This is a genomic window from Rhodococcus sp. FH8, from assembly GCF_019266085.1.
Classification (GTDB): domain Bacteria; phylum Actinomycetota; class Actinomycetes; order Mycobacteriales; family Mycobacteriaceae; genus Rhodococcus_F; species Rhodococcus_F qingshengii.
Genome location: NZ_LPNQ01000057.1, coordinates 1,479,681 through 1,537,351, shown reverse-complemented (window position 1 = coordinate 1,537,351; position 57,671 = coordinate 1,479,681). Strand labels below are relative to the sequence as shown.

Sequence of the window (57,671 nt, the reverse complement as noted above, 5' to 3'; positions counted from 1 at the left end):
AACGGAGGGCTGACGAGTACGTCGGCGAGTGTCATGCCGCGACGCTGTGCACTCGGCAAATACTGGTCGAGTAGCGCGTCGACGAACTGTCGACCGCATCCCGGTTTCGTGACTATCCGATCGATCACGTAGAGCGTTTCATCTGCCATTGGTGAAGATTACTTTCCCCTAACCCGTTGTGATGCTTTCGATCTCACACAGCGGGAGATAGCGGATTTGGTCATGTGCCCGGCATTTCGACACCTCCCGTCAGGCGGGAATCGTTGCTGTGCAACAGAATCGGATGATGCAACATGGCGGACAACGATTGCGTGAAATGCAGTCGAACTCAGGTCGAACACATACGTCATGTGTTCGATGTCGTGAAGTGGAAGAGCCTTGGAGGAGCAGTTGAATCACTCGCTGGTAGGGAAGACCGCGCTGGTGACCGGGAGCAGTCGAGGCATCGGCAGGGCGATCGCCAGGCGACTGGCGGCAGAGGGGGCAACCGTGGTCGTCACCGCACGGTCGACTCGGCCTACCGCGGCAGTCCGTGCCGACAGTAATGTCGTCATCGGCGGTACGTTGTCCGAGACCGTCGAGATGATCGAGTCGCAACACGGTCGTGCACTTGCCATTCCGGCCGATCTCGAGGATTCCGAGGCTCGCGACGGATTGATCGAGAAGGTCGTCTCGCGGACCGGAGGTATCGACATCCTCGTGAACAATGCCGGGTTTGCCGACTACGCGCCGATCGAGAAGATGTCGCTGGCGACGTTCGATCGGACCCTCGACCACTACATTCGCGCGCCGTTCGCCCTGTCGAAGGCAGCCATCCCCTACATGCGAGAGCGCGGCGCAGGCTGGATCGTGAACATCGGTTCCTCGACGGGACTGAATCCGATCAGGCCCTTCCGCGACTACAACAAGACGTCGGGTGACGTGATTTACGCGTCGATGAAGGCAGCACTGCACAGGTTCACACAGGGCCTCGCCGCGGAGGTGCTGGACGACAATATCGCGGTCAACTCGGTGGGGCCTTCCACTGCGATCTCGACTCCCGGCGCCGACGCACTCATTCCGGATGGATACGAAACCGAGCCCGTCGAGTATCTTGCCGAGACGGTACTGGCCATGTGTTCTCTTCCCGCGGCCGAGCGGACCGGCCTTGTAGCCTTCAGTCTTCATTTTCCCTGGTATCAGGATCTGGTCGTGAAGGCGCTCGACGGGCAAGGGCTGATGCCCAGACGTGAGCCACCGACGTGGTGCAATCCCAACATTCTGCCCGAAGGAATCTGAAGTCTTTGTCGAGCAATAGTTTCGGCGACACAACCCGAGGAGTGGAGATGTCCCACGCTGAACGCCGGTTCGGTACCGGCACGGCCGTCGTGACCGGTGCGGGGGCCGGTATCGGTGCAGGGTTCGCCCGTCACCTTGCGCGGCTGGGAATGACGGTGGTCGTTGCCGACATCGACGAGGAGCGTGCGTCGCTCGTCGCCGAGGACATTCGCGCGGCCGGTGGGAGAGCTGACGTCCATGGGGTGGACGTAGCGGATGCCGATGCCGTGAAGAGGATGGCGGACAATGTGTTCGATCGTCACGGCAGCGTCGAGTTGCTGGTCAACAATGCCGGAGTGGAGACGGCCGGGTTGCTGTGGGAAGTCAGTGGTGCGCGGTGGAGACGGTTGATGGAGATCAACGTCGACGGCGTCTTCTATTGCCTTCGTGCTTTCGTGCCATTGATGTTGAAGGTGGGTAAGCCGGCGTGTGTGGCCAATCTGTCTTCTGTCGGCGGGATCAACAGCGCCGCGGTGCAAGGACCGTACATCGTCAGTAAGTTCGCGGTGCTGGCGATGACCGAGAGCTTGCACCAAGATCTGTCGTTGGTCGACTCTCCGATTCAGGTCAGTGCTGTTGTTCCACACTCGATCCGGAGTGAGATCTTTCGTGCGGCCCAGCGTGACGCGCCGACTACGAACGTCACGGCAAACGCTGTCTTCGATGCAATGCAACAGGCGAACGTCGAATCCGGACTCGACCCGCTCGATGCCGCCGAGCACATGACCGAAGCAATAGCGCGTGGGGACTTCTGGGTGTTCTCCGACGACGACGCGTGTCGGCAGTTCACCGACCGCCGAGCCGCTCAGCTTCGAGACCTGCTACCTCCCGCCGATCCTCGCACAATGCTCACACGCATGGGCATCTCGTGAATGCGGAGCTGTTCGGAGCAGGCCTGTTCACGCGCTGCCGTTGACAGACGTCGACGCACTCTTGGGGAGGCCTGACCAACCCACCAGGCCGACCAGAGCGAAAGCTACGGCGGCAGTGACGAAGGTGACGGTGAAGGCGGATTCGCTGGGCAGAGCGGATACGCCCTCTGGCAGGTTCGCGATGGTCATCGAGGCGAGAATCGTAGTCACCACTGCACTGCCCATGGCGCTGCCGGTGGAACGGGAGATCGAGTTGATGCCGTTGGCTATTCCACTCTGGTGTCGCGGAACGCTCGACATGATGATCGCGGGCATGGCCGCGTAGCCCAGGCTCACGGCGGCGCCGATCACGATGCCGGCACCGATGACCGACGCGGTGTGCGTGTGGTCGTACGCGAGCCAGGCGAACGGCACCGCACCACAGATGGCGGTGAGTCCCAGGACGAAGCGTGGCCCACGCACTCTGATGAGCCGCCCACCGATCGGTGCTGCGATCAGCGAGGCAATCGCACCCGGCAGCAGGAATTCCACCGACGCACGCAGAATGCTGGCGTCGAATCCGTATCCCGTGAGGGCGTGGGGAAGCTGCACGAGATAGGAGATGCCCAGGAAGTTGGCGAACATTCCGAAGCCCAGCATGACCCCCGCCAGATTCGCCATCATCACGGGCCGGTGGACGAACATTCGCATGTCGACCAGTGGTTCGTCGACGATCTTCTCGATCCAGACCCAGACTGCGAACATCACGATCGAGCCCAGGAAAACACCGATGGTCACGGGTGAGAACCAACCCCATTGGTGGCCTTGCGAAATCGACAACAGGAGCAGAAGGAGTGCAGCGCCCAGGCTCAGCGCGCCGATGACGTCGACGCGCCCGCCGCTCTTGTGCTTGGTTGCCGGAACCAGCGTGATGACGGCGACGAGCGCAAGCAACGCGAACCCGGTGGCCATCCAGAAGGCGTTGCGGTAGTCGGCATCCGGAGCCGATGTGAGAAGTCCGGTGGCTACGAGGGCGAGCCCGCTGCCGAATGCGAGAGTTCCGCTGACCAATGCCATCGCGCCGGGAAGCTTGTGTGGGCGGACCTCTTCGCGCAGGACCGACAGAGCCAGCGGGAAGATGGCGGTGGCGGTCCCCTGGAGGACGCGTCCGAGGATGAGAAGTGGCAGATTGTGTGCCAGTGCGGCGACGATCGAACCGATGACCATGACGACCAGAACGCCGACCAGCGTGCGCTTCTTGCCGTGCTGATCGCCGTAGCGGCCCAACAGGGGAGTGAAAACGGCGGCCGACAGCAACGTCGCCGTCGTCACCCAACTGATGCCGGCCGCGGATGCGCCCAGATCGGACTGAATACGCCCCAAAATCGGGACGGGCAGTGTCTGCATCATCGAGACGATCATCGCGGCCAGGCTGAGCGCCCCGATGATGACGGCCTCGCGGCGCGGCGATGTTACGACGGATACATCCGGGGTGTCGTGGACCGTTGGCTGCGCAGCGCTGTCGGTCGTCACTGAATTCGTCAAGTGGGTCCTTCTCGGGAATTACAAGAGAAATTGCTTAATGTGCCGAAGTAATTTTCTCTGGATGGTAAGTCCGCGAGATCGATCCCGTCAATGCTGGTCAGTGAGCCCCTGGGGCCAGCTCGGTGTATTCAGGACCAACTCGGCGTGTTTCGGACTAGAAGGGGTAGACCGGGAGTGCGCTCTGCGCAGTCACCCACTGCGTTTCGGTGAAGGCGTCGAGGTTTGCGCCGATACCGCCGACGCGGCCACCGTTACCCGAAGACGCCATGCCGCCGAACGGGATGACTGCTTCGTCGCCGACGGTCTGATCGTTGATGTGTACGAGGCCGGTGGGGATCTGTTGAGCGAGTTCGAGTCCGCGCATGGCGTCGGAGGTCAGAATGCCCAGTGACAGTCCGTACTCGGAATCGTTGGCTATGGCGACGGCCTGTTCGACGGTGGCGAAGGAGGTGACCGGTGCGACTGGCCCGAAGACTTCGTCGGCGAAGGCCGGGGCGGTCAGTGGGGTGTCGGCCAGCACGGTGGGCCGGTAGAAGAGATCTTCGTAGGTGCCACCGGCTGCCAGTTTTGCTCCGGCCGCGATGCTTCCGGTGACCAGGGAGTGGATGTGGTCGCGTTGTCCGGAGTCGATGATGGGTCCGAGTGCGACCTGACCGGTGAACGGGTCGCCTACCGGAAGCTTGTCGGCGTGTTCGGCAAGGAGTGCGGTGTAGTCGGCGGCGATGCTTTCGTGGACGAGTTGGCGGCCGGTGGTCATGCAGATCTGCCCCTGGTGCATGAAGGATCCGAAAGCGCCTACAGATGCGGCCTTTTCGAGGTCGACGTCGTCCATGACGATCAGTGCGTTGTTTCCCCCGAGTTCGAGGTGTGCTCGTTTGAGATGGCGGCCCGCCAGTTCACCGACAGCGCGTCCTGCCCGGGTCGACCCGGTGAATGCGATGACGCGAACGCTCGGATGAACCACGATTGCCTCACCGGCGTCAGCGCCACCCGGCAGCATGCCGAACACTCCGGCAGGCAGACCGGCTTCTTCGAAGATGCGGGCAAGAACCACACCGCCACAGATCGCCGTGCGCGGATCAGGCTTGAGGATCACCGAATTGCCCAGTGCCAGTGCGGGAGCGACTGCACGGATCGACAGAATGATCGGGAAGTTGAACGGTGCGATGACGCCGACGGTGCCGACGGGGACGCGACGAGAGAAGCTCAGCCGCGGTTGCTCCGAGCGCAGCACCTCGCCGACGGGGTGTGCGGCCAAAGCTGCTGCGTTGTAGCACTCTTCGGCAGCGGTGTGGGTTTCCAGTCCGGCTTTGGCGGGAATGCTGCCGGCCTCGCGGATTACCCATTCGCCGATTTCGTCGGCGTACTGCTCGAACAGTTGACCGGCGCGGCGTAGAACGGCGGCTCGTTCGGTGTACGGCCTTGCTGCCCAATCCTTCTGAGCGGCAGTAGCTTTTGTTGCAGCGGCTGCCACGTCGTCTGGTGTTGCCATGCCGACCGTCGTCAACTGCTTGCCGGTGGCCGGCTCGACGACAATACGATCGTCGGCGCTACCGAGAACCCATTCGCCGTCGAAGATCTTCGATTCCCACACAGGTTCGCTCAGTAGACGCGTCATGGCCGCTCCTCGGTAAAGGGATGCAACCGCGCGCCGCATCACATGGTTGTGGACCACGTTGCTCCGTGAGGGGAGTCGATCGCCATCGCACTTTCACTCAGTGAAAGACGGATTCATGGCGTCCTTGAGCGCTTGGATCAGATCGGCGAACTCGGTCGAGTGGGTGGCGCCGCTGCGGGTCACTCCCGAGACGGGAATTCGCAAGCGGCCGTGCGATTCTCGCATGAAGCTGATGCCGGCGCGTGGAGATTCGCCTGCGGTGATCGAATACAGCAGGGTCCAGGCGCGCGGGTTGGTGATCACGTCCAGCGTGGCTGTGTGATCGCTCGGAATTGCAGGGCCCAGTTGGACGCGTCGATCTATCTCGCGGAACGCGTCCTCGACCACCTTGTGAATGAGCACCTGGCTTTGGCGCGGCGGCAGGAGCAGGGGGTATGCGGCCAGATCATTGAGGTCGACGCTTTGCTGGCCGGCCAGGGGGTGCCGGCTCGACATGACGACCAGCAGATCTTCGACGCCGAGGTCCAAGGGTTCGAGTCCGGGGCGGTCGACGCCGCCGCGAATCAGCGCGATGTCGGCGTCACCGGAGGCCACGGCGTCCATGCGGTGGGCAAAACTCTTGATGACGAACTCGACGTCCAGGTCCGGATGAAGTTCGCGCACGTGTGCGATGGCGTCCAGCGTCTGAGCGGCGAAGCTCATGTTTCCGGTGATCCGGATCCGGGCTCGTGGGTCGCGTGCGACGGAGTAGGCCATCGTTTCGAGGCTGAGGACTTGCTGCGCAATGGGCACGAGTCGCGATCCTGCCGGGGCAAGGCGAACGGCTCGGGTCGAGCGTTCGAAGAGTGTCGCGCCAAGCTCCTTCTCCAGTCGGGCGACCTGATGGCTGATCGCCGACTGCGAGATGAAGCAGCGCTCGGCAGCGCGACTGAAGCTCAGTTCCTCGCTCACGACGAGGAAGTACTTGAGTTGGCGGAAGTCCATGAGGACAGCTTACTTATGAGCAATCGAGATAACAGTCTTGCGAATACTCCAGCTAGCTGGACCCGACCCATGATCAGTCCATACCGTAATAGTCATACTTTCAATTTGGTTGAGGAGATTTGTTGTGGATAGAACAGCTGCGGGTCGCGCTGACATCGACGCGACTGGACACGAGCAGACTCAGGTAGTCATCGTCGGTTCGGGATTCGGAGCCCTCGCCGCGGCCAAGACCCTCGCGAAGTCCAAGACGCCGTTCGTCCTCATCTCCGCCACCACCGAGCACCTCTTCCAGCCGCTGCTCTACCAGGTGGCGACGGGCGTTCTGTCGGCAGGCGAAGTTGCTCCGCCCATCCGCACGATCCTGCAGAAGTACCCCAACGCCGACGTGCGTCTCGGTCGCGTCGTCGAGGTCAACGCCGAAGAGAACACCGTCGTCTACGAGGCTTCAGGCACCCGCCACACTCTCGGATACCGCTCGCTCATCGCAGCCACCGGTGCCACCCAGGCGTACTTCGGTCATGACGAGTTCGAAAAGGTCACCTACAAGCTCAAGACCGTCGAGGATGCCGAGGTCCTGCGTAAGCAGATCCTGCGTTGCTTCGAAGAGGCTCACACCACCAACGACGCGCTGGTTCGCCGCAACCTGCTCAGCTTCGTTGTCGTCGGTGCAGGCGCGACCGGCGTCGAGCTCGCCGGACAGATCAAGGAACTGGCGCGTCGCTACTTCGCCAAGTCCATCAACAACATCAGCGCCGACGAGGTCACGGTCACCATGGTCGAGGGCGCGGGCGTTGCGCTTCCGGCCTTCGGCGGCAAGCTCAGTGAGTACACACAGGCCTCGCTCGAGAAGTCGGGTGTCGAGGTTGTTCTCAACACCATGGTCACCGCCATCGACGAGCACGGTGTCACCGTCTCTTCGGCAAAGACCAAGGAAGAGAAGCGCATCGACGCCGAGACCGTCATCTGGTCGGCCGGTGTTCGCGCCAACGACTTCGCAGCAGTGCTCGGCGAGGCGACCGGTTGTGAGAGTGACCGTGCAGGTCGTCTGCTCATCAATCCGGACTTGACCGTCGGCGGGTTTGCCAACGTCTTTGCCATCGGCGACATGACTTCGCTGAACGGTCTGCCGGGTCAGTCGCCCGTTGCAATGCAGGGTGGACGTCACGCAGCGAAGACTGTGAACGGAAAGGTCAAGGCCGGAACGCCTTTCAAATACTTCGACAAGGGCAGCATGTCGATCATCAGCCGATTCAGCGCTGTGTGTCGCGTCCGCAAGGTCGAGTTCAAGGGCACGATCGCCTGGTTCATGTGGCTGGCCGTGCACGTGATGTATCTGGTGGGCTTCCGCAACCGGTATGTCGCTGTGATGTCGTGGTTCGGTTCGTTCATCGGTCACCGTCGTCCGCACTTCCACTACGCGCAGGAGCCGATGAAGATCGAGGCCACGCCGCCGGTGACCGAACGCGAACCGGAATTGGCGCACTCCGCGTAGCTCCGCACCGCCTGAACACGTTTCGCCTGATGTCAGTCACACTGTGTGAATGGCATCAGGCGAGCGTTCGTTGATCGGCCGGGCATTTATCGTGCTCGGTGCCTTCGACGCGAAATCGCCGCGGTTGACGCAGTCGGAGATCAGTCGTCGCAGCGGTTTGCCTCTGCCCACCGTCCACCGACTGTGTGGGCAGTTGGTGGCTGAGGGCGCACTCGAGCGTCGGAGTGACGGCAAGTACCAGGTCGGAGTCCGGTTGTGGGAGATCGGCGCTCTTGCTCCCGGCGCTCACGGCCTACGGCAGGTGGCGTTGCCGTTCCTCGAGGACCTGTACGAGGTCACCCGAGAGAACGTGCAGTTGGTCGTTCGTGAGGGCACCGAGGCTCTGTACCTCGAGCGCTTGTCCTCGCGTAGCGCCGTCACCGTGGTCGGCCGTGCCGGCGGAAGATTGCCGTTGCACGCGTCCAGCGGTGGATTGATTCTCCTCGCGCACGGCGGAACCGAGCTTCTCGACGACGTCCTTCGCGCCGGCCTCGAGTCGTTCACTCCCAAAACCATTACTTCCGAGCGGATTTTGCGAGCAACTCTCGACGAGATCAGGCGCGCCGGATTCGTGGTCTGTCGCGAGTATCTGAACGTCGGAACCCTTGCCGTCGCCGCTCCTGTCCGCGAAGCCGGGGGCAGTGTCGTGGCAGCGGTCTCGACAGTTGTTCCGGTGGAGCAGGATCCGGCTCCTTTACTGCCCGCGTTGGTCGCGGCCGCCCGTGGAATATCACGCGGGCTTGGTAGCGGTGGGTTTCGATAGCTCGTTTCGGTCTTTCACTGAGTGAAATTGCAGCTGTTCAGAGGAGTGATCGTGGTCGAGGGTGGTCTCAATCGTCACTCACCTCAGGAGCTCTTTGTATGTCTTCTTCACGCACCCAGGTCGGAATCGTCGGTGGTGGTCCCGCCGGGTTGATGCTCTCGCATCTGTTGCATCTGAAGGGAATCGATTCGGTTGTCCTGGAATGCCGCACCCGCGAAGAGGTAGAAGGCACCATTCGTGCCGGCGTGCTCGAACAGAACACGGTTGATCTCATGGTCGAGACCGGACTCGGTGATCGACTGAAGCGGGAGGGCCTCGAACATCACGGAATCGAGTTGCGATTCGGTGGACGAGGGCACCGAATCGCGTTCGACGAACTGACCGACGGGCGAGCAGTCACGGTGTATCCGCAACACGAGGTGCTCAAGGATCTGATCGCGCGGCGTCTCGCTGACGGCGGGGACATTCGATTCGGAGTGTCCGACGCGCAAGTACACGATCACGAATCGGATCGCCCGAGTATCACTTTTGTCGACTCGGACGGAAATGATCAGAAGCTCGAGTGCGCCCTGGTGGCCGGTTGCGACGGTTCACGCACCGGAACGCGAAAGCTGATTCCCGAACCGTCGATCCGAACGGATCATTTCCGCCAGTATCCCTTCGCGTGGTTCGGCATCCTGGCCGAGGCGCCGCCGTCGTCCGAAGAACTGATCTACGCCAACCATGAGCGCGGGTTTGCACTGATCAGCACACGGACGCCCGAGGTACAGCGTCATTACCTTCAGGTCGATCCGGACGACTCCGTGGACAACTGGTCCGACGATCGAATCTGGGACGAGCTGCACATGCGCGTCGACGGTGAGGGGGCGGAGATCAAGGACGGCAAGATCTTTCAGAAGTCGATCCTCCAGTTCCGCAGCTTCGTGTGTGAGCCGATGCAGCACGGCAACCTGTTTCTTGCCGGGGATGCGGCGCACACCGTGCCGCCGACCGGCGCGAAGGGAATGAATCTCGCGATCGCCGACGTCTACGCACTGGCGAAGGCAATGGACGGTTTCTTCACCTCGTCCGAACGAAAGATGCTGGACGGGTACACCGAAACGGTGTTGCCGCGTGTGTGGCGGACGCAGCACTTCTCGTGGTGGATGTCGTCGATGCTCCATCGCTTGCCAGACGACAGCGGTTTCGGGCATCGCCGACAGTTGGCCGAGTTGGACATGGTCACGCGTTCCGTGGCGGGACGAACGCTGATCGCCGAGAACTACGTCGGAACTCCCTTGCATCAGTAGGCCGATTCGCAGGTTGCACGGTGCGAAATCAGGGGGAGTGGGGTGCCAGGTGTCACCAGGACCCCGAAGTTCTTGGTATGTGTCCGCCTGGCGGGAAGCCGCCGAGCCGAAGTAGCGGGAGCTTTGTAACCTCGAACACGTCCTTGTCCAACCGAGGGTGGCTGATGCTTCGACCGCACTGCGGGGGAGTTGTCGTATGACTGAGCGTTGCAAGAAGTGACTGTTCAGGATCCACTGTCTCCCAAGCCGATCGGTGCGAACCGACTTCGAGCTCATCGAGGCACTTCAGTCGCTCCGGTCAACTGAACAGAGGGATCTTCCGATGAAGTTCAGCCTCGCCGTGGCGATGATTCCCCTCTCTCAACTCGTTGCACTTGCGAAAGTGGCCGAAGAATGCGGCTTTTCTTCGATCACGATGCCCGACTCACTGTTCTTTCCCGAGCGGGGCGCTACCGGGTATCCGTATACCGCTGACGGTGTGCGGATGTGGGACGCGAAGACACCATTTGTAGACCCCATGATTGCCGCGGCCTTCATGGGACCCGGAACGTCGAAGATTCGCTTTTATCCGCAGGTGCTCGAGCTCAGCTCACGCAATCCTCTGCTGCTGGCAAGCCAGGTGGGGTCGGTCGCGAATCTGACAGGAGGCCGCTTCGGTCTCGGGGTCGGTGTGGGCTGGGCGCCAGAGGAATTCGAGTGGTGCGGCGCTTCCCCCAAGGATCGAGGCCCGCGAGTCGACGAGATGCTCGAGGTACTGCGACTGGTTCTAGGCGGCGGTATGGTCGAACATCACGGCAAGTTCTTCGACTTCGACAGGCTGCAGATGAGCCCGGCGCCGGTCGATCCCGTCCCCATCTACATCGGAGGACATTCCGCGGCCGCATTGCGCCGTGCAGCGCGAGTGGGTGACGGTTGGACCTCGGCTACAGTCTCTTTCGCTGATCTGCAAGCTCTCATCGCGAGGATCGGCGTCCTGCGGGTCGAGTACGGGCGCGCCGAGTCCCCGTTCGAAATTCAGGCCGTCTGCGCCGATCGCTTCGGTCTCGACGGCTCCTTGGAACTGGCCGATAGCGGAGTGACGGAATCGATCGTCATTCCTTGGGTCATGTACGGCCTCGGGTTCGACTGCGACCTGGAAGCGAAGAAAGATGCGGTACGCAGGTTCTCCGAGGAAGTCATCTGCAAATTCTGAAATTCACATAGCGCGCCCGTGCAGCAATGACCCGTGTGCGGGGATCAATCCGTATGCGGGCGTTGCGGCTCCAACATCCGTTCGCGCAGACTGTCGTAGATAGGTGCCGACCCTGCCGACGTGGTGACGAATACCGCTGCCGCAGTGGCAGCGAGCATCGGGACCAGCGTCGACGTCACCGCGGTCATTTCGACCACGATCACGATGCCGGTGAACGGTGCGCGTACTACGGCGCCGAAGAAGGCAGCCATACCGACGGTGGCCATGGTGACCGTGAGCCCGGCGTCCACTCCGGGCACGAAGCTCGACAGTCCGGTGAAGATCGACCCCCAGAGCGCGCCGAGAGCGAGTAAGGGAGCGAACAGTCCGCCGGGAGTTCCAGCGGCATACGAGAGCGGGCCGGTGAAGAACCGAACCACCAAGTACAGCAGCAGGATCGGCAGTACGAAGGTCCTTCCGCCGACGATCATCTGTGCAAGAACGTCGCCGCCCCCACTGGCCAACGGGTCGAGGAACAGCGTCAGGCCGATAACGGCGCCGATCGTTGCGCCGATGACAGTCGGTGGGATCTTGTCGAGCCGTGCCACGATGTCGAGTAGTCCTAGAATCAGGCGGTTGTACGCAATACCCAGTAGCCCCGTGAGGATTCCGAAGACGACGAACAGTGGCAAGAGTGCAAGTTGAGGTGTCGGGACGGTGCCGACCTCGAAATCGGGTTGATCACCGATGACGATCCGTGCACAGCCCACCGCCACTGAAACACCGAAAAGCGTTGGCAGCACGGTGCGCAGCCGGAACGAGTGCGTCACCTCCTCGCAGACGAACAGTGCCCCCGCGATCGGCGCGTTGAATGCGACAGCGAGACCTGCTCCGGCCGCGGATGTTTGCAGCATGGCGACGTCGGGTTCGGTGAGGCGGGCTCGCCGTCCCGCTTCTGCTCCGATCGCCGCACCCATGTGTACGGTGGGGCCTTCACGGCCGAGAACCAGACCGGAGCCGATCGCCAAGAGGCCGCCGATGAATCTGGCGGGCACGAGATTGATTCCCGGCGGTTTCGCTTCACCGCGGGACACCGCCTCGACGTGCTGGATGCCGCTTCCCTTTGCGAGGGGCACTCGTCTGACGATCAGTACGGCAATTACGGTGCACAGGGCCACCAGGAGGACCGGCACGAGCCACCCGACGTACGGAACGTGATGCGCCCAGTTCACGATCGCCTGACGAAGTTCGTCGGCCCTGATCAGACACCAACGGAACGCGCCGCCGACAAATCCGACCCCGACGCCGGCGACCGCAGCGAGTAGACACAGCAAACCCAGTCCGCGGTTGGAGTCACGCGGTTCGGTGCCGCCATCGTCCTCGGTCATCGTGATCAGCCCTACCTGATGGTCACAACTCGCGACAGGTGAATTGAGCTTCCTCACCTTGGACGGTAACCCATCGCGCTACCCGCAGGGTCGGATCGAGGTTGTGCAGCCTGGTCACAATTCGACAAGCAGGCTGATTCCGAGAACCGCCATCATCACGGCGATCAGAGCATCGAGAACCCGCCAGGCGTTGGGTTTCGCAAAAAGCGGCGTCAGCAGACGTGCGCCGTAACCGAGGGCGCCGAACCAGACCACACTTGCCGTGATGGCACCGGCGGCAAACCACCAACGTCCGATCTCGCCGCGACCGTTGGCGATGGAACCCATGAGCACGACGGTGTCGAGGTACACGTGTGGATTGAGCCAGGTGAGAGCCAATGCCATCGTGACGGCGGCAAGCCTCGACCCGTTGCCATGTCGATCCGGTGCCAACGTCTGGGGGTGAAGTGCCCGCTTGGCGGCGAAGAGCGAATAGCTGAGGAGGAAAACGGCGCCGGCGATACGAACGAACGTGATCATCGACGGTGCGTGTTCGAGGAGGGTCCCGATTCCGCTGACGCCCGCGAGGATGAGAATTGCGTCTGACAACGCGCACACTGCGACGATCGGGAGTACGTGCGATCGCGTCAGGCCTTGACGAAGAACAAACGCATTCTGGGCGCCGATTGCGACGATCAAAGACAGTCCGACCCCGAAACCGACGAGGGCCGACGCAGGGTCGTTGGTGCTGAGCATGTCGTCGAGCCTGCCGCTCGGATTTCAGTCAGTCCAGCTAATGATTCTTAGGATGCATCAGAGTAGCTTCAGATTATGTTGGATTTCGAGCAACTGAGGGCATTGCACGCCGCGGTCGACGAGGGAACCTTCGAGGCGGCGGCGCGGAAGTTACACATCACGCCTTCGGCGGTCAGCCAACGAATCAAAGGTCTCGAGACCTCGGTTGGCCGGATCCTGGTGCAGCGCACCAAGCCCATCCGGGTCACCGATTCGGGGAGAGAAGTCCTGCGTCTTGCACGTCAGATAGACGCTTTGTCGCGTGACACCGTGCGAGAGCTCGGCCTTGAAAATGGTTCAGGGATGTTTGCACGTGTCTCGATCGCGGTCAATGCCGATTCGCTGTCCACCTGGGTTCTCGGGGCCCTCGCGGAGTTCACGCAAGAAGTCGGTTTCGATTTTCATCTCGACGATCAAGACCACACCACTGAACTACTGCGCGACGGTTCGGTCATGGCTGCCGTCACCTCTGTTGCGTCACCGATTCAAGGGTGTACCTCCAGCCGTTTGGGCATCATGCGGTATCGGCCGATGGCGAGTGCGGAGTTCTGCCGTCGTTGGTTCGCAGACGGTGTCACGGCCGAATCCCTTTCGGAGGCGCCGCTGGTTGTGTTCAATCGCAAGGATCTACTGCAGGATCGCTACCTCGATCAAAAGGTCGGCCACCCCGCCGATCCGCCCCGTCATCTTGTTCCTTCATCGGCAGACTTCGCGGACGCCGTCAGGCGGGGATACGGCTGGGGATTGATACCGGACCTGCAGCGCGGCGACGACGATCGCTCCGGCGTGCTGATCGGATTCGATCCGGACTTCGTGGACGATGTTCCGCTGTACTGGCAGCAGTGGAAACTGTCGTCACCTGTCTTGCGCCGGATCTCCGAGGTGGTGACCAGACGCGCCCACGAGGTGTTGCATCAGCCGTCGAGCTGATGTGCACCGCACGTGCGGTGTTGTGCTCGGGCGGTGTTGTGCTCAGGGAACAAAGAACCTGGACAAGTTGATCCCCTGGGACCGTTTCTTCGGCCGCAGGACGCCGATAGTGTTTTGAGTCACACACGAATGAAAGGTGCTGACTCTCGTGGCGAACATCGGATATCTGGCTTGGGATCTTGCAGAGAAGTACGGGCAGAAGCCGTGCTTGCGGGACGACCACGTCGAACTCACGTATGAAGAGTTCGCAGATCGCACGGAAGCTGTTGCCGCGCAATTGGCTGGACTCGGAATCGGCCTCGGTGACGTGGTGGCGATCATGCTGCCCAATCGCGTCGAGTTGCTGATCGCGATCATGGCTGCCTGGCGCATCGGTGCTGCCGCTACACCCATCAATCCGATGTTCACCGCGAACGAAGCGGACTACCAGATCGCGGACTCCGGGGCCGAGTTGGTCATCACCGCCACTGCCGACGCACCCTCGGGCGGCCGCGCAGTGTTGGCTGTCGAGGATCTGGCGACAGTGCCGCCGACCGATCCCCGACCCGGAATCGATGTTGCAGCAGACGATCTGGCGTTGCTCATCTACACCAGCGGCTCCACCGGACGGCCCAAGGGAGTGATGCTGACTCATGCCAACCTGCAGTTCATGGCTTCGTCGATGGGCAAGAACATCGGTGTTACCGGCGCGGATCACTGCCTGCTGATTCTGCCGCTGTTCCATGTCAACGCGATCTGCGTCAGCGTCTTGACGCCCTTACTTGTCGGCGGACAGGTGAGTGTCACCGGGAAGTTCTCGGTTTCGAGATTCTTCGACGACGTCGCGCGGCTTCGCCCCACGTATTTCTCGGCGGTGCCGGCAATCTACGCGATGCTGACCTCACAGCCGGAAGACCCTTCGATCGACACGTCGTCCTTGAGGTTTGCCGTGTGCGGTGCGGCGCCGATCAGCAAGGAACTCCTCGAACGCGCTGAGCAGCGTTTCGGTTTCGTGATCGTGGAAGGTTACGGACTCACCGAGGGGACCTGTGCATCGGCCTGCAATCCTGTGGACGGCGTGCGCAAACTCGGTACGGTCGGCCCGGCGTTGCCCGGCCAGCAGATTTCCATTCTTGCCGAGGACGGAACCTTTGCGCCCGCCGGGACTGCCGGAGAGGTGGTCATCAAGGGTGGCAACGTGATGCGTGGCTATCTGGGTAAGCCGGAGGAAACTGCGAAGACCGTCAAGGATGGTTGGTTGCATACCGGTGACGTCGGAGTCCTCGACGAGGACGGCTACCTGACCCTGGTCGATCGCATCAAGGACATGATCATCCGTGGGGGAGAGAACATCTACCCCAAGGAGATCGAAAACTCGCTCGCTACACACCCTTCCGTGCTCGAGGCAGCCGTCATCGGCGCTCCGCACCAGGTCTACGGAGAGGTGCCAGTTGCCTATGTTGTCGCCTACCCCGATGCGCCCGTCACCGAAGACGAACTGCTCGAACATGTCACGGCCTTGCTCACCCGAGTAAAGGTGCCAGTGGCGATCTACGTCGTCGATGCGCTTCCCCGAAACCCGGTGGGCAAGATCGACAAACCTGGAATGAGACGAGCTCTGAGCGCAACTCCCGCTCACTAGTCACTTCCCCGTAGTACCAGCACAACTCGACGACGTCCGTCGAGTCGATCCGTCATGCCCACATTCCGTATTTCAGGAGCAAATCATGGGATTCAAAGAAGGAAACTTCCCTCCCGTCGATCCGGCAACGTTCATGGACAAGCCGTTTCTCGAGCGTCTGCGTGACATGTCCACGCACTGGGTGGATTACGGCTTCGGTACGCCGAAGATGGTCCACACCGTCTACATCATGAAACTGTTGTTCCTCTACCTGGCAGCTGGAACAGCCGTTGCCACTTTGACTTCCGGCCTCTCGTGGTTCGACATCGGATCGTGGTGGAACCAGCCGATCGTCTACCAGAAACTCATCATCTGGACGATGATGCTCGAGATGCTGGGCTTGGCAGGATCCTGGGGACCGCTCGCCGGCCACTTCAAGCCGATGACCGGTGGAGTTCTCTACTGGCTCCGCCCCGGCACGATTCGTCTGCCACCGTGGCCGGGCAAAGTGCCGCTCACCTCGGGTGACACCCGCACGGTGTTCGACGTCTTCATCTATGTCGCCGCAGTCGCCAATCTCCTTGTTGCCGCTGTTCTCCCCGGTGTTCACACCACAGGAATCGACTCGGCAATCGCTGACAATGCCGGACTGGTGCGCCCGACGGTCTTGTACTCCTTCCTGGTACTCATGGTGATTCTCGGGTTGCGGGACAAGGTGCCCTTCATCGCTGCCCGTAGTGAGCAGTACCTGCCGGCGATCTTCTTCTTCACATTCCTGCCGTTCGTCGACATGATCCTGGCGCTCAAACTGCTGATCGTCATGGTGTGGATCGGTGCCGGTGTCTCGAAGTTCGGTCGCCATTTCTCGCTGGTGGTTCCTCCGATGCTCAGCAATACCCCGTGGATCCCGTCGAAGAAGATCAAGCGCGCCCACTACCGGAATTTCCCGGAGGATCTGCGGCCTTCACACCTGGGCGGCGGCGTCGCACACGTGGCCGGAACGATGGTCGAAATCGTCACCCCGTTGATACTGCTGTTCTCGACGAACAAAACCCTCACGATCCTCGCCGTGATCCTCATGGTCGGATTCCATCTGTTCATCGCGTCGACCTTCCCGCTTGCCGTCCCACTCGAATGGAATCTTCTGTTCGCCTACGCCTCGGTCTTCCTGTTCCTGGGATTCCCGGCATGGGACGGCTACGGACTCGGCGCCATGTCCTCACCGTGGATTACCGCGGGAATTGTTGCAGCCCTTGCCTTCTTCCCCATTCTCGGAAACCTTCGACCCGATCTGGTGTCCTTCCTGCCGTCGATGCGCCAGTACGCCGGCAACTGGGCATCCGCGACGTGGGCATTCGCGCCGGGCGCTGAAGCCAAGATCGACCAGTTCATCAAGCGTCCGTCGCCGGATACGCGCAATCAGTTGATGACGATGTACCCCGAAGATGTGTCCGATGTCGTTCTGCATCAGCTGTTGGGCTGGCGTTCCATGCACAGCCAGGGGCGTGCGCTGTTCTCTCTGATGATCAGGCACCTCGGCGACGACATCAACACGTACTCACTGCGGGAAGCAGAGTTCATGTGCAACTCCATCGTCGCCTTCAACTTCGGTGACGGGCACCTGCACGACGCGAAGTTGATCGCAGCCATTCAGCGTCGCTGCAATTTCGCACCCGGTGAGTTCCTGGTGACCTGGATCGAATCGCAGTCCATCCACAAGGGAACGCAGGAGTACCAGGTGATCGATGCCGCTCTCGGTGTCATCGAACGAGGTACTTTCAAGGTCGCCGACGCAGTCGCCGAACAGCCGTGGTTGCCGAACGGGCCCATTCCGTTCGACGTTCAGTGGACACTGGACGTACGGGCCGACCGCGCGGCAACGGATCCGCAGGTTGTCTCCGAACCGAAGATGCGTACGAGGGTCAGCGGTAGCGAGCAAGAGGTGAGTAAGTGACAAAGGCCGTAGTCGTCGGCAGCGGGCCCAATGGGCTCGCTGCCGCGGTACACCTCGCACGTAGCGGTGTGGACGTGCAGGTGCTCGAGGCTGCCGACCAGATCGGCGGAGGCACCCGCTCCGGTCCGATCGACGTGCCGGGGTTGATCCATGATCACTGCTCGGCGTTTCACCCGATGGGTATCGGCTCGCCGTACCTGTCCAAGCTGGACCTCGAGCGATACGGGCTGATCTGGAGATGGGCAGAGGTGGACTGCGCGCATCCGCTCGACAACGGGGACGCCGGGGTTCTGTACCGCTCGCTGGAGCAGACGGCTGCGGGACTCGGCGCTGACGGGCCTCGATGGCAACGCATGTTCGGTGACTTGTCGACTGGGTTCGATGCGCTGGCGTCCGATCTGATGCGCCCGATCGTCAATGTTCCGCACCATCCGCTGCGGCTCGCAGCTTTCGGTCCGCGAGCGCTGCTTCCGGCAACGGTGACCGCCAAACTGTGGAAGACGGACAAGGGGAAGGCGCTGTTCGGCGGGGTTGCCGCACACGCCTTCTATCCACTCAACCGTCCGGCCACCTCGGCGGTGGGATTGATGATCACTGCTGCTGGTCACCGCTACGGTTGGCCGGTTGCCGAGGGAGGTTCGCGGTCGATCACCGACGCGATGGCTGCGATGCTCCTCGATCACGGCGGCAAGATCGACACCGGCGTTCGGGTTCGTACGGCCTCCGAGATTCCGGACGCCGATGTTGTTCTGCTGGATGTCAATCCGGGGGGTGCGCTCGAAATTCTGGGCGATCGACTCCCTGGCCGAGTGGCGAGGGCCTATCGAAAGTTCAAGCAGGCTCCCGGAGCATTCAAGGTCGATTTTGCGATCGAAGGTCATGTGCCGTGGACCAATCCGGACTGTGCTCGGGCCGGAACTGTCCATCTGGCAGGTGGTTTCGACGAAATCGTGGCCGCTGAGCGTGAGACGAATTCAGGCCGCATGCCGGACCGGCCGTTCGTGCTGCTAGGTCAGCAATACCTGGCTGATCCCACCCGATCTGCCGGGAACGTTCATCCGCTGTATGCCTATGCGCACGTGCCTCACGGTTACGCCGGCGACGCTACGGAGGCGATCATCCGTCAGATCGAGAGGTTTGCGCCAGGATTCCGGGAGCAGATCGTCGCGACGTCGAGCAGTGGTACAGCTGACCTGGCAGAGGACAATCCGAATCAGGTAGGCGGCGACATCATCGGAGGTGCCAACACCGAACTGCAGGTTGTCTTGCGTCCGCGCGTCGCAGTCGATCCGTACAGCACGGGGATCGCGGGCACTTACCTGTGCTCGGCCTCGACCCCGCCGGGTGCCGGAGCACATGGAATGTGCGGGTACAACGCAGCCGAATCGGCTCTGAAGTACCTGCGACGAAAGGGTGCGGAAGTTCTGTGAGTAGTCCATCGCACAAGGAGCGAGGCGCCGGTGCGATGCGGCGCCTCGCCCGAGTGCCTGCAGCCGCGGAGCCGGAAGTGCTTGCGGTGGTTGCCGAGTTGGCACGACGACTCGACGAGCGCAGCGCCGACATCGCGCGTGAGATGGCCTTCATGATGGCTCACGAAATCGACCAATTGGATGCAGACGCCAAATTGCTCGAAATGCTCGAGGCCAGCGTGCAGGGAAACATCACGACGATCATCCACGTATTGGCCAACGACATTCCGATCGATCATCTCCAACCCACCACTGCTGCAGTGGAATACGCGCTGCGTCTGGCGCAGCGGGATGTCCCGTCCAACTCCCTTGTCCGGGCCTATCACATGGGCCAAGGCGATCTGATGCGGATCTGTCACGACGAGATCAGCACACTGGATATTCCGGCGCGACTCACTTTGGCTGTCCTGAAACACACTTCGGACGTGGTCTACAGCTACATCGACTGGATCACGCTCTACGTCTTCGACGCGTACGAGCGGGAACGCAGTCGATGGATGGCAGCGCAGGGAAACCTCCATTCGGCCGCAATCCACGCCCTCCTGTCCGGCACCAACGCAGATACCGCTGCTTTCGAAGCGGAGACCGGGTACCGCCTCGGTCAGAACCACGTCGCCCTGGTGGTCTGGTCGACGTGGGATGCCGACGTCATGGGCATCAATACGCTGGACCGACTCGTACGTGATCTCGGCGCAGCGGCGGGAGCGGACAAGCCGCCGATCATCACCGCCATCGATCGACGCACGGTGTGGGCGTGGCTGCCGTTCGGTCGCCGGGTGCCTGCGCCGGATCCGGAGTTTCTCGCGGCGGCAGTGCCGTTGGACGGCGGGGCGCGGGTGGCAATCGGACTGCCGGGGTCAGGGGTCGACGGTTTCAAACGGTCCCACGAACAGGCAACCGCCGCCTATTCGGTTGCTGCCGTCCCGGATACACCGCAGCGACCTGTGGTGAGCTTCGGAGACCGCGGCGTCGCTGTGGTCTCACTTCTGTCCGAGAACATCGATTCGACGAAGTCATGGGTCTGGGAGGTGCTTGGCCCGTTGGCGGAAGATACGCCCTCTGCTGCATCCTTGCGGACGACGTTGAGTGTGTACTTTGCACATGGTGAAAGTCATCTGCACACTGCCAATCACATGAATCTGCACCGGAATACGGTGAAGTATCGCATCAACAAGGCGCTCGGCGATCCAGTTGCTGCCGGCCGAGACAAGTTGGATCTTGCTCTGGCCCTGCAGGTTTGTGAGTTGTTGGGTAGATCGGTCTTGCGCCCCGCGCGAACGTCGTGAGTTGTGGAAAGTTGTGGACGCGACACGGCCTGTGGGCTCCGTATCGGGGTTTGATGTCCGATGCGGAGCCTGGCCGTGTTCTGTTGTCGCCAAAGAGGTTTGACCCCTCAGGTTTTGAAGGTGGTGTTCGCGGGCCGTGGGTGCTGGCCGGGGTCGATCGAGGGCGGCGGGACGAACCAGGGTTTGTTGTCGGCGCCGATTCGGATTTCCCATTTGCCGACGAACCCTGATTTCCGGTGCATCAGTCGGTGATGTGAACGGCACAGCAGGACAAGGTTGTTCATCACCGTCGGGCCACCGTTGGCCCAGTGCCGGATATGGTGCGCATCCGTCCAGGCAGGCACACATGAACACCCCGGGAACGCGCAGCCCCTGTCTCGGGCGATCAACGCCACTCGCTGTTCGGGGGTGACCAATCGTTTTCCGGGTTTCGCATCGAGCGGTGCGCCGTGATCGTCGAGCAGAACCGTGGACAGGAAACAATCACACCCGAGAAGCCTGGTCTGCGACACCGACAGCGGTCCGAGCCAGGGCATGTGCCCGACATCGAGATCCGATACAGCCATTCCGTCATCAGCAGTGGAGGGTGTCGCGGCGCAGTCCCGATGCTCAGCGAGATCCCGAGCGTTGATGTGCACGTTCACGTGCGGACGCTGCCCACCATCGGTACCGGTCTTGGCGCAGTCGAGGTACCGGCGGATCAGTTCGGTGAACCCGTCCGCCGTGCGTTTCGCCGCCGACCGAGAATCCGGAGTCCCGTCCGGTGCCGGGGTCGGCATCGTCAGATTCGACAACGCCGACAGCAGCATTTCACCGGTGAGAGCGTCGAAATCCCCACGCACCACCACCCGACCGTTCAGTGTCGAGGCGATCCGCAACTCATTGAGATCGACATCCTCGGCGGGCGGGATCTCATCGGACTCGAACAACCGCTCCAAGGTCGCGATCACGTTCCGCACCTTCGTCGTCGTCGCCTCCACACCCGACGCAGCAGCCAACAACAAATCGATACAGCGAGGGAGCGCCTCCTCCGGCATGCCTTTCGGTGGTGACTCGCAGAACGCCACGATCAACACGGCATGATCGAACGAGCAGTCCCCGCCATCGAACCGAGCCGCCACCGCCGGAAACGGCCGCAAAGCAGCACCCAACGCGGCGATCTTCTTCCCGTCCCGAACCTGCAGCATCGTGTTGGCCGCCAACCAGGACCCCACTCCGCGGCTGGCAATCACCTGATCATCCGGCCGCAACGACAACTCGTCCACCACGGCCACACGAACGGCTTCCAGGCGCAGAATCTCCGCACTCGCCTCGACAGCAGCCTCACGCAACTCGGCAGCAGTCAACCGCCACAACCGTCCGCGTAACCCCACCGCAGAACCCGACACCACGTCCGACAACAAGACACTCATTGAATCCCCCGATCCCCTCCCGAAATCATATTCGAATATGTGTTCGAGTCAAGGGGTTTTTCACCAACGAATCGGCCTGACTCTGTGATGTCAGCGGGTTGTCATACTGTGGTCGAGTGACTTCGCCGTGGACAGCTGGGCAGGTGGCGTCGGTAGCTCCGGACGCCGCATCGCTGGCCGCTGCGCGCAAGTTGGCTGGTTCGTGGAGCCATGCCGGCAACAGGGGTCTCGCGCTCTGGGGGCTGTGTCAGGGCAGCGGCTCGAAGCCGTATCAAGCAGTGGTCGACCTGAGGGGCCCTGCATACAAGTGCTCGTGCCCCAGTCGAAAGTTTCCGTGCAAACATGCTCTGGGGCTGTTGGTGGAATGGTCGGAAGGGCGTGTGCCGTCGGCGGACGAGCCCGCCGACTTCGTGGCAGAGTGGTTGTTGCGCCGCGAGGAGAAGGCCGAGACCCGCGGCGAAAGGGCTGAGACCGGCGACGAGGCTCCCAAGAGGGCTCCCGACCCGGCGACAGCGCAGAAGCGCGCCGACCGCGTTGCGAGCGGTCTCGTCGAATTGGACCTGTGGATCACCGATCAGATCCGCAGTGGTCTGGCAGCGATGGACACATCCTGGGCGGGCTTCGACGCAGTAGCTGCTCGAATGGTGGATGCTCAGGCGCCTGGTGTCGCAGGCACACTTCGAGCCTTGGCGGGCACCGTTGCGTCTACCGAGAACTGGCCTGAGAAAGTCCTCGACGAGTTGGCTCGGTTGCACCTGCTGGTTGCTGCGCATCAGAAGCTGTCCGAGTTGCCGGAAGATCTTGCCGATTCGGTGAAAGCACACGTCGGCTATCCGGTCTCAACCGAGAGTGTGATGGAATCGATTCCGGTGAAAGAGAACTGGATGATTCTCGGTTCCGGGATCACCGAGGAGAAGCGACTGTTCACCCGAACGGTGTGGATGCTCGGCAGGAATTCAAAGCGGTGGGCCATGCTGCTCGACTTCTCCCACGGGTCACCCAATTTTGCCACCGAAACGCCGCCAGTCGGGTTTCTGCTCAACGCCGATGTTCATTTCTATCCCGGTGCCGCGGCATTGCGGGCGCGGATAGGGGTCACGCACGGAGAACCGGAGCCCTTCACAACCATGCCGTTCGGAAGCATCGACACTGCGTTGCAGCAGTTTACCGATGCCCTCGCCGCGGATCCATGGTTGCGCTCGTGGCCGGCAGTGATCAGTTCGGTGGTCCCGTCGTTCGTCGACGGATCATGGTTTGTCGTCGACGAATCGGGCACAGCGCTTCGGGCAGAGGGTGATTCGGATCTTCTGTGGAAGTTGCTCGGCATTTCCGGCGGTTACCCGGTCACAGTCTGCGGAACGTGGAACGCGCTGGCTCTTACTCCGATCTCGGTTTTCACGGGAGGGCAGGTGATCGTGCTGTGAGTACATTGATCTCAGCGGCGCTCCTTGGGACAGCCAGAACAGCAACAACATTCGAGGAGCTGCCGGCTGAAGTGCGTGGCTACGCTCGCGAACTCGACGGCGATCCTGCCGAGATGCTTCTCGCAGGAGCAGCGTTGGAGAGGGCGTACCGCCGTGGCGGTGCGGGCTCCACCACGGCGGCGGTGCCGACATCTGCGCCAGACGATGTTCGATTCACGCTGCCGGAATCCTCATCGGCGCATCTGCTGTCGATGCTCGCGGCCAAGGCGACCTTGCTCGACGAATGGTTCGCAGTCGCGTTGGAGCACAATTACCGTGCGCCTGATCATCTGGTCGCCGAGTTGCTTTCCTTTGCACGTGCAAGTGAAGCTCACCGGGAGAGCATCCTGCAGATGGTCGGCGAGCGTGGTCGATGGCTTGCCGCGCAAAACCCCGAGTGGAGCAAACTCGTCCGAACCAGGGATGCCAACCCGGACGTGTGGCGTCACGGAAGTTCGTCGCAGCGCACGCAGTGGCTGATGGACACTCGTCGAACAGATCCCGCGCTGGCGTTGGCCGAACTCCGAAAGTCCTGGGCCACCGAGCGGGGCGAACAGAAGGCTGCCTTCGTCGCGGCGCTGGCAAACGGACTGAGCGCGGATGATCAACCATTGTTGGAGGAAGCCCTCGACGACCGTCGCAAGGACGTGCGACGCGCGGCAGTGGAAGTACTCGGACAACTCCCCGAATCGGAGTTCGGGGAGAGAATGGCTGCTCGGGTTCGGAAATGGGTGCGGGTGGAAAGGAAACTCGTTCGGTCCACGCTCGTCATCGTCCCGCCTGAGGAAGTCGATTCAGCGGCGAGGCGAGACGGCATCGAAGACCGGCCGAATCCACACACCGACTATCGTGCCGAGTATGTGCGTCAGGCGATCAGTTCTGCGCCGTTGTCTCTGTGGAACAACATGATCGGTGGACCAGGCAAGGTCTTGGGGATGAGCGTTGACGAAAGCTGGGAGCCGATCCTTCACGACGCGTGGTCCACCGCCGCAGTCGCGCAGAACAATACGGAATGGGCGCTGGAACTCTTTCGTATGCGCGGCACCGCCACCGATCGACGCGTGCTCCCGTTGGTGCCGGCCAAGGCGCTGGCTGATCTGTTGAGGTCCGGAAACGGCGACGCCAATGTTCTGCACCCGGGCCGGGCAGCGATCTACGACGCTCTGCGAGGTCCATGGCCCGAGGACATCACCCGGGCAGTGGTGGCCCAGTGGGAACGAGTTGCGGCCAGACGTGCCGACGGAGGCGCCAAGGCTGGCGAATTCTCACGCTACAAGTACGTCGCATCGCTGCGCCTGGCCGAGACTCGATTTCCTTACAGCGCAGTAACTTTGCTGGAGCGTGCTGCGGAACGTGCACGTGACACGGACTGGCGGCAGACCTTCGCCAGAACTGCCAGCGCCATCACCCACCGCAAGACCCTGCTCGAGGAGCTCACATGACTGACAGCGTAACCGTGCACACCACGGAACCGGAAAAGCTCGCGCAACCGGCAAGGCTGATGCGGCCCCACGCAGAGCAGGAGTACGCGCTCGAACTCGAAGCACTGGCCGCGCAGGACACTCGTCCGCGTCCACCGTCGTGGAACTTGTCGCCCTGGGCCGTCGTGACGTATCTGTTGGGTGGCACTCTCGACGACGGAACCGTCATTTCGCCGAAGTACGTCGGTCCACGGCGGTTGATGGAAGTGGCCGTCGCAACTCTTGCCACCGACCGGGCGCTACTGCTGTTGGGGGTTCCCGGTACGGCCAAGACCTGGGTCTCCGAACATCTTTCGGCCGCAATCTCGGGTGCGTCGACGCTCCTGGTCCAGGGCACGTCGGGCACGCCCGAGGAAGCTATCCGCTACGGCTGGAACTACGCACGTCTTCTCTCCGAGGGGCCGACCGCCGGTGCGCTGGTGCCTTCTCCCGTGATGACGGCGATGGAAACCGGGAAGATCGCCCGCGTCGAAGAGTTGACGCGCATTCCGGCCGACGTGCAGGACGCCCTCATCACCATTCTCTCCGAGAAGACGTTGCCGGTGCCGGAGCTGGGCATCGAGGTGCAGGCAGCCAAGGGCTTCAACCTGATCGCTACCGCCAACGATCGCGATCGCGGTGTCAACGACCTGTCGTCCGCACTGCGTCGACGGTTCAATACCGTAGTCCTCCCTTTGCCGGCCAGCGAGGAAGACGAGGTGGCCATCGTGGCACGTCGAGTCGAACAGCTGGGCGCAGCACTGGAATTGCCGACAACCCCCGCAGCAGCCGAGGAAATTCGCCGGGTCGTCACCGTGTTCCGGGAACTGCGATCAGGCACGACCACCGACGGCCGCACCAAGTTGAAGTCCCCGTCCGGAACTCTGTCGACGGCGGAGGCGATCTCGGTGGTCACCAACGGTTTGGCGTTGTCTGCGCATTTCGGGGACGGCGTACTGCGGGCATCCGACGTCGCTGCCGGAATCCTGGGCTCGGTGATCAAGGATCCGGTCGCAGACAAGGTGGTGTGGAACGAGTACCTCGAGGCAGTAGTGCGTGAACGCGGCGAGTGGTCCGACTTCTACCGGGCGTGCCGCGAGGTCACCGGGTGACCATCGTGATTCCGGACCTGCGTGTCCGGGTCTTCGGTATCCGTCACCACGGCCCGGGATCTGCTCGTTCGGTTCGGCAGGGTCTGGAAGAGTTCTCGCCTGACGTCGTCCTGATCGAAGGGCCTTCGGACGCAGACCCGTTGGTGATGCTGGCGGCGTCGGAATCGATGGAACCACCGATTGCGTTGCTCGCGTACGCCACTGGCGAGCCGTCGAAGGCGGCCTTCTGGCCGTTTGCGGTGTTCTCACCCGAATGGCAAGCGCTGCAGTGGGCTGCGAAGAACGGTGTGCAGGCACGGTTCTGCGATCTGCCCGCCTTCAACGTGTTGGCGGATCAGGGGATTCGTACTGTCCGCGAGGGCGATCCTCTGTCGGAACTGGCCGCGGCCGCGGGTTTCGACGACACCGAGCGCTGGTGGGATTCGGTGATCGAATCGAGCTCGGGCGCAGATTCTTTCGATGCGATCACCGAGGCGATGGAGGCGCTGCGTGAGACAGTGCCGATCGACGAGGAGACAGCGCATCGCGAAGCGTACATGCGTCAGGTGCTGCGAAAGACGTTGAAAGATGGCGCTGAGCGGGTAGCGGTCGTCTGCGGAGCCTGGCACGCGCCGGCGTTGGTCGGAGCCTTGGGGCCGGCGGCACCCGATGCTCGCATCCTCAAAGGAATGTCCAAGGTCAAGACCTCGCTGACCTGGGTTCCCTGGACACATTCACGCCTGGCGTCGGCATCGGGTTACGGCGCCGGAATCACCTCGCCGGGCTGGTATCACCACCTGTTCACCGCGAACGACAAGACGATCACGCGGTGGCTCACCAAAGTTGCGCGGGTGCTCAGGGACGAGGACCTTCCGATCTCGAGTGCTCACGTCATCGAAGCTGTCCGGTTGGCAGATACGTTGGCGGCACTGCGTTCTCGACCCTTGGCGGGATTGTCGGAGGTCACCGAGGCAACGAGGTCGGTGATGTGCGACGGGAACGACGTTCTTCTGGATCTGATCACGCGAAGATTGGTTGTGGGCGAAGCGCTGGGCGCGGTGCCCGAGGAAACGCCGACAGTCCCACTCGAAGCAGACCTGCGCGCACGCTCGAAGACCTTGCGGCTCAGACAACAAGCGGGAGCAAAGACTCTCGATCTGGACCTGCGAAGCGACATCGACGTCGAGCGTTCCCAGTTCCTGCACCGACTGGGGATCCTCGAGATCGATTGGGGAACCCCGGCCGACAGTGAGGTCCGTTCCACCGGAACGTTCCGGGAGACTTGGGCGCTGCAATGGAAGCCCGAATTCTCGGTCTCGGTGATCGAGGCGTCGATGTGGGGCACGACGGTGGTTGCAGCGGCAACATCATGTGTCGTCTCGAAGATCAACGAGCCGGACATCTCTCTCGCGTCACTGATCGGACTACTGGAGAACTCGCTCCTGGCGAACCTGCCGGCAGCGTTGTCCGCTGTGCTGGAAAGTGTGAAAACGGTTGCGGCACTGGATCATGACGTGTCGCACCTGATGGCGGCGCTGCCCACGCTGACGCGAACGCTGCGGTACGGCGATGTGCGCGGAACCGACGTGTCGGCATTGGTCGACGTCGCCGACAGCCTGTTGATCCGCATTTGCACTGGCCTCGCAGTCGCCGTCACGGGCCTGGACGATCCCAGTGCCGAGGAGTTTCGCGAACACCTCGACAAGGTTCACTCGGCAGTCATGGTTCGTGACGATCGCGATGCGAGCGCACGGTGGCTGCAGGCCATGGCCGGCGTGATCGACCGTGACGACGTCAACGGATTACTCGTCGGCCGGATGGTGCGGCTACTGCGCGACAGCGGTTCGATCACGGAAACCGCTGCAGCCCAGCGCTTGTCTCGGGCCCTGTCCGTGGGAAGCACGCCGACCGCCAAAGCCGGGTGGGTCGACGGGTTTCTCGGTGGAGGAGGGCTTGTGCTCGTTCACGATCGAGCGTTGCTCACGCTGATCGACACGTGGGTTCGCCAACTTCGTGAGCAGGACTTCATCGACACGCTTCCACTGCTTCGACGTACGTTCGGAGCGTTCGAGGCGGGGGAGCGTCGAGCGATCGGTCAGGCGGTCAGAGGTGGACGACGCGTCGAAACGACAGTGGAGACCGATGCTCGACGCGGCAGAGCGGCAATGGCGGTCGTTGCGGACATCTTGGGGGTGGGCGCATGAGCGACGACGATCAGCGCCTTCGACGCTGGAGACTGATGCTCGGGGAATCCGCCGAAGAATCGACGGGTGGGCTGGGCCAACCGGGCGAGCGTCGAATGGATGCAGCTCTTGCCGCACTCTACGATTCGTCCGGCCCGACCAAGGGGCGACGCCGCTCAGCCGGATTGGGGGCGTCGGCTCCGTCCGTCGCCAGATGGCTCGGCGATATCCGGACGTACTTTCCCAGCACGGTGGTGCAGGTGATGCAGAAGGACGCGATCGACCGACTGGGTTTGGCGCAGTTGCTGCTCGAACCGGAACTGCTCGATGCCGTCGAGCCCGATGTGCATCTGGTCGGGACGCTGCTGAGCCTCAACCAGGTCATGCCGGAGGCCAGCAAGGCCACTGCTCGAATGGTCGTCGGCAAGGTGGTTCGGGAAGTCGAAGAGCGAATCGCGCAGAAAACGAAGGCCGCGGTGACCGGGGCACTCAATCGTTCGGCCAGAACGTCGAATCCGAAGTTGCGTGACATCGACTGGGACCGAACCATCCGAGCAAATCTGTCGCACTACCTTCCGGAGTATCGAACCGTCGTCCCCGAGCGGCTCGTCGGATACGGCCGCAAGTCGAAATCCGTGCAGCGCGACGTAGTCCTGGCGATCGACCAATCGGGTTCGATGGCGTCCAGCGTCGTCTACGCATCCGTGTTCGGCGCGGTGTTGGCGTCGATGCAGGCGCTGAAGACTTCGCTCGTGGTTTTCGACACTGCCGTCGTCGACCTGACGGACAAACTGTCCGATCCAGTCGACGTCCTTTTCGGGACCCAACTTGGTGGGGGCACGGACATCAACCGCGCAATCGCGTACAGCCAGTCGCTGATCTCGCGTCCTGCCGAGTCGATGTTCGTTCTGATCTCGGACCTCTACGAGGGCGGTATTCGCAACGAGATGTTGCGCCGCATGGCCGCCATGAAGAACTCCGGCGTTCAAGTCGTGGTTCTACTGGCACTCTCGGACGACGGGGCACCGTCGTTCGATCACGACAATGCAGCGTCGCTGAGTGCCCTCGGGATTCCCGCGTTTGCGTGCACGCCGGACAAGTTTCCGGAACTGCTGGCGGTGGCTCTGGAACGCGGGGACGTGTCGGCTTGGGCGGATCAGCTCACCCTCGAACAGCACTGACCGGTCTGCTTCGAGGACCTGAACACCGGGTACACCCGCACGATGGGTGACGGACAGGTTGCTGGTTCGACGACGCAGGCGGGTTCAGGACTGGTTCTCACGGTGTTGGCATCCAGCCAATTCCTGATGACCTTGGACAGTTCGGTCATGAACGTTTCGATGGCAACCGTCGCCGAGGACGTCGGCACGAGCATCACCGGCATTCAAACCGCGATCACGCTGTACACCCTGGTCATGGCGACGCTGATGATCACGGGCAGCAAGCTGGGGTCGATGATGGGTCGTCGCCGAGCCTTCGCGGTCGGCTTGATCATCTACGGCGCAGGTTCTCTGACAACGGCGCTCGCTCCCAATCTTGCGGTTCTGCTGATCGGATGGTCGTTCCTCGAAGGCGTCGGTGCGGCACTCATCATGCCCGCGATCGTCGCGCTCGTCGCCACCAACTTTCCGGCGCAGAAGCGCCCGGCTGCCTACGGTCTGGTCGCTGCCGCCGGCGCGATGGCCGTGGCGGTCGGGCCGCTGATCGGCGGCGCCGCGACGACATTTGCGTCATGGCGTTACGTGTTCGTCGGCGAAGTCGTGATCGTTGTCCTGATCTTGCTGGTGCTGAGCAAGGTGGTCGACGTCCCACCGTCGAAGTCGCGCCTCGATTACGTCGGATCGATCTTGTCTGTGGTCGGGCTGGGCATGATCGTCTTCGGCGTACTGCGCTCGAGCGAGTGGGGTTGGGTGCAGGCCAAACCCGACGGACCGCAGCTGGTCGGGCTTTCCCCGGTGGTGTGGCTGCTGATCGCCGGGCTCCTGGTCGTGTACGGATTCCTGCGCTGGGAGGGACGCCTGGCCGCTGCGGGGAAGGAGCCGTTGCTTGATCCGGCGATGCTGCGAAACCGCGAGCTCAGTGGCGGACTTTCCATGTTCTTCGCGCAGTTTCTGGTCCAGGCGGGCGTGTTCTTCGCGGTCCCGTTGTTCTTGTCCGTAGTTCTGGAGCTCAGTGCCCTGGAGACGGGAGTTCGCATCCTGCCGTTGTCGGCGGCGCTCGTCGTGGCGGCGATCGGTATTCCGAAGCTACGGCCTACCGCGAACCCGCGACGCGTGGTCCGAGTCGGATTGTTGGTCATGGTCGTCGGCATTCTGATGCTCGTTGCAGGCATGGACCCCGGCGCCAATGCGGCGATCGTGATGATTCCCATGCTGTTCATGGGTTTCGGCTTGGGGTGCCTGTCTTCGCAGCTCGGAGCCGTCACGGTGTCCTCGGTCCCGGACGAGCGCAGCACCGAGGTCGGCGGGTTGCAGAACACCGCCACCAACCTCGGCGCTTCCTTGGGAACTGCCCTGATCGGATCGGTTCTCATTGCCACTCTCACGACGTCGGCGATCGCCGGAATCGAAGACAATCCGGCGGTTCCGACATCGGTGCAGCAGCAAGCGAGCACCGACATGGCCTCGGGCGTGCCGTTCCTGTCGACGACGCAACTCCGATCCGCTCTCGATGACGCCGGCGTCGCCGAGTCCACGGCGGATGCGATCGTGGACGTGAACGAAGAAGCCAGGCTGGACGCGTTGCGTGTCGCTTTTGCCGTGGCAGCGCTGCTCGCGATCGCCGCGTTGTTCCCGACCGCTCGAATCCCCCGCGTCGCGGTCGGCGACAAACGTGGTTCGAGCTAAGAATCAGCAATCGCGGATCGACCTGGACGATCGACGGAACGACCTCTGGATATAGTGATCTGCGCACAATCGATTCGTCAGATGGCTACCGTTGTGAAGGAAACAAGCAGCGAGTCTGAAACACTGACGTTTCACCGGATAAGGGTTCGGTGGGGAGCCAGGGGAGGTTCGGATGGCCAGGCGAGCGGATTCGACGCCCGCTGATGGCGCCTGCGCAGATGTCGGGATGCCTCGCTGATGAGCCGTCCGAGTCGATTGGGCAGGCAAGATCCTGCTTCGGAGGCCGACTGCAACAGCCTGTTTCGCCGTCAGATAGACGAAGCCGCAGCCGTCGCGCCGTTCGCCAATCTTGCGTACATGGCGAGTTTGGTCGTGATTCTGACCTACACCGTCCCGCCCGGACGTCAGACGCTCAGGTGGTTGGGTGGCGCCCTCATCTTTCTCGTCCTCGCGAATTCGATCCGAGTATGGATTCCCCTTCGCTGGCGGCCGTCGAAGCACACCCCGCGCTACGACTACGTGGGTCTGCTCGTCGAAGTGATCGTGGTCGCGACCCTCGACGTCACACTTTTCGCTCTGCTCTTTCACGACATGGACGTCTTCCGCGACTTGGTTCTGATCGCGACGATGGCCGGGATCATGGGCGCCGGGACCGTGACGTTCTCGAGTCTGAGATCGGTGAGCCTGACCTGGATCTACATTCACGGCCTCGGCGTCTTCACTGTTCTCGTCGTCCACGCCGAACCCCACTTTCGAATACTTGCGATTCAGTTGTGCATCTACATGTTTGCGCTCACCGTAGGAGCGGTCTATCTGTCGGCCTCTTTCCAGAGACGTTGTCTCGCAGAGTTTCAGGCGGAATCCGAGCGTCAGACTGTGGCGTTGTTGCTCGACGGATTCGAGGGCGGTTCCCGCGACTGGCTGTGGGAATGCGACACCAACGGCCGGTTCTCCCATACCTCGGCACGTCTCGCCGAGGTCGCAGGTATGACGGTGGACGAGTTGCAGCAACTCACCTTCGGACAACTCCTCACCAGACTCCAGATCGCAGCGAGTCCGGAGGGGCGTGCGGCCGCGGCCCAGATGATCGACAAACTCGAATCGAGTGCTCCCTTCCGGGACACCGTCGTGCCGGTGCATGTCGACGGTAGGCGACGCTGGTGGTCTCTTTCCGGCAATCCACGGGTCCTCGAATCCGGCGTGATTCTGGGTTGGCGCGGTGTCGGTTCCGACATCACGGAGAGGTATGTCCACGAGCAGGAGATCCTTCGCCTTGCGGCCACCGACTCGTTGACCGGGTTGCCGAACCGTCGTGCGTTCGGAGTGGCACTCGAGGAAGCGATCGATTCCCGCGCGCCGGAGAAGCAGGTTCTCGTCGGGATTCTCGACCTCGACAACTTCAAATCGGTGAACGACACCCTTGGCCATCCGATCGGGGACCAATTACTTCTCGAAGTCACGAAACGCCTTCGCGACGTGATCGGTTCGGACATGTGCTCGCGGATGGGCGGTGACGAATTCGGGCTGATCGTCTGCACCTCTTCGCGCGACGATCCCGGTGTGATCTTCGATCGGTACCTGGAAGTGCTGCACGAACCATTCTTCGTCGAAGGCAATCGGATCGAAGTGCGGGCCACGATCGGTTACTCGAGCGCGCCCGAGGATTCGACGGACGCCGACGGATTGGTGATGCTGGCGGATCTGGCTCTGTACGAGGCGAAGTCGACGGGACGCAATCGAGTGGGTAAGTTCTCACCGCTGCTGCGGGCGAGGGCATCGGCGCGGGCGACGGCGTTGCACGAGCTGGACAGAGGGATCGAGGAAGGGCAGTTCGATCTCCATTACCAGCCTCAGGTCGACACTCAGACCGGTGAAGTGGTGGCCTTCGAGGCTCTTCTTCGGTGGAACCATCCCAGCCGCGGCCTCATCGGGCCCAGCCAGTTCATCTCGGTGGCGGAGGAAACCGGAATGATCATTCCCCTCGGCGCGCAGGCAATGGCGATGGCGACCGCCGCTGCTGCGGGGTGGCCGACCGGAATTGGCGTCTCGGTCAACGTTTCACCAGTGCAGTTGGTGTCGCGAGAGTTCGGTGCGATGGTGAAGAAAGCGCTGACGGATTCGGGCTTGCCTCCGCAACTGCTGCAGCTCGAAATCACCGAGACAGGTGTTGTGGACGATCGCGCGATCCGGGATCTCTACAAGCTGCGTGAGCTCGGGGTCACCGTCGCACTCGACGATTTCGGCACCGGCTATTCGTCCTTTGCCACGCTCCAGAGACTTCCAATCGACGTTCTTAAGATCGATCGCATGCTGGTCACCGACTCGGACGATCCGAAGATGTCCGTGGTGAAGTCCATTGTCGAATTGGCCGCGGCCCTCGGTATGAAATCGTTGGCCGAGGGCGTGGAGACCATCGAGCAGTTCCGCCGCGTCCAGTGGGTCGGGTGTGACCTGGTCCAGGGTTACCACATCAGCAAGGCTCTGACCGCTGAGCGCGTCGATGTGTATCTTGCCGCGACGGACACGGAAACTGGGCGCAGCGTCCACCCACTTACGTGGCTGTGAATCAGATCTGAGCCGAGCGGATCGTATTACCGCCTGCCGCCTTCGCTTGATACATCATCGAATCCGCGACATTTGTCGCCGCCAGGATTGCGGAAGCACCGCCGCTCCACGCCTTCGATTCGGCGGTCATCATCACCGCTCCGACGCTCACCGTTGTGGGGATCGCGTCGGAACAATCCGACAGCGCCGCGTTTATCCCTTCGATCAACAGGGTTGTCGATTCGGGATTGCCGGCGATGACGGCCAGGTATTCTTCCCCGCCGGTTCGAGCGATGACTCCGCGTTCGCCGAGATGTGTGCTCAATCGGTTCGCGGTTCTCCTGATGACATGATCGCCTTCGGCATGACCGTGAAGATCATTCACCGTTTTGAATTTGTCGATATCGACGACGATGAAGGCGAGAGATGAAGAATCGTCTCGGGCGCTCTCGAAGAGATCGCCGACTGCCCCTTCCAGTCCCCGACGGTTGAACAGTCCAGTGAGGGGATCCCGGTCCGAATACTGGGCATCGCGGTAGAGAGTGCGCCAAGTCAGGTGCGCAAAAATGGGAACGAGTGTGACAGCTCCGAAAAGAACGGTGCCGCGGGCCAGAAGCGTCGTGATATCGACGTCGCCTTCCAGATATGCAAGAACGAAAACGGTAGTCGTGACGGTCGTCGACCAAACGACATGAGCGACAAGCCACTTTGCGCTGACAAAAAGCGTCGCAAAGGTTCCGGTGACCGCGAAGACGATGCAACCGAACGTCCCGGACGAGCGATCCGGCACCAGGAGGACGGCAGCCGCGATCCCGAGATCTGCGAATATTCCGAATGCAAGCAACCCCCGGCGTCCGGGAAACGGTTGTGTGAACCAGCATGCGGCGATTCCCACACACGTACAGATCATGAAAATCGAAAGAGCTTTGCCGGGTGTGGTCGGCGGCGTATCCGGACCGATCAATTTGTAGAAAGCGGACAGTCCGAAGATGATCGTCATCATTCCGAGCAAGGTTCGGAAGATCGGAATGATTGCCCGGCCGGATCTCTGGTGCTTTATCCACTCGTAGTCGTGTGGTTCGTTGAACCATTCGTGAAGTGTTCGCCAAGAACTGTGCCCCTCGGAGGCGATGACAGGGCTCGGCATGCTGTCCATTTTGCCTTGAATTTAGGTAAAGAGAAAATCTATGTTCGACCGCTTCCATCGGATCGGCTCTTTTCGAGGAAGAGGTTCAATTATCGAGTCGAGCGCTTACTCGATGCTTGTTTCAAGCCTTCTTCGAACTGCTGTGTGCGTTGTTCGAGGCGGTCGCGAACGATCCGACTTTTCGCGTACGAGACTTTCTCACGCCGTAAGCGGCGAGGATGACCCCCAGCGCGACCAGGCTTTGGACGAATTCCGCGCGCGTGGGTTCGTTGAGACCCATTCCCACCAGGATCACGAGAATCAGACCAGTGACCACTATCGGCAGGCCGGGATACAACCAGACACGGAATTTCAGAATCTCGGGGCTTTCGCGTTCCCATCGGCGTCGGAGGCGTAGTTCGGATACACAGATCAGGATGTAAACGAACAAGCAGATTGCGCCCGACGAATTCACGAGGAACAAGAAAATCGTATCCGGCCAGATGTAGCCGGCCGCGATACAGAAGTACCCGGCCACGGTGCAGGCGAGTACGCCCTTCACCGGCACGCCGCGGCTGTTGGTCCGTGTCATCCAGGCCGGCGCGTCGTTGTAGACGGAGAGTGCGAAGAGCATCCGTGACGCCGTGTACAGGCCGGAATTGAGGCAGGACAGCACCGCGACCAGAACCACGAGATTGAGAATGTCGGCGGCGCCGGGAATTCCGAGCAGGTCGAGTGCGGAGATGAACGGAGAATCGCCGACGACGAACGAATCCCACGGCAGCATCGTCACGAGGAGGAAGGTGGCGACAACGAAGAAGGCGAGAATGCGGAAGACGACCGTGTTCGTGGCCCGCCTGATCGCTCCGGCGGGTTCGGCGGATTCCGCTGCGGCGATCGTGACCAGCTCGGCTCCGGTCATGGAGAAGATCACGGCGACAACGCCCACCAGTACGGGGGTGAAGCCGTTCGGCAGAAATCCTCCGTGGCCGGTCAGATTGCTGAAATCGACTTCACTGCCGGGCCAGATGCCGAAGACGAACAGACTGCCGAGCACGATGAAGCCGATGATGACGGCGACCTTGATACCCGCAAACCAGTATTCAGCCTCGCCGAAGTTGCTGACGGAGAGAAGATTGACCCCGGTCATCACCAACAGGAGTACCGCTGACATGAGCCAGAGCGGGACACCATGGATCCACCGGGAGAGCAAGGTTGCTCCGACGACGGATTCGATGCCGACGACGATCACCCAGAAATACCAGTAGAGCCAGCCAGTGGTGAAACCCGCCCAGTCGCCCAACGCCATGCGCGCGTATTCGGTGAACGATCCCGTACACGGCTTGGCCACGGCCATTTCGCCGAGCATGCGCATCACCAGGAACACGATGATGCCGCAGATCGCGCACGTGATGACTGCGCCGGGGCCCGCCTGGTTGATGATTCCGCTCAGCCCGACGAAGAAACCGGCGCCGATGACGCCGCCCATGGAAAGCATGGTCAGGTGACGCTTCTTCAAGCCTGTTTTGAGTGTCGAATGAACGCTGGCGGCTTCGGCTGTTTCGGTGCTGCTGTCGGGCATCTGGGCTCAGCTCCTATTGCATGACGCGATCAGTTCTTTCGGAGAGACGCTAAGCTCATCGTGTGATCCAGAACATGGACTTGATGTACAAATCTGAACTGGAAACTGTCAGTTCTGTCCACTGCCTTTCTATTCACTGCCTTCGGAGGTTCCGGTAATGCCGATGACTGTCCTGCGGCTGGCAGCCACCACCTCGCTCGGCCTCACGATCGTTGCCGGTCACGACGACGTGGATCTGTCGATCAGCTGGGCGCACGCAATCGAATTGCAGGATCCGACCCGTTGGCTCGCCGGTGGAGAGCTTGTCATGACGACGGGGCTGCATCTACCGCGTTCGGCGACAAAGCAATACGAGTACGTCGAGCGCATCGCGCAGACCGGTGCGGTGGCACTGGCGTTCGACACCGGCACCGTGCACGAGAGGGTGCCGGACGCGATCATCAGGGCCGGCGACGAACTGGGTTTTGCCGTGCTTTCCGTCGCCAAGGAGACGCCGTTCATCGCCATTTCGCGGGCCGTGATCGACGAACTGACCGCCGACCAGATACGAACGGTGCAGGCGGTGGTCGACGCGCAGGAGAAGTTGGCGCGTGCCCTGCTCGATGGGGTGCCGGCTCTGATCACTGCCCTGGGGCGAGCCGTTCACGCAGCCGTCTGTGTTCTCGATCGGGACGGCGCGGTGCTGGCTCTGACGGAAGGTGCGAGTTCGTCTCTGCCCGAACGCATCAGGGAGCGATCAGGTAAGGAGCGCAGCCGGATCGTGGTGGACGACGACGGCCACCTGGCCATTCACCGCCTTGCTGTGAGCGGCACGCTGGCCGTGGCGTCCGACGCCGCCTTGGATCAGTCCGAGCGATTGTTGGTGGGCCACACGGTGTCGCTGTTGACCATCGAGCTTGCCAAGCCGTTGCGGGTTGTCGATGCCGAACAGCGGCTGAGGTTGGCCGTTACGACGATGGTGCGCCAGGCCGGCGGTGACGTCGACGAAAGTCTGTTGCGGTACTTCGGATTCGAATCCGAAACCACGGTGGTGGCAACTGCCTTGACCGATGTCGGACCTTTGCTTGCGGCCACCGACATCACTTCAGCGGCCCTGGAAGAAGAGTCGGTGCCGTACCTGTTGGCCCCGCTGACTGACGGAACCGGTGTGTGGTTCGTCGTGAAAAGTGAAGTTGCGGAGAAGGTCACACGCAGTGTGTACGCGAGAGTGCGGGAGAATTCACGCCGGAGTATCAACGGTGGAATCGGTGGCGTCCGCCCGATGACCGGTGTAGCGGCCAGTCTGCGCGAGGCCGTCTCTGCTGCCAAAGTGGGGCAGGTCGAAGGACACACGCTCGTTCCGTTCTCGGAGCTCGGGACTTTCAGTCTCTTGTTGAGTGTGCAGTCGAGCGATGTTCTGCAGTCGATCGCGGCCGGTGGTCTCGGTGTGCTGGAAGGCTACGACGCCGAGAACGGTTCCCGTCTGGTGGACTCGATCGAAGCGTTCCTGCACCACAATGGTCAATGGGAATCCGCTGCAGCGCAATTGGGTGTTCACCGGCACACGCTGCGTAACCGCATGGACAAGGCTGCCGAGTTGATCGGCCGAGATCTCGATTCCGCCCACACCCGGTCGGAGTTGTGGATCGCACTCAAAGCTCGTGAACTGCTGCAGGCGGAATCGAATTCAGATCACGCTCGGCCGCCCCTGAGATAGACGGTGGTGGTGTGAGTGAAGAACTCTCGCGCCGCGTCGCCTTGTTCCTTGGGCCCGTATCCACTCCTCTTCGCACCGCCGAAAGGTACGTGGGGATCAGCGCCCGCCGATTCCGAATTGACGTGCAGGATCCCCACGTCCAGATCGTCGACACCGGCAAGTGCACTGGTCAGGTCTTGCGTGAACAATGCTGCGGACAAACCGAATTCGCCCTCGTTCGCCAAGCGGAATGCGTCTGCGGTTGTTGCTGCCCGCTGCACCGCCAGTACCGGGCCGAAGAGTTCCTCGAACCACAGTTCGGTGCTCGACGGTAGTTCCAGCACTGTCGGTTGGACGTAGTAGCCCGACTGCGGCGCTTCGGCGGTGGCCACAACCCTGGCGCCGCCGCCGACGGCTCGATTGATCCCCCCGATGATCGACTGCTGCGCGTATGCGCTGACCACGGGACCTGTCGTGACGTCGGGATCGAGTGGATCTCCGACTCTCAGTTGCTTGACTTCAACGGTCAGCCTGGCCAGGAATTCCTCGGCGATGGATTCATGGAGTACCAGACGTGAAGTGGCCGTGCATTTCTGGCCGGTTGACCGGAATGCACCCAGCATGACCTGCTCGACCGCAAGCTCGAGATCTGCGTCGGCAAGTACGACGGCTGCGTTCTTTCCACCCATTTCCGCCTGTACCGGAACTCCGCGCGCCGCAGCAGATCCCGCGATCTTTCGGCCGACGCCGGTGGAACCGGTGAAGGTGACGGCGTCGAGGTCCGGGTGATCGACCAGCGCTTCACCGGCCGCGCTGTCGGCGAGGATCATGTTCAGGACTCCGTCGGGTAGGCCCGCTTCGGTCAGTGCCTGCGCGAGACGGAAGGCCAGAAGGGGCACCGCGGCAGCCGGTTTCCAGACGACGGTGTTTCCGTACACCAAGGCAGGCGCAATCTTCCATGCCGGGATCGCGATCGGGAAGTTGAACGGCGTGACGACGCCTACCACTCCGAGAGGTTTGCGAGTGACGAGAATCTGCTCGCTGCTACGTGGGGAGGAATACACCGTTCCGGTCTCGCGGTCGGCGGCGTTGCCGTAGTAACGCAGAATCTGCGCTGCGCGGCGCACCTCTCCGATACCCTCGGCCAGCGTTTTCCCTTCTTCGCGGGTGAGTTCTTCGCCCCAGGCCTCAGCGTTGGATTCGATGATTTCCGCTGCGCGAGTGAGGTATGCGCCGCGTGCGGACATCGGCAGGCGGGCCCAGTCATTCGCGGCGATGCGGGCGACGCGAACACCGGTCGCCATTTCGGAGGCACCGGCGCGGCCTCCGGTGGCGACAACCTCGTCGGGACGGGCCGGGTTGGTGTCCGTCAGTGTGCCGTCGCTGCCCGTGACCCAAGCTCCGCCGATCAAGCTGCGCACTGCGACGCTCATCGGACTGCGGCCACAGCGTCGCGAAGAATACCGAGTCCTTCGGTCAGCAACTCGTCGGAGATGCTCAGCGGCGGGAGGAAACGGACGACGTTTCCATAGGTGCCGGCGGTGAGCAGAAGGAGACCGTGCGTGTGGGCGTAGCTGACGATCTGGGCGACGGCCTCGCGATTCGGAGCCTTGTCCTCGTCGTGGACGAGTTCGATTGCAATCATGGCGCCGCGTCCACGAATGTCGCCGATTATGTCTGTGTCCGAAGCGATTTCGGACAAACCTGTGGTCAGAATGTCGCCGATGTCCTTGGCGCGGTCGAGGAGCCCTTCCATCTCGATCGTCTCGAAAACTGCCAGGGCGGCCTCGCAGGCAACGGGATTGCCGCTGTACGTACCGCCGATACCACCGGGATGCGCGGCGTCCATGACGTCGGCACGGCCGGTCACGGCGGCGAGTGGCATTCCGCCGGCGAGACCTTTTGCGGTTGTGATGATGTCGGGGACGAAGTCCTCACTCTCGCTGGCGAACCAGGCTCCGGTTCGTGCGATACCGGTCTGGACCTCGTCCGCGACGACGAGAATGCCGCGCTCACGGCAGAATTCCGAGATTCGCTTCAGGAATCCCGGAGCGGGAACGATGAAACCGCCCTCACCCTGAATCGGTTCCACGACCACAGCGGCTACCGATTCGGCGCCGATCTGAGTGTCGATCGCAAGACGGAACTGGGCGAATGCTTCGTCGGCCGCGTTTTCGGGGCCGCTCGGCCAACGGTAGGGGTATGCCATCGGAACCCGGTAGACCTCTGGTGCGAACGGGCCGAATGTGGCCTTGTACGGCTGGTTCTTGGCTGTCATCGTCATGGTCATCAACGTGCGACCGTGGAATGCGTGGTCGAAGACGACAACTGCCGGGCGACCGGTGGCGGCACGTGCGTATTTCACGGCGTTCTCGAGCGCTTCGCTGCCGGTGTTGAACAGCGCTGTTCGCTTCTCGTGATCTCCCGGGGTCAGGCGGTTGAGCGCTTCGCAGACCTCGAGGTACCCCTCGTAGGGGTTTGCGAGGAAACACGTATGGGTGAACTGACCGAGCTGGCGCGTGGTGCGTTCGACCACGCGCGGCGCACTGTTTCCGACGGTGGTCACGGCGATGCCGCTGCCGAAGTCGATGAACGAGTTGTCGTCGACGTCGACGACAACTCCTCCGCCCGCTGCGGCAACGTAAATGCTGGATCCGCTGGTCAGCCCGGCCGGTAGTGCGGCGCTCCGGCGCTTTGCCAAAGCGCGCGAGTTGGGGCCGGGCACTTCGGTGACGAGGCGTCGTATCTGGGGAAGGGTCGGTCCACCGATGCACGTTTCCGTGCCGTGCTCGAGAATGGTCATCGCAGTGCCTCCAGTCGTTTTCCGAACTGTAGGACGGCGATGAATGATCCGGACATGGCCGGATTGTCGAGTGGCTTCTATCTCATAGGACGCCGCGTCCAGCAGGTTGTCCAGCAGGTTACTGTGCGAAACTGCCGAGGAATCGTTGCAACAGTGGGTTGTACACCTCAGGGGCTTCCCAGAACGCTGCATGCCCCACACCGGGAATCACGTGATACGTGCCCTCCCAGAGATTCGCGAAGGTCAACGACGCGACATACGACGTGTTCACGAACGGGTCCTCGGCGCCGTCGATCACCGCGAGAGGCACAGACGCCGTTGCAACCAGAGCCTTCTGATCCGATTCGCGGCCGGCGCCGAATGCGTCGAACATGATCTTGCGAGCGCGTCCGTCCGTGCGTATCGCGGCGTCGAGGGCAGCCTGCTCGAAGGGAACGGCGGTCATTCGTGCGTAGAGTTCGGCTTCTTGCGCGGTGATGACCTCGGTGCCGCCGATGGACAATCCGTCGCCGGCATTGAAGGCGTCGCCGAGCGTCTCGGGATTTGCCGGCGGCGTACCGGTGATGACGATTCCGGTGAGCCCGGGGAATTTCGCGATCAACTCGAGAGCGATGTGTCCGCCGAGCGACCAGCCGACGACAACGGCTCTTTCGACGCCGAGTTCGGTCAGAACATCGACGATGGCGTCGGCGTAACCGTTCTGCGTGTATGCGGCTTCGGGATCGCTCGCGTCCTCGGAGTCGCCGTGGCCGAGTAGGTCCAGAGTGATCATGCGGTAGTCGCCGGCCCAGTCGGCGTCGACCTGATGACGGAAGATGGAGCGGCTGGCCGAGTTCCCGTGGATGAAGACAACCGGAAAACCGTCGGTGGCACTGTCGTCGACTGCCATGACGCCATGCCGGGTTTCGATCTTGGTGGTTGTCATCGGAATCCTCATCGTTCGAAGTGCACGGTCAGCGGGTATCCACGCTACCGGGCATATGCGGCATAGAGTTCACCCGTGGACTTCGCATTGCGCTCGTGCAGTTGGCACGGTCACGAGACCTACGCTCCGGACGAACCGGAACTGCGGGATCGACTACATGTGGATACTGCGGTGGGTCAGGCGTGGCGGTGCCTACGTTGCGGCAACTTCGTCCCGGGAGCGCCCCGAGCATCGGGACCGGCGGACGCCGCCCCCGAGGTTCCGCGGGGGAGGCTGCTTCGCGACCGGTTGATCATGCGACTTCTCGCCACCGAGAGAATGTTCCGCGCTCTGGGTTTGGTTCTTCTGGCGATCGGTGTGTTCGAACTGAGATCGTCGAAGGGTCGCGCTGAGGACGCCTTCGAGAACGAATTGCCGTTGATCAGGCCACTTGCCCGTCAATTGGGCTGGAACATCGACGATTCCAAACTGGTCCATCACATCGAGCAGGCGTTTTCGTTGTCCGCTACGACGCTCACCTGGATCGCAGTCGGGCTGTTGGTCTACGCCGGCCTTCAAGTGATCGAGGCAGTCGGCCTGTGGATGGTCGAACGCTGGGGCGAGTACTTCGCGGTGGTGGCGACCAGCTTGTTCCTGCCCCTCGAAATCTACGAATTGACCGAGAAGATCACGTGGTTGAGGGCCGGGTTGCTGCTGGTGAACATCGCTGCCGTCGTATGGCTGATCTGGAGCAAGCGACTCTTCGGTGCCCGCGGCGGCGGCGCGGCGTATCACGCCGAACATTCGGAGGAGAGCTTGCTGACGGTGGAGAGGGCCGCGGTCAAGCAGGCTTCGTGAGACCAGCTTTCGACGCGGCAGCACCCGCCAGCGTTGCTGCACCGATCGTGATCATGGCGGCGAGGAGGATGGCTGCGGGTTCACCGTCGCCCATCACCCCCAATTGAGTGCCCACCGTAACTGCGGCAACCGGTACTCCCAGTTGTGCGGCGGACAGCACGCCGAGAGGGAGCGGGAGACCGAGGGCGCGTATCGCGGCGTGAACCACGAGAGTTGCTCCGCCCAAGACCAATCCGAGCCAGATGGCGGACGGATGGGTGACGAGGTCGCGCAGATTGATCGCCGCTCCCAACCAGACGAAGAAGAGGGGAGCGAAGAAGCCGTCGGTGATGGCGAAGAGCTGTTTGGCGAGGCGGCGGGGTTCACCGATCGCGGCAAGAACGAGCCCGAAGGCGAAGCCCGCGAGCATGATCGACACGTGAGTGCTCGACGCCAGCGCTGCCAGAGAAAAGAGGATCACCAGATTGATCCGGAGTTCGAGTGCAAACTTTCGTTTCTCCGAGAATTTGTGGAGCCTTCGCCAATGGCCGGACCGGTGGAAGGCTCGCAGTACGAAGAACAAGGCAACCGCACACGCCGCCACAGCCAGTGCGCCGACACCGGCACGAGGGGCATTGTCCGGATCGATCACCAAAGGCAGCGCAACAATGCAGACGGTGTCCGCGATCGCGACCTGGGCAGTCATCTGCAGAACCGAGGTTCCACCGAGCCCCAGCGAATCGACGATGGGGAGAATCAACGCCGCGGACGACGACGCGATCAGGACCGCGTACAGCGCGGCGTGACCGGTGCCGAATGCCGTCGCCGCACCGTAGCCGGCAACAACCGACAGAAGTCCGACGACAACCGAGCGAACGGCACCCTTGCCGATTGCCGCACGGACTGCCGGATCGCGAACCGGGACGTGTGAGCCGGCCACCATCATCGTGAGCGCGAATCCGATATCGGCCAGGAACGTGAAAGTCTGGTCCGAAGAGTCGAGCAGCCCGAAACCGGTGACACCGAAGACGACGCCCGCGGCAAGTTCGCCGACCACCACGGGGACATGCCAGCTGACGCGAGCGCCGAGCAGCGGGCCGAGAATGCCGGCCAGCGCGACGAGGGCAAGGATGCCGAAGGTCATCGACGACCTACGAGTTAACTGTCGAGGGTGCGATCTTCGCGGGGATGGCGGTGTTCTCGTCCACGTGGTAGCTCGCACAGACACGGTGGTAGCCGTCGGCGATCTGCGCCGGTACTCCGGCGCGGAAGTCTCCCTGCACCAGCAGGATCGGCGACAGCGCGATCCCCTTGCGGATCTTCAACAGGTCGGCAGCAACGTGTGGGTTGTCGACCGGAAGCAGAGGGAGCCCAGCAGCCCGCAGGATGTCTTTGGCCTTCTTCGAGACCAGCGTCGCCGTCTTGAGGGCGTACACGAGAGCTTGGACCTGAACCGGCGTCGCGCCCAACTGGAGGTAATCGCGGGCTGCCGGGTAGTCGTGCTCGTCCGGCAGGTCCTTCCAGAGAACGGCGGGAGCCTTCTCGGCTACCTTCGGCTCTGCTGTCTTGGGAGCCTTGGGCTGCGCTGCCTTCGACGCCTTCGGCTGGGCTGCCTTCGACGTTTTGCTCTTGGCCATCTGTGCTGTTTCCTTCAGTGTCGGTCCGCGAGTGGAGCTGGTGCAGAAATCGTGCACTATCAGCGCCGCAGGCACCACATCGGAGCTGTTTGGCCCCCTAGGCGGCGGGTAATCAGCAGACTGCGGGGGAACGAGCAGGAGGCGAAGCAATGAAGCGGATTCTCGCAGTGCTCGCAGCGCTGATCCTGGCGGTGTTCGCACTGACCGCGTGCAGTGACAACAACGATTCGTCGGACAACGATTCGGCCGATCACGACGGCATGGGGATGACCAGTATGCCGATGACCAGCATGCCGACCAGTATGTCGATGCCGAGCATGCCTCTGGGTATGTCGACGCCGGGAGCGTCGTCGATGGGAATCGTGATCAGCGGTTTCGAATATTCGACGCCGGAGTCGGTGATGCCCGGACAGGTACTGACCATTCAGAACAACGACACCGTCGAGCACTCGGTCACGTCCGATACCGCGGGGTTGTTCAACGAGGACATCGAAGCGGGTGAGACGGAAACCATCACGGTGCCGAACGAGCCTGGAACGTACACGTTCCACTGCACCTACCACCCGAGCATGCACGGCACCTTGACGGTCAAGTAGAGGTCGGCTCGGTCTGGCGTGACTTTCGCGAGAAAACGTTGGCGGCACGCGCCGGATTGAGCTGGTGGAGAACAGATCCGGGTGTACGGTTTTCAGGTGCGCCGGAGAACAGCGATCAGTGTCGTCACGCTCGTGGTTTGCGCCCTCGGCTTTTCGCCGCCGGCGCTCGCGGATTCACCGAACGGCTCGTATTCGTCACAGCTGCTGTACTTCTCGGTCGATGTCGGGCCTGAACTCTCGACGCCGTGCACCGTCGTCGGTGAACTCTTTGTTCCCGATGGTGTCGACTCTGACAACCCAGCTCCCGCGATCCTGACCACCAACGGGTTCGGCGGTTCGTACAAGGACCAGATTCCTGCCCTGCAGAACTTCGCCGAGAACGGGTATGTCGGACTGACGTATTCGGGATTGGGTTTCGGCGGCACGAGTTGCAAGATCACACTCGACTCTCCCGCATACGACGGTGTCGCCGCTTCCCAGTTGGTCAGCTTCCTCGGCGGCCAAGAAGGGATTGCCTTCACGGATCAGGCTCTGACGCAGCCCTATCCGGCGCTCACCACGGTGGTTCAGGACTCCGTCGATCACACCGGTGCACCGTCGACGAACGACCCGCGAGTCGGAATGACGGGTGGCTCTTACGGCGGCGGCATTCAATTCGCCGCCGCGAGTGTCGATCCCCGCATCGACACCATCATCCCCATGATCACCTGGAACGATCTCTCGTATTCCTTGGCGCCCAACAGCACGGGAATCATCTCCGGTGTGTCGACAGCGGAGCCGGGAGCAGCGAAGGTGCTCTTTGCATCGCTGCTCTTCGGCGCGGGCATCGCGAATCCCGGTGTGGACGGTTACATCGCAGATCCCGCACGGCTACCCGGCTGCCCGAACTACGTCCCTTACATGTGCAACGCGATCGCCGAGGCAGTGGTGACCGGCGACATCGGACCGCAAGTAGTGAGTGAGCTACGAGCGTCATCGGTCTCGTCGTTCGTCGACCGGATCAATATCCCGGTACTGCTTGCTCAGGGGCAACAGGACACCCTGTTCGATCTGAACGAGGCAACCGCGACTTACGACGCGCTGAAGGATCGTGGCGTCGATGCCAAGATGATCTGGCATTCGTGGGGGCACAGCCACTTGGCCGCTGCGCCGGGCGAGTTCAGCTTCTCCGCACCCGACGAGGATACCCAGTACGAGACCGGTCGCTTCATGGACTGGTTCGATCACTACCTCAAGGACGAGAACACCGAGACCGGCCCGGAATTCGCGTATTTCCGCAACTGGATCGACTACGAGGGAAACGCGGCACCGGCCTACGCGACGTCCGACACCGTCGATGTCGGGACCGCTCGCGCCTTCCATCTGTCCGCTGACGGGGGACTGCTACCGGACGGCACGCCGGTGATACCGGGTTCGAAGACGATCGTCACCGCACCGGCTGGGCTGCCGACGGGCGTAGAGCCACTCAATATCAATCCGGCCGGAAACATTCCGAATGCACAGATTCCGGGAACCGAGGCGCTCTGGACCACTGCGCCGATGACCGAGGCTATGGACGTGGTGGGAGCCCCCACTGTGACGCTGCGTGTTGCGGCGCCCGGACAGCCGGTGGTGTTCGCGAAACTCTACGACGTGGCTCCGGACGGAACTTCCTCGCTGATCAACGGACTCATCGCGCCCATACGCATCAGTGATCCGTCGCAGCCGGTGCCGGTGACGATGCCGGCGATAGTGCACCGATTCGAGCCAGGGCATTCCGTGCGTCTCGCGATCACCGGTGGCGACATCAGTTTCCGTGGGGGACTGCAAGGTATGCCGGTGACGATCTTTGCCGACGGTTCCGGCCCCCTCGAACTTCCCGTCGTGGGCTGATACACCGTGGGCTGATACACCGTGGGCTGAATTTCAGCGGGTGATGGTTCGACTGTCGCCGCGGAACTCGGCCACGACGGTGTCGCCATTGCGAACGGTCACGTCGTAGATCCCACTTCGGCCGCCTCGAGCCTTCTCGGTGGCGATCGCGGTCAAGGTGTCGCCCAGACGGGTCGGACGCAGAAATCTGATGTCCGCGCGCGCTGCAACGGCTGAATCCTCGTAGCCGTTGCAGGCGAGCGCAAACGCGGTGTCCGCGAGCAGGAAAACATAACCGCCGTGTGTGATTCCGTGACCGTTCACCATGGTTTCGCCCACGGTGACGGTCACGGTTGCGCTACCGGGCGCCAGCTCGGAAATCTCGATACCGAGTGCCTGCGATGCCTGGTCCGCGTCGAACATCTCTCTGGCGGTGATGCTTCCTGTACTCACGAGACAACTCCTGTGTGATCGGGAAATTGCAGGGGTCTAGAGGACCGAGACAACTTCCTGGACATACATGTCGACCGTGCCGGTGGCAAAGTTTGCGACATCTTTTCCAGCGGCGCCCATCTCCGGGGACTTCAGGCCGCTCTGCATAGTCTCGAGATCGGGAAACTCGAGGTTGGCGACGGCATAGAAGACTGGATCGGAGCCGTCCAGCGTCGAGCACTTGCTGAACGTGAAGTCCGAGAGCCCTGGCACTGCGCTGGCGAGCGGGACGTGGATCTCGTTGTAGTACTTGTCGAAAGCCTCCGGATCGGTGGGGCGTCCGTAACACACTGCTACTCGATAGGTCATGTGCTTTCAATTCCCTTCGGGGCGAGTCTTGGCTACCAGAGTCAGGACGTCGTATGTCGCGACCGGATCGTTGTCCTGGTTCGTCACCACGGCGTCCCAACGAACCTCACCGTAGTCGGCGCTGCTGCGAGGTGTGATGGTCTTGGCTGTGAGGGTGACCGTCAGGCTGTCTTCGGCTTTGACCGGAGTCAGGAACCTGAGGCTGTCCACGCCGAAGTTCGCGAGAACCGGGCCGGGAGCCGGGTCGACGAACAGGCCCGCAGCGAGTGAGACAACAAGATAGCCGTGCGCGACGATGCCGCCGAAGAGTGGATTCGCCGCAGCGGCCACCGGATCGGTGTGAGCGTAGAAGGTGTCACCGGTGAACTCTGCAAAATGATCGATGTCTGCGAGTGTGACCTGGCGCGGACCGCCGACAACAGTGTCACCGATCTTCAACTCGGCGAGACTCTTTCGGAATGGATGTTCGGATCCGGTCGTGCGCTGCGATCCGGTGAACCAGCGCTCGCCGACTGCGGTGAGGACGTCGGGTGTGCCCTGTACGGCGGTCCGCTGCATGTGGTGCAGAACTCCGCGGATGCCACCCAGCTCCTCACCGCCGCCGGCACGGCCGGGACCGCCGTGTACGAGGACTGGAAGGGGAGAGCCGTGGCCGGTGGATTCCTTGGCGTCGTCGCGGTTCAGCACGAGCACTCTGCCGTGAAAAGCTGCGAGACCCAGCACCAGTCGACGTGCGATGTCGGTGTCGGCAGTGACCACCGAGGCGACGAGGCTTCCCTCGCCACGGGCCGCGAGTTCGATCGCATGATCGATGCCGTCGTATCCGATGACGGTGCTGACGGGTCCGAAGGCCTCCAGTTCGTGTACCTCGTGCGCATTCTCTTCCGCCCGGAGAAGGACTGGGGAAAGGAAGGCTCCTGACTGGCCGTCGGCACCGACCACGTCGACGTTGTCCGGGTCTCCGAATACGATAGTTGCCGACTTCGTCAGACCGCGAATGGATTTCAAGACCTCGTCACGCTGTTCGATGCTGGCGAGAGCTCCCATAGTGACGCCATCAGCATCGGGGTGTCCCACGACCACTTTGTTCAGTCGCTCGGATGCGGCATCGACAACGGCGTCGACCAGCGAGAGCGGGACCAGGGCGCGCCGGATCGCCGTGCACTTCTGGCCCGCCTTGACCGTCATCTCGGTGACGAGTTGTTTGACGTACAAATCGAATTCGGGCGTTCCTGGTACGGCGTCCTCGCCGAGGATCGACGCGTTGAGTGAATCGGCTTCGGCATTGAAATGGACGCCCTTGCCGACGACGTTCGGGTGAGCACGCAGCGTTGCCGCGGTGTCGGCGGATCCGGTGAATGCCACTGAGTCCTGCCCGCCGAGGTGATCGAGGAGGCCGCGTGCACTACCGGAGAGCAGTTGGACGGAACCCTCTGGGAGCAAGCCTGACTCGATGATGCGCCGGAAGACGAGTTCGGTGAGATATGCCGTGGAACTGGCAGGTTTGACGATGGACGGCACCCCCGCGATGAATGCCGGTGCCAGCTTCTCCAGGAACCCCCACACCGGGAAATTGAAGGCGTTGACCTGCACGGCGACGCCGCGACGTGATGTATAGATGTGTTGCCCGAGGAAGGTTCCGCCCTTGCCGAGAGGCTCGACGTTTCCGTCCAGAAAGACTGTGCTGTCGGGCAATTCGCGCCGAGCCTTGCTCGCGTAGCTCAGCAGGGTCCCGAATCCGCCGTCGATGTCCACCCCGGAATCTCGCGTCGTCGCACCGGTGGCAGTGGAGAGTGTGTAGAACTCGGCTTTTCCTGCCATCAACGTGAGGGCGAGAGCCTTGAGCGCGCCGGCACGTTCGTGGAAGGTCATCGCGGACAGTGCAGGCCCGCCGACCTCGCGGGCGTACGTAACCATCTCGGCGAGGTCGATGCCGGTTGCGGAGATCCGGGCCACCTCCGATCCGTCCACTGCGCTCGGCAACGGGGTACCTGCGTCCGGTGCGGCGTACCACTGACCGGCCACATAGCTTTCCAACAGTCTGCTCACGACAACTCCATCTCACCGTACGTTCGGTCGGTAATTACGATCGCCCGGTAACGCCGCGTTGTCAAGGATTCGGCAGAACTGCCTGGAGTCAGGCCTTGCGAAGTCCGTCGAAAGTGACGGCGACGACCGCGTCGGCGATGTCGGAGACGGACTCACCCGCTCGGGGTTTGTACCACTCGATCAGTGAGTTGACGGTGCCGAACATCAGCTTGCTGGCGAGGGCTGGTTCGATGTCCGGGCGCAAGTCTCCCTCCGCTGCGGCGGACGCGACGAGACCTCCGACGAAGTTGTCGAATTCGCGTCGACGAGCTAGCGCGGCGCGCTCGACCGTCGTGTTGCCGCGGACGCGCAGGAGCAGGGTGACGTACGGAAGCTCTGCGACCAGCACCTCTACGCTGCGCCGGACCAGGTATTCGAGCCGGTCGATGTACGGACCGGTGGTGGCGCCTTCTTCGGTCGTGACCGCAAACAGGGCGTTGAGGGCACGCGAAAGTGCGAGTTCGAGAAGTTCCGACTTGCCGGACACGTGGTGGTAGATCGAGGACTTCGTGATGCCGAGTTTCTTGGCGAGCACCTCCATGCTGGCGCCGTCGTAGCCCTTGTCGTTGAACACCTTTACAGCCACGGCTAAGAGCGAATCGAGGTCGTAGCCGGGACGTCCGGGGAGGCCGGTGCGTCGAGTGGGGCGTGCCGTAGTCATGCCCCCATCTTCTCAGTTCGGGCAAAGCTGTGCACCAACCGCGTTTTCACTCTTGCCAAACGACCGAATGTTCGGTTATTACTGTAAGAGAGCGAGAAGGAGCGAATGTGAACACCCTGCACGTGGACGAGCGCGAGGATCGCGTCGTGGTCACCCTCGACAGGCCCGCGCAACGCAATGCGATCAACGCGGAAATGATCGACGAACTGCATCAGGTTTGTGGACGCCTCGAACGGGATCCGAAGCTGCTCCTGCTTGCGGGGCGCGGCGACCACTTCGCAGGCGGCGCTGACATCGCGGAGCTCCGAGAGCGCGGACGAGAGGAAGCGTTCGCGGGTATCAACCGCACGCTGTTCGACCGAATCGGAAAGCTCCCGCTTCCCACCGTGGCCGCCGTGAGCGGCTACGCGCTCGGCGGTGGGGCAGAGTTGACCTACGCCTGCGACATTCGCATCGCGACAACGACGGCGGTCTTCGGGAATCCGGAGCCCAATCTCGGCATAATGGCAGCCGCCGGCGCCAGCTATCGATTGCCGAAGCTCGTCGGCGTCTCGATCGCGAAGCAGGTGCTCCTCGGTGCCAGAAACCTCGACGCCGAGCAGGCGCTACGAGCGGGCCTGGTTGTCGAGGTAACCGAACCGAACTGCCACGTCGACGCAGCGCATCGGCTGCTCGACCGCATTTCCCGACTGTCCCCGCTGGCACTGCGATTGACCAAGATCATCGTCGATGCGCCGGGATCGCATCCGTTTGCCGACGACATCGCCCAAGCCGTCCTGTTCGAGAGTTCGGACAAGCGCGATCGCATGACGGCCTTCCTGGAGAAGAAATCATGACTGAAGCAGTTGCACCGAAGACCGTCGGAGTCATCGGCTGTGGACGCATGGGTGCGGGTATCGCCCAGGTGTTCGCCAGTCTCGGCGGGGCGGTCACCATCGCGGAGAGTGGCGACACCGCGGCCGCGTTGCAGCGTGTTTCCGCCGGCCTCGACAGAGCCCACGAGCGAGGGAAACTCGACGACCAGGACCCCGCGACGGTGCTGGCGCGCGTGAGCACCGTGGACGCAGTGACCTCGTTGCCACCGTCGCTCGACCTGATCGTCGAGGCGGTCCCGGAAATTGCGGCCCTCAAGGTCGAGGTGCTCGCCGCTGCGGAAACCGTTGCCGGAGAAAGCACCGTGATCGCCAGCAACACCAGTTCCATGTCGATCGCCGAGCTCGGCGCAGCGCTGACGGATCCGGGCCGGTTCATCGGTATGCACTTCTTCAATCCAGTCCCGGCGTCGCTGTTGGTCGAGATCGTCCGGGCGCCTCAGACCCGCCCCGAGGTTGTCGACTCGGTACGCGCATGGGTGTCGATGCTCGGCAAAGCCGAGGTGCTCGTCAACGACTCACCTGGTTTTGCAACCAGCCGGCTTGGTGTCGGTCTCGGGCTCGAAGCCATCCGCATGCTCGAAGAGGGTGTGGCGGACGCGGAATCGATCGACCGAGCAATGGAATTGGGGTATCGGCATCCGATGGGCCCGCTGCGTTCGACAGATCTGGTCGGGTTGGATGTGCGCCTGGCGATCGCCGAACACCTCGCGAGCACGCTCGGTGATCGATTTGCACCTCCAGCACTGCTGCGAGAGAAGGTGGCTCGCGGCGAGTTGGGGCGCAAGACGGGACAGGGTTTTCACACATGGAGCTGAACCGAACTGCCTGCGAAAGGAACATCGATGACTGACGTGACTCGCTTGGAGATCGAGCGAGGTTTGGCGACAATCACTCTCGACCGACCCAAGGCCGCCAATGCCGTCAACGGCGAAATGAAGTCTCAGCTGCTCGAAGCGTTGCTGCAGGTCCACGCGGACGCAGAGGTTCGAGCGGTGTTGATTCTCGCCGAAGGCAAGAACTTCTGCGTCGGTCAGGATCTGGGCGAGCACGCCGCAGCGTTGGATGCTGATCCTGCGCACGCGATGGATACCGTCGAGGCGCACTACAACCCCATCGTCACGGCGCTGTCGACGCTCTCTGTCCCGGTGGTGGTGGGTATCGGCGGAGCCTGCGTCGGGGCCGGGTTGGGAATCGCGTTGGCCGGAGACATCCGTGTCGTGGGGGCTCGCGCGAGCTTTGCGACGGCATTCACCGGCATCGGTCTGGCCAGTGACTCCGGGCTCAGTCATGCGCTCGTGCACGCGCTCGGACCTAGCCGCGCCAGTGGCCTGATGTTGCTCGGCGACAAGTTCGACGCGCAGAGCGCGCTGGAGTGGGGCTTGGTTCATCGCGTGGTGGCCGACGAGGACGTCGCAGCTGAGGCTCGGGTACTCGCGCGTCGGCTTGCCGACGGACCCACCGCGGCCTTCGCCCACGTGAAATCGCTGATCCGTGCCGTTGCTCCTGGGCTTTCCCAGACGCTGGCGGCCGAGGCGAACGCACAGGTGGAGCTGGGTTCCACGGCAGATCATCGAGGCGCAGTCACGGCTTTCCTGTCGAAGCAGAAGCCGGTTTTCGAGGGCCGCTGATTTCTGGTGCGGCGAAAGATTCTCTTGTGTGCTGGGACACCTCGGTGCATACTAGTTACCAACCGATCATTCGGTAATAAAAGGTAGGTACGATGACCAACGTGGAAGCTCCACAAGACCTGCAGAACCTGTTCGACGAGACGATCGCGGCAGACCAGCGCATCGAGCCTCGCGACTGGATGCCGGACGGCTACCGCAAGACTCTGATCCGCCAGGTCGCCCAGCATGCGCATTCCGAGATCATCGGAATGCAGCCCGAGGGAAACTGGCTCACCCGTGCGCCTTCGTTGCGACGCAAGGCGATCCTGATGGCGAAGGTCCAGGACGAAGCCGGGCACGGTCTGTATCTCTACTCCGCGGCCGAGACGCTCGGTGCCGATCGTGGCGATCTGACCACCAAGCTGATCGAGGGAAAGCAGAAGTACTCCTCGATCTTCAACTATCCGACGCTGACATACGCCGACGTGGGTGTGATCGGCTGGCTGGTCGACGGAGCTGCCATCTGCAATCAGGTTCCGCTGTGCCGCAGCTCCTTCGGGCCGTATGCGCGCGCGATGATCCGTGTGTGCAAGGAGGAATCGTTCCATCAGCGGCAAGGCTTCGAGCTGTTGGCGACGATGATGCGCGGCACGGAAGCTCAACGGGCAATGGTGCAGGAAGCCGTCGACCGATGGTGGTGGCCCGCTCTGATGATGTTCGGACCGCCGGACGACGAATCGCCGAACACCGAGCAGTCGATGAAGTGGCGCATCAAGCGGCACACGAACGACGAACTGCGGCAACGATTCGTGGACATGTCGATACCGCAGGCCGAGATACTCGGTGTGACCTTCCCTGATCCCGACCTGCGCTGGAACCCCGAGCGTGGCGCACACGATTTCGGCGAGCCGGACTGGAGCGAATTCATGGACGTGGTCCGCGGCAACGGAGCGGCGAGCGTCGAGCGGATCACCAATCGGAAAGCCGCACACGACAACGGGGCCTGGGTTCGCGACGCCGCGTACGCCTTTGCACAGCGCGAGAGACTCGCGCACGATCGCACGACTGGGGAAACATCATGAGCGAGAACGATCAGGTACAGGGCGATCAGGTGCGGGGCGAATGGCCTTTGTACGAGGTATTTCTGAGGGGAAAGCGCGGACTGAACCACGTGCACGTCGGATCCCTGCGCGCGGCAGACGACCAGATGGCGTTACGCCACGCGCGCGACGTCTACACCAGACGTAACGAAGGCGTGAGTATCTGGGTCGTGCCATCCGCGAAAATCGTGGCTTCGAGTCCGGCAGAAAAGGATCCGTTCTTCGCGCCGAGCGGCGACAAGGTCTACCGGCACCCGACTTTCTACGACATCCCGGACTCCGTTCCGCACATGTGAGAATCACTTCGACTTCGAGGACCAACAGATGAACGATCACGACAGTGCCTACGACGGCCTGGTCGACGGCGACGGCCACGGTCAGTGGGCGTTCGGAACCAGCTTCGACGACCCCCTCGCCGGAGTCGACACCACGGTGCCGGATGACGTCGATCTCGGTGCGCTGGCGCGCTACTGCCTCATGCTCGGCGACGACGCGCTCGTCAGTTCGCAGCGCCTCGCCGAATGGTCGACGCGGGCACCGGAACTCGAAGAAGAGGTAGCTCTCGCCAACGTCGGCCTGGACTTGATCGGGCAGGCCAGGCTGCTGCTGGCTCGCGCGGCAGCAGCCGATTCCACTGTGGTTCCGTTCATCTCCGATACGTCACCGGTGCCGGCCGAAGATGCGCTTGCCTTCTTTCGCGATCAGTTCGGTTTCCGCAACGTGAGACTGGTGGAACTCGCCAACGGCGACTTCGCGCACACGGTCGTTCGGCTACTCGTGTTCTCGACCTGGCGGCTGGCGCTGTTCGATCGGCTGCGCATGTCGCGCGATCCGGTTCTCGCAGCTGTGGCGAACAAAGGTGTCAAGGAACTGACCTATCACCGCGACTACGCGGCAAGATGGGTCGTCACCTTGGGCGCCGGCACGGCAGAATCCAAGCGTCGGACGGCCGACGCCTTGCTCGAGATCTTCCCGTTCGTGGACGAACTCTTTGTTCCCACTCAGGACGAACTCGTTTTGGCAGAAGTTGGCGTCGGAGTGGATCCGCGTACTGTTCTGCCGGAGTTCGACGCTGTTCTTGCCCAGGTACTCCATGCAGCCGAAATGGAAGAGCCCCCTTCGCGTTTCTCCGGTTTCGTCGGCGGCCGCGGCGGGCGTGCCGGACTGCACACCGGGGCACTGGGGCTACTTCTCGCCGAAATGCAGAGCGTTGCACGAGAGCATCCGGAAGGGGTGTGGTGACCGTGACTGCCGCTACCGTCTCTTCCGCTACTGTCTCTTCGGCGCAGGAGATCGTCGCCTCGGTGATGGATCCGGAGATGCCACTGTTGACCTTGGCCGATCTCGGCGTCATCCGATCGGTCGACGTCGAAGCGAACTTGGTCTGTGTGACAATCACTCCCACCTATTCCGGGTGTCCGGCGATGGCGACGATGCGAGACGACATCGAGCACAAGCTGACCGACGCGGGGTACGGCAGCGTCCAGATCAAGACTCAACTGTCGCCGCCTTGGAGTTCGGATTGGATCAGCGAAGAGGGGCTCGCGAAACTTCGGACGGCCGGGTACTCGGTGCCGGGGGCCGCGCCGCGTCGCACCTCCGGCCCGATCGCCTTGACCTTGACGGCCAAGCCGCGCGACATCCTGTGCCCCCAGTGCGGTTCGGCAAACACCAGACTGAGTTCGGAATTCGGTGCGACCCTGTGCAAAGCGCTCTATCGCTGCCTCGACTGCCTCGAGCCGTTCGATCACGTGAAGGAGATCTGAACAGATGAGTACCGCAACGACGAACCGGAACAAACCATTTCACCCGTTGACGGTCGCCGGTGTCGAATCACTGTGCGACGACGCAGTTGCCGTCACCTTCGACGTGCCTGCCGATATCGCCGATCAATTCGACTTCGGCGCCGGGCAGTCACTGACACTGCGGCGGATGATCGACGGCGTCGAACACCGTCGCTCCTACTCGATCTGTGCACCGGTAGGGGCGTCTCCACGGGTGGGGGTTCGCGAAGTGGCAGACGGACTCTTCTCCTCCTGGTTGGTGCGAGACGTCAAGGCCGGGGATCGAATCGACGTCCAGGGCCCATCTGGCAATTTTGTCGCCGATCCGGCATTGGGTGGACGGCACGTTCTGATCGCGGCGGGCTCCGGAATCACGCCCATGTTGTCCATCGCTGCAACACTGCTGGTGAACCCCGAGGCCGATGTCACCCTGCTGTACGGGAACAGGCGCACCCGTTCGGTCATGTTTGCCGAAGAAATCGCCGACCTGAAGGACCGGTACGGTGCACGCCTGGACGTTATTCATGTTCTCTCTCGCGAGCCGCGCGAGGTCGAGTTGTTCTCGGGCCGTCTCGACGCCGACCGGTTGCGTGAGATCTTCACCTCTCTCGTTCCGTGCGACCAGGTCGACGGCTTCTGGTTGTGTGGTCCGTTCGGGATGGTCAACGACGCCCAGGAAGTACTGGCCGGCTTGGGAATTGCCAAGGATCGCATCCATCACGAGCTGTTCTACGTCGACGACGTCGCTCCGCCGGTTGCAGTGCATCGTGAGCGCGGAATTGTCGGACCGAGCAGCGAGGTGACTATTACTCTCGACGGTCGATCGACCACCGCGACACTTCCGCGAGACCAGTCGATTCTCGATGCAGCGGAACAGTACCGATCGGATCTGCCCTTCGCGTGCAAGGGCGGGGTCTGTGGAACGTGTCGCGCCAAGGTCACCTGCGGTGACGTCGAGATGCGCAGGAACTACGCACTCGAAGACTACGAAGTCGACGCGGGTTTCGTACTGACCTGCCAGACCTTCCCTGTCGGTGAACAGATAACAGTCGATTTCGACGCCTGACCGCCCGCACAGCGCCCTCACTGAGCCCACCGGAGACAATCATGACCGAACTCGTCACTGCTACTTCGCAAGAAATCGAATTTGCCAGTCGGGACCGCATTTCGACGCTCCAACTCGAGCGGATGCAATGGTCCCTGATGCACGCGTACACCAATGTTCCGCACTACCGCAAAGCTTTCGACGACGCCGGCGTCCACCCGAGCGACTTGAAGGATCTGAGCGATCTCGCGAAGTTTCCCTTCACCACCAAAGCGGATCTACGTGAGAACTATCCGTTCAAGATGTTTGCGGTGCCCCAGGACCGGGTCTCGCGAATTCACGCGTCTTCGGGGACCACCGGTCGCCCGACGGTGGTGGGGTACACGAGCAACGACCTGAACAACTGGGCCGATCTCATCGCGCGCAGTCTCTCGGCCGGCGGCGTGCGGTCTTCGGACAAGGTTCACGTGGCTTACGGGTACGGTCTGTTCACCGGTGGATTGGGAGCACACTACGGTGCGGAGCGCTTGGGCTGCACGGTCATTCCCATGTCCGGTGGCATGACCGAGCGGCAGATTCAACTGATCGAGGACTTCGAGCCCGACGCCATCATGGTGACTCCGTCGTACATGTTGACCATCGTGGATGCGATGATCAAGAAAGGCATCGATCCCTCGAAGACCTCACTGAGGGTGGGAGTTTTCGGAGCGGAGCCGTGGACCGAACAGATGCGTACCGAGCTGGAACAGCAACTCGACATGCATGCGGTCGACATCTACGGACTCTCCGAGATCATGGGCCCGGGTGTGGCAATGGAATGTGTGGAAACCAAAGACGGGCTCCATATCTGGGAAGACCACTTCTACCCGGAGATCATCGATCCGGTCACGGGCGAAGTGCTGCCGGACGGTGAAGAAGGTGAGCTGGTTTTCACCTCTCTCACCAAGGAAGCGCTGCCCATCATTCGCTACCGAACCAGGGACCTGACCCGTCTGTTGCCCGGTACGGCGCGCTCGATGCGTCGGATGCAGAAGGTCACCGGCCGGACCGACGACATGATCATCCTGCGTGGGGTCAATCTGTTCCCCACACAGATCGAAGAGCTGATCCTGACCGTCCCCGCCCTGGCACCCCAATTCCAGTGTGTGCTGGAGCGTCCGGGCCGGATGGATACTCTGACAGTGCGCGTCGAGGCTCGCCCTGACGCGGCAATTTCCGATCATGCGGCAG

49 protein-coding genes (2 of these 49 cut by a window edge) are annotated in these 57,671 nt (G+C 62.2%); 31 read left to right on the top strand and 18 right to left on the bottom strand.

The window, feature by feature from the left end:
- Positions 1-149 carry the start of a hypothetical protein gene (locus ATN38_RS10150; RefSeq protein ID WP_007730530.1) on the bottom strand. It extends 199 nt beyond the left edge of the window, so only the first 149 of its 348 coding nucleotides appear in the window; it begins with the start codon at positions 147-149; its stop codon lies off the left edge, out of view.
- Between the two features lie 241 nt (positions 150-390).
- Between ATN38_RS10150 and ATN38_RS10145 the strand changes: the two genes are divergently transcribed.
- Complete coding sequence (locus ATN38_RS10145; RefSeq protein ID WP_042921616.1) at positions 391-1,278, top strand: SDR family NAD(P)-dependent oxidoreductase; 888 nt, start codon at positions 391-393, stop codon at positions 1,276-1,278.
- Positions 1,279-1,325: 47 nt separating this feature from the next.
- A complete protein-coding gene (locus ATN38_RS10140; protein WP_007730535.1) occupies positions 1,326-2,189 on the top strand; it encodes an SDR family NAD(P)-dependent oxidoreductase in 864 nt (287 codons plus the stop codon).
- Between the two features lie 27 nt (positions 2,190-2,216).
- On the opposite strand, the gene ATN38_RS10135 is transcribed toward ATN38_RS10140, so the two are convergent.
- From ATN38_RS10135 to ATN38_RS10125, 3 genes are all read right to left on the bottom strand, one after another.
- Positions 2,217-3,713: an MFS transporter gene (locus ATN38_RS10135; RefSeq protein ID WP_202426560.1), complete on the bottom strand. Its 1,497-nt coding sequence runs from the start codon at positions 3,711-3,713 to the stop codon at positions 2,217-2,219.
- Positions 3,714-3,867: 154 nt separating this feature from the next.
- Positions 3,868-5,331 carry a benzaldehyde dehydrogenase gene (locus ATN38_RS10130; protein WP_116058265.1) on the bottom strand — a complete coding sequence of 488 codons (1,464 nt, stop codon included), beginning with the start codon at positions 5,329-5,331 and terminating at the stop codon, positions 3,868-3,870.
- Positions 5,332-5,424: 93 nt separating this feature from the next.
- The gene (locus ATN38_RS10125; protein WP_003943104.1) at positions 5,425-6,315 is read right to left on the bottom strand and encodes a LysR family transcriptional regulator; all 891 of its coding nucleotides are present in this window, start codon (positions 6,313-6,315) and stop codon (positions 5,425-5,427) included.
- 124 nt (positions 6,316-6,439) lie between these two features.
- On the opposite strand from ATN38_RS10125, the gene ATN38_RS10120 reads away from it, so the two are divergent.
- The 4 genes from ATN38_RS10120 (at position 6,440) to ATN38_RS10105 (ending at position 11,090) form a co-directional block, all read left to right on the top strand.
- Positions 6,440-7,807, top strand: coding sequence for an NAD(P)/FAD-dependent oxidoreductase (locus tag ATN38_RS10120; protein WP_003942969.1), 1,368 nt, complete (start codon positions 6,440-6,442; stop codon positions 7,805-7,807).
- Between the two features lie 49 nt (positions 7,808-7,856).
- Entirely contained in the window at positions 7,857-8,609 is a 753-nt protein-coding gene (locus tag ATN38_RS10115; protein WP_003943227.1) for an IclR family transcriptional regulator, read from the top strand.
- Positions 8,610-8,707: 98 nt separating this feature from the next.
- Positions 8,708-9,898, top strand: a complete 1,191-nt coding sequence (locus tag ATN38_RS10110; protein WP_162114096.1) for a 4-hydroxybenzoate 3-monooxygenase — start codon at positions 8,708-8,710, stop codon at positions 9,896-9,898.
- Positions 9,899-10,220: 322 nt separating this feature from the next.
- Positions 10,221-11,090: a TIGR03619 family F420-dependent LLM class oxidoreductase gene (locus tag ATN38_RS10105; protein ID WP_218747914.1), complete on the top strand. Its 870-nt coding sequence runs from the start codon at positions 10,221-10,223 to the stop codon at positions 11,088-11,090.
- Positions 11,091-11,134: 44 nt separating this feature from the next.
- Here ATN38_RS10105 and ATN38_RS10100 read toward each other — a convergent pair whose 3' ends face one another.
- Both ATN38_RS10100 and ATN38_RS10095 read right to left on the bottom strand, forming a co-directional pair.
- Positions 11,135-12,457 (bottom strand): ClC family H(+)/Cl(-) exchange transporter, encoded by a 1,323-nt coding sequence (locus ATN38_RS10100; protein ID WP_218747912.1) that lies wholly within the window; start codon positions 12,455-12,457, stop codon positions 11,135-11,137.
- 114 nt (positions 12,458-12,571) lie between these two features.
- The gene (locus tag ATN38_RS10095; protein WP_003943198.1) at positions 12,572-13,192 is read right to left on the bottom strand and encodes a LysE/ArgO family amino acid transporter; all 621 of its coding nucleotides are present in this window, start codon (positions 13,190-13,192) and stop codon (positions 12,572-12,574) included.
- A gap of 75 nt (positions 13,193-13,267) precedes the next feature.
- Between ATN38_RS10095 and ATN38_RS10090 the strand changes: the two genes are divergently transcribed.
- The 5 genes from ATN38_RS10090 to ATN38_RS10070 all read left to right on the top strand — a co-directional run bounded on the left by ATN38_RS10090 (position 13,268) and on the right by ATN38_RS10070 (position 20,470).
- A complete protein-coding gene (locus tag ATN38_RS10090) occupies positions 13,268-14,161 on the top strand; it encodes a LysR family transcriptional regulator ArgP (RefSeq protein WP_003943053.1) in 894 nt (297 codons plus the stop codon).
- 148 nt (positions 14,162-14,309) lie between these two features.
- Complete coding sequence (locus ATN38_RS10085) at positions 14,310-15,782, top strand: class I adenylate-forming enzyme family protein (protein WP_054826947.1); 1,473 nt, start codon at positions 14,310-14,312, stop codon at positions 15,780-15,782.
- A gap of 85 nt (positions 15,783-15,867) precedes the next feature.
- The gene (locus tag ATN38_RS10080) at positions 15,868-17,715 is read left to right on the top strand and encodes a DUF3556 domain-containing protein (RefSeq protein ID WP_218747910.1); all 1,848 of its coding nucleotides are present in this window, start codon (positions 15,868-15,870) and stop codon (positions 17,713-17,715) included.
- Complete coding sequence (locus tag ATN38_RS10075; RefSeq protein WP_030536102.1) at positions 17,712-19,145, top strand: NAD(P)/FAD-dependent oxidoreductase; 1,434 nt, start codon at positions 17,712-17,714, stop codon at positions 19,143-19,145. The genes ATN38_RS10080 and ATN38_RS10075 overlap by 4 nt, the downstream gene beginning before the upstream one ends.
- Before the next feature lie 35 nt (positions 19,146-19,180).
- Complete coding sequence (locus ATN38_RS10070) at positions 19,181-20,470, top strand: CdaR family transcriptional regulator (protein WP_064075023.1); 1,290 nt, start codon at positions 19,181-19,183, stop codon at positions 20,468-20,470.
- A gap of 107 nt (positions 20,471-20,577) precedes the next feature.
- On the opposite strand, the gene ATN38_RS10065 is transcribed toward ATN38_RS10070, so the two are convergent.
- The gene (locus ATN38_RS10065; RefSeq protein WP_218747908.1) at positions 20,578-21,882 is read right to left on the bottom strand and encodes an HNH endonuclease signature motif containing protein; all 1,305 of its coding nucleotides are present in this window, start codon (positions 21,880-21,882) and stop codon (positions 20,578-20,580) included.
- 116 nt (positions 21,883-21,998) lie between these two features.
- Between ATN38_RS10065 and ATN38_RS10060 the strand changes: the two genes are divergently transcribed.
- The 7 genes from ATN38_RS10060 (at position 21,999) to ATN38_RS10030 (ending at position 33,490) form a co-directional block, all read left to right on the top strand.
- Positions 21,999-23,306, top strand: a complete 1,308-nt coding sequence (locus ATN38_RS10060; protein ID WP_308256003.1) for an SWIM zinc finger family protein — start codon at positions 21,999-22,001, stop codon at positions 23,304-23,306.
- Positions 23,303-24,787, top strand: coding sequence for a DUF5691 domain-containing protein (locus tag ATN38_RS10055; protein WP_064687866.1), 1,485 nt, complete (start codon positions 23,303-23,305; stop codon positions 24,785-24,787). Before ATN38_RS10060 ends, ATN38_RS10055 begins: the two co-directional genes overlap by 4 nt.
- Entirely contained in the window at positions 24,784-25,917 is a 1,134-nt protein-coding gene (locus ATN38_RS10050; RefSeq protein ID WP_083056335.1) for an AAA family ATPase, read from the top strand. The genes ATN38_RS10055 and ATN38_RS10050 overlap by 4 nt, the downstream gene beginning before the upstream one ends.
- Positions 25,914-28,100 (top strand): DUF5682 family protein, encoded by a 2,187-nt coding sequence (locus ATN38_RS10045; protein WP_218747906.1) that lies wholly within the window; start codon positions 25,914-25,916, stop codon positions 28,098-28,100. The genes ATN38_RS10050 and ATN38_RS10045 overlap by 4 nt, the downstream gene beginning before the upstream one ends.
- Entirely contained in the window at positions 28,097-29,260 is a 1,164-nt protein-coding gene (locus tag ATN38_RS10040; protein ID WP_003943178.1) for a VWA domain-containing protein, read from the top strand. Before ATN38_RS10045 ends, ATN38_RS10040 begins: the two co-directional genes overlap by 4 nt.
- A gap of 42 nt (positions 29,261-29,302) precedes the next feature.
- On the top strand, positions 29,303-30,925 hold the full coding sequence (locus tag ATN38_RS10035) for an MFS transporter (RefSeq protein ID WP_063315539.1): 1,623 nt from the start codon (positions 29,303-29,305) through the stop codon (positions 30,923-30,925).
- A gap of 237 nt (positions 30,926-31,162) precedes the next feature.
- Positions 31,163-33,490 carry a bifunctional diguanylate cyclase/phosphodiesterase gene (locus ATN38_RS10030; protein WP_064075016.1) on the top strand — a complete coding sequence of 776 codons (2,328 nt, stop codon included), beginning with the start codon at positions 31,163-31,165 and terminating at the stop codon, positions 33,488-33,490.
- 1 nt (position 33,491) lies between these two features.
- On the opposite strand, the gene ATN38_RS10025 is transcribed toward ATN38_RS10030, so the two are convergent.
- On the bottom strand, positions 33,492-34,616 hold the full coding sequence (locus tag ATN38_RS10025; RefSeq protein WP_064113656.1) for a GGDEF domain-containing protein: 1,125 nt from the start codon (positions 34,614-34,616) through the stop codon (positions 33,492-33,494).
- A 121-nt stretch (positions 34,617-34,737) separates the two neighbouring features.
- Positions 34,738-36,177, bottom strand: a complete 1,440-nt coding sequence (locus ATN38_RS10020; RefSeq protein ID WP_030536080.1) for an amino acid permease — start codon at positions 36,175-36,177, stop codon at positions 34,738-34,740.
- Between the two features lie 163 nt (positions 36,178-36,340).
- Between ATN38_RS10020 and ATN38_RS10015 the strand changes: the two genes are divergently transcribed.
- The gene (locus ATN38_RS10015; RefSeq protein WP_256931598.1) at positions 36,341-37,873 is read left to right on the top strand and encodes a PucR family transcriptional regulator; all 1,533 of its coding nucleotides are present in this window, start codon (positions 36,341-36,343) and stop codon (positions 37,871-37,873) included.
- Here ATN38_RS10015 and ATN38_RS10010 read toward each other — a convergent pair.
- The 3 genes from ATN38_RS10010 to ATN38_RS10000 all read right to left on the bottom strand — a co-directional run bounded on the left by ATN38_RS10010 (position 37,849) and on the right by ATN38_RS10000 (position 41,580).
- Complete coding sequence (locus tag ATN38_RS10010) at positions 37,849-39,285, bottom strand: aldehyde dehydrogenase family protein (RefSeq protein ID WP_218747902.1); 1,437 nt, start codon at positions 39,283-39,285, stop codon at positions 37,849-37,851. The genes ATN38_RS10015 and ATN38_RS10010 overlap by 25 nt on opposite strands.
- Entirely contained in the window at positions 39,282-40,655 is a 1,374-nt protein-coding gene (gabT, locus tag ATN38_RS10005; RefSeq protein WP_064443609.1) for a 4-aminobutyrate--2-oxoglutarate transaminase, read from the bottom strand. The genes ATN38_RS10010 and gabT overlap by 4 nt, the downstream gene beginning before the upstream one ends.
- A gap of 118 nt (positions 40,656-40,773) precedes the next feature.
- On the bottom strand, positions 40,774-41,580 hold the full coding sequence (locus ATN38_RS10000; RefSeq protein ID WP_003942939.1) for an alpha/beta fold hydrolase: 807 nt from the start codon (positions 41,578-41,580) through the stop codon (positions 40,774-40,776).
- 75 nt (positions 41,581-41,655) lie between these two features.
- Between ATN38_RS10000 and ATN38_RS09995 the strand changes: the two genes are divergently transcribed.
- A complete protein-coding gene (locus ATN38_RS09995) occupies positions 41,656-42,417 on the top strand; it encodes a DUF2127 domain-containing protein (RefSeq protein WP_218747900.1) in 762 nt (253 codons plus the stop codon).
- Here ATN38_RS09995 and ATN38_RS09990 read toward each other — a convergent pair.
- Complete coding sequence (locus ATN38_RS09990) at positions 42,401-43,540, bottom strand: cation:proton antiporter (protein ID WP_030536077.1); 1,140 nt, start codon at positions 43,538-43,540, stop codon at positions 42,401-42,403. The genes ATN38_RS09995 and ATN38_RS09990 overlap by 17 nt on opposite strands.
- A 7-nt stretch (positions 43,541-43,547) precedes the next feature.
- On the bottom strand, positions 43,548-43,910 hold the full coding sequence (locus ATN38_RS09985; RefSeq protein WP_042446474.1) for a hypothetical protein: 363 nt from the start codon (positions 43,908-43,910) through the stop codon (positions 43,548-43,550).
- A gap of 272 nt (positions 43,911-44,182) precedes the next feature.
- Between ATN38_RS09985 and ATN38_RS09980 the strand changes: the two genes are divergently transcribed.
- Positions 44,183-44,629, top strand: coding sequence for a cupredoxin domain-containing protein (locus ATN38_RS09980; RefSeq protein WP_042446430.1), 447 nt, complete (start codon positions 44,183-44,185; stop codon positions 44,627-44,629).
- Between the two features lie 81 nt (positions 44,630-44,710).
- Entirely contained in the window at positions 44,711-46,501 is a 1,791-nt protein-coding gene (locus ATN38_RS09975; protein WP_218747898.1) for a CocE/NonD family hydrolase, read from the top strand.
- A gap of 33 nt (positions 46,502-46,534) precedes the next feature.
- On the opposite strand, the gene paaI is transcribed toward ATN38_RS09975, so the two are convergent.
- The 4 genes from paaI to ATN38_RS09955 all read right to left on the bottom strand — a co-directional run bounded on the left by paaI (position 46,535) and on the right by ATN38_RS09955 (position 50,030).
- Positions 46,535-46,903, bottom strand: coding sequence for a hydroxyphenylacetyl-CoA thioesterase PaaI (paaI, locus tag ATN38_RS09970; RefSeq protein ID WP_050794025.1), 369 nt, complete (start codon positions 46,901-46,903; stop codon positions 46,535-46,537).
- 66 nt (positions 46,904-46,969) lie between these two features.
- Complete coding sequence (locus ATN38_RS09965; RefSeq protein ID WP_007730606.1) at positions 46,970-47,281, bottom strand: EthD family reductase; 312 nt, start codon at positions 47,279-47,281, stop codon at positions 46,970-46,972.
- 6 nt (positions 47,282-47,287) lie between these two features.
- Positions 47,288-49,330: a phenylacetic acid degradation bifunctional protein PaaZ gene (gene paaZ, locus ATN38_RS09960; protein ID WP_218747896.1), complete on the bottom strand. Its 2,043-nt coding sequence runs from the start codon at positions 49,328-49,330 to the stop codon at positions 47,288-47,290.
- 88 nt (positions 49,331-49,418) lie between these two features.
- Positions 49,419-50,030 (bottom strand): TetR/AcrR family transcriptional regulator, encoded by a 612-nt coding sequence (locus tag ATN38_RS09955; protein WP_007730612.1) that lies wholly within the window; start codon positions 50,028-50,030, stop codon positions 49,419-49,421.
- 107 nt (positions 50,031-50,137) lie between these two features.
- Between ATN38_RS09955 and ATN38_RS09950 the strand changes: the two genes are divergently transcribed.
- The 9 genes from ATN38_RS09950 to paaK all read left to right on the top strand — a co-directional run.
- Positions 50,138-50,866, top strand: coding sequence for an enoyl-CoA hydratase/isomerase family protein (locus tag ATN38_RS09950; protein WP_007730615.1), 729 nt, complete (start codon positions 50,138-50,140; stop codon positions 50,864-50,866).
- Positions 50,863-51,720, top strand: a complete 858-nt coding sequence (locus tag ATN38_RS09945; RefSeq protein WP_218747894.1) for a 3-hydroxyacyl-CoA dehydrogenase family protein — start codon at positions 50,863-50,865, stop codon at positions 51,718-51,720. Before ATN38_RS09950 ends, ATN38_RS09945 begins: the two co-directional genes overlap by 4 nt.
- Positions 51,721-51,747: 27 nt before the next feature.
- Entirely contained in the window at positions 51,748-52,533 is a 786-nt protein-coding gene (locus ATN38_RS09940) for an enoyl-CoA hydratase/isomerase family protein (RefSeq protein ID WP_218747892.1), read from the top strand.
- A 92-nt stretch (positions 52,534-52,625) separates the two neighbouring features.
- The gene (gene paaA / locus ATN38_RS09935; protein ID WP_007730621.1) at positions 52,626-53,594 is read left to right on the top strand and encodes a 1,2-phenylacetyl-CoA epoxidase subunit PaaA; all 969 of its coding nucleotides are present in this window, start codon (positions 52,626-52,628) and stop codon (positions 53,592-53,594) included.
- Positions 53,591-53,908, top strand: coding sequence for a 1,2-phenylacetyl-CoA epoxidase subunit PaaB (gene paaB / locus ATN38_RS09930; protein ID WP_020909477.1), 318 nt, complete (start codon positions 53,591-53,593; stop codon positions 53,906-53,908). Before paaA ends, paaB begins: the two co-directional genes overlap by 4 nt.
- A 28-nt stretch (positions 53,909-53,936) precedes the next feature.
- Positions 53,937-54,854, top strand: a complete 918-nt coding sequence (gene paaC, locus ATN38_RS09925; RefSeq protein WP_064687860.1) for a 1,2-phenylacetyl-CoA epoxidase subunit PaaC — start codon at positions 53,937-53,939, stop codon at positions 54,852-54,854.
- A gap of 65 nt (positions 54,855-54,919) precedes the next feature.
- Positions 54,920-55,378, top strand: coding sequence for a 1,2-phenylacetyl-CoA epoxidase subunit PaaD (paaD, locus tag ATN38_RS09920; protein ID WP_047269445.1), 459 nt, complete (start codon positions 54,920-54,922; stop codon positions 55,376-55,378).
- 4 nt (positions 55,379-55,382) lie between these two features.
- The gene (gene paaE / locus ATN38_RS09915; protein ID WP_064687859.1) at positions 55,383-56,462 is read left to right on the top strand and encodes a 1,2-phenylacetyl-CoA epoxidase subunit PaaE; all 1,080 of its coding nucleotides are present in this window, start codon (positions 55,383-55,385) and stop codon (positions 56,460-56,462) included.
- 41 nt (positions 56,463-56,503) lie between these two features.
- Positions 56,504-57,671, top strand: the 5' portion of a protein-coding gene (gene paaK, locus ATN38_RS09910; protein WP_007730627.1) for a phenylacetate--CoA ligase PaaK. The gene runs 134 nt beyond the window's last position; the window shows 1,168 of its 1,302 coding nt (coding positions 1-1,168); the start codon lies at positions 56,504-56,506; the stop codon falls past the right edge of the window.

What these genes read in the sequence shown, in the direction of transcription:
- ATN38_RS10010 (WP_218747902.1), bottom strand. Translation starts at nt 39,285, where the DNA reads ATGAGCGTCGCAGTGCGCAGCTTGATCGGCGGAGCTTGGGTCACGGGC.
- ATN38_RS10125 (WP_003943104.1), bottom strand. Translation starts at nt 6,315, where the DNA reads ATGGACTTCCGCCAACTCAAGTACTTCCTCGTCGTGAGCGAGGAACTG.
- ATN38_RS10140 (WP_007730535.1), top strand. Translation starts at nt 1,326, where the DNA reads ATGTCCCACGCTGAACGCCGGTTCGGTACCGGCACGGCCGTCGTGACC.
- ATN38_RS10015 (WP_256931598.1), top strand. Translation starts at nt 36,341, where the DNA reads ATGACTGTCCTGCGGCTGGCAGCCACCACCTCGCTCGGCCTCACGATC.
- ATN38_RS10110 (WP_162114096.1), top strand. Translation starts at nt 8,708, where the DNA reads ATGTCTTCTTCACGCACCCAGGTCGGAATCGTCGGTGGTGGTCCCGCC.
- ATN38_RS09940 (WP_218747892.1), top strand. Translation starts at nt 51,748, where the DNA reads ATGACTGACGTGACTCGCTTGGAGATCGAGCGAGGTTTGGCGACAATC.
- ATN38_RS10030 (WP_064075016.1), top strand. Translation starts at nt 31,163, where the DNA reads ATGAGCCGTCCGAGTCGATTGGGCAGGCAAGATCCTGCTTCGGAGGCC.
- paaA (WP_007730621.1), top strand. Translation starts at nt 52,626, where the DNA reads ATGACCAACGTGGAAGCTCCACAAGACCTGCAGAACCTGTTCGACGAG.
- gabT (WP_064443609.1), bottom strand. Translation starts at nt 40,655, where the DNA reads ATGACCATTCTCGAGCACGGCACGGAAACGTGCATCGGTGGACCGACC.
- ATN38_RS10035 (WP_063315539.1), top strand. Translation starts at nt 29,303, where the DNA reads ATGGGTGACGGACAGGTTGCTGGTTCGACGACGCAGGCGGGTTCAGGA.
- ATN38_RS10050 (WP_083056335.1), top strand. Translation starts at nt 24,784, where the DNA reads ATGACTGACAGCGTAACCGTGCACACCACGGAACCGGAAAAGCTCGCG.
- ATN38_RS09990 (WP_030536077.1), bottom strand. Translation starts at nt 43,540, where the DNA reads ATGACCTTCGGCATCCTTGCCCTCGTCGCGCTGGCCGGCATTCTCGGC.
- ATN38_RS10040 (WP_003943178.1), top strand. Translation starts at nt 28,097, where the DNA reads ATGAGCGACGACGATCAGCGCCTTCGACGCTGGAGACTGATGCTCGGG.
- paaB (WP_020909477.1), top strand. Translation starts at nt 53,591, where the DNA reads ATGAGCGAGAACGATCAGGTACAGGGCGATCAGGTGCGGGGCGAATGG.
- ATN38_RS10025 (WP_064113656.1), bottom strand. Translation starts at nt 34,616, where the DNA reads ATGCCGAGCCCTGTCATCGCCTCCGAGGGGCACAGTTCTTGGCGAACA.
- ATN38_RS10130 (WP_116058265.1), bottom strand. Translation starts at nt 5,331, where the DNA reads ATGACGCGTCTACTGAGCGAACCTGTGTGGGAATCGAAGATCTTCGAC.
- ATN38_RS10105 (WP_218747914.1), top strand. Translation starts at nt 10,221, where the DNA reads ATGAAGTTCAGCCTCGCCGTGGCGATGATTCCCCTCTCTCAACTCGTT.
- ATN38_RS09955 (WP_007730612.1), bottom strand. Translation starts at nt 50,030, where the DNA reads ATGACTACGGCACGCCCCACTCGACGCACCGGCCTCCCCGGACGTCCC.
- paaD (WP_047269445.1), top strand. Translation starts at nt 54,920, where the DNA reads ATGGATCCGGAGATGCCACTGTTGACCTTGGCCGATCTCGGCGTCATC.
- ATN38_RS09945 (WP_218747894.1), top strand. Translation starts at nt 50,863, where the DNA reads ATGACTGAAGCAGTTGCACCGAAGACCGTCGGAGTCATCGGCTGTGGA.
- ATN38_RS10080 (WP_218747910.1), top strand. Translation starts at nt 15,868, where the DNA reads ATGGGATTCAAAGAAGGAAACTTCCCTCCCGTCGATCCGGCAACGTTC.
- ATN38_RS09980 (WP_042446430.1), top strand. Translation starts at nt 44,183, where the DNA reads ATGAAGCGGATTCTCGCAGTGCTCGCAGCGCTGATCCTGGCGGTGTTC.
- ATN38_RS10100 (WP_218747912.1), bottom strand. Translation starts at nt 12,457, where the DNA reads ATGACCGAGGACGATGGCGGCACCGAACCGCGTGACTCCAACCGCGGA.
- ATN38_RS10065 (WP_218747908.1), bottom strand. Translation starts at nt 21,882, where the DNA reads ATGAGTGTCTTGTTGTCGGACGTGGTGTCGGGTTCTGCGGTGGGGTTA.
- ATN38_RS10115 (WP_003943227.1), top strand. Translation starts at nt 7,857, where the DNA reads ATGGCATCAGGCGAGCGTTCGTTGATCGGCCGGGCATTTATCGTGCTC.
- ATN38_RS09965 (WP_007730606.1), bottom strand. Translation starts at nt 47,281, where the DNA reads ATGACCTATCGAGTAGCAGTGTGTTACGGACGCCCCACCGATCCGGAG.
- ATN38_RS10090 (WP_003943053.1), top strand. Translation starts at nt 13,268, where the DNA reads ATGTTGGATTTCGAGCAACTGAGGGCATTGCACGCCGCGGTCGACGAG.
- paaI (WP_050794025.1), bottom strand. Translation starts at nt 46,903, where the DNA reads ATGTTCGACGCGGACCAGGCATCGCAGGCACTCGGTATCGAGATTTCC.
- ATN38_RS10020 (WP_030536080.1), bottom strand. Translation starts at nt 36,177, where the DNA reads ATGCCCGACAGCAGCACCGAAACAGCCGAAGCCGCCAGCGTTCATTCG.
- ATN38_RS10095 (WP_003943198.1), bottom strand. Translation starts at nt 13,192, where the DNA reads ATGCTCAGCACCAACGACCCTGCGTCGGCCCTCGTCGGTTTCGGGGTC.
- ATN38_RS10070 (WP_064075023.1), top strand. Translation starts at nt 19,181, where the DNA reads ATGCGGCGCCTCGCCCGAGTGCCTGCAGCCGCGGAGCCGGAAGTGCTT.
- paaC (WP_064687860.1), top strand. Translation starts at nt 53,937, where the DNA reads ATGAACGATCACGACAGTGCCTACGACGGCCTGGTCGACGGCGACGGC.
- paaE (WP_064687859.1), top strand. Translation starts at nt 55,383, where the DNA reads ATGAGTACCGCAACGACGAACCGGAACAAACCATTTCACCCGTTGACG.
- ATN38_RS10000 (WP_003942939.1), bottom strand. Translation starts at nt 41,580, where the DNA reads ATGACAACCACCAAGATCGAAACCCGGCATGGCGTCATGGCAGTCGAC.